Origin of the sequence: Parapusillimonas granuli (assembly GCF_013416525.1) — a bacterium.
GTDB classification, from domain to species: Bacteria; Pseudomonadota; Gammaproteobacteria; order Burkholderiales; family Burkholderiaceae_B; genus Parapusillimonas; species Parapusillimonas granuli.
The window spans coordinates 453,968-510,310 of record NZ_JACCEM010000002.1; the positions used below are offsets into that span (position 1 = coordinate 453,968).

General features: G+C 66.9%; 52 protein-coding genes, 1 tRNA gene and 1 other RNA gene (2 of these 54 only partly in view). 26 read left to right on the forward strand and 28 right to left on the reverse strand.

Features of this window, described 5'->3' with window-relative positions:
* Window positions 1-43: the 5' portion of a glutamine-hydrolyzing carbamoyl-phosphate synthase small subunit gene (carA, locus tag H0A72_RS04820; protein WP_425502466.1), read on the reverse strand. It extends 1,112 nt beyond the left edge of the window; 43 of the gene's 1,155 nt are visible here — the first part of the coding sequence; the start codon lies at window positions 41-43; the stop codon falls past the left edge of the window.
* A 166-nt stretch (window positions 44-209) separates the two neighbouring features.
* Between carA and tal the strand changes: the two genes are divergently transcribed.
* Window positions 210-1,166 carry a transaldolase gene (tal, locus tag H0A72_RS04825; RefSeq protein ID WP_180153912.1) on the forward strand — a complete coding sequence of 319 codons (957 nt, stop codon included), beginning with the start codon at window positions 210-212 and terminating at the stop codon, window positions 1,164-1,166.
* A 64-nt stretch (window positions 1,167-1,230) separates the two neighbouring features.
* Here the strand turns inward: tal and H0A72_RS04830 are convergent, their stop codons facing one another.
* From H0A72_RS04830 to H0A72_RS04870, 9 genes are all read right to left on the reverse strand, one after another.
* A complete protein-coding gene (locus H0A72_RS04830; RefSeq protein ID WP_180153913.1) occupies window positions 1,231-2,025 on the reverse strand; it encodes an ABC transporter permease in 795 nt (264 codons plus the stop codon).
* Window position 2,026: 1 nt separating this feature from the next.
* A complete protein-coding gene (locus tag H0A72_RS04835; protein ID WP_180153914.1) occupies window positions 2,027-2,836 on the reverse strand; it encodes an ABC transporter ATP-binding protein in 810 nt (269 codons plus the stop codon).
* Entirely contained in the window at window positions 2,829-3,869 is a 1,041-nt protein-coding gene (locus tag H0A72_RS04840) for an ABC transporter substrate-binding protein (RefSeq protein WP_180153915.1), read from the reverse strand. The genes H0A72_RS04835 and H0A72_RS04840 overlap by 8 nt, the downstream gene beginning before the upstream one ends.
* 159 nt (window positions 3,870-4,028) lie before the next feature.
* Window positions 4,029-4,637, reverse strand: coding sequence for a recombination mediator RecR (gene recR / locus H0A72_RS04845; RefSeq protein ID WP_180153916.1), 609 nt, complete (start codon window positions 4,635-4,637; stop codon window positions 4,029-4,031).
* Between the two features lie 3 nt (window positions 4,638-4,640).
* The gene (locus tag H0A72_RS04850) at window positions 4,641-4,967 is read right to left on the reverse strand and encodes a YbaB/EbfC family nucleoid-associated protein (protein WP_180067672.1); all 327 of its coding nucleotides are present in this window, start codon (window positions 4,965-4,967) and stop codon (window positions 4,641-4,643) included.
* Window positions 4,968-5,034: 67 nt separating this feature from the next.
* Window positions 5,035-7,170 carry a DNA polymerase III subunit gamma/tau gene (locus H0A72_RS04855; protein ID WP_180153917.1) on the reverse strand — a complete coding sequence of 712 codons (2,136 nt, stop codon included), beginning with the start codon at window positions 7,168-7,170 and terminating at the stop codon, window positions 5,035-5,037.
* A 77-nt stretch (window positions 7,171-7,247) separates the two neighbouring features.
* Window positions 7,248-7,345, reverse strand: an RNA gene (gene ffs, locus H0A72_RS04860) — signal recognition particle sRNA small type.
* 40 nt (window positions 7,346-7,385) lie between these two features.
* Complete coding sequence (locus H0A72_RS04865; RefSeq protein ID WP_425502473.1) at window positions 7,386-10,733, reverse strand: UvrD-helicase domain-containing protein; 3,348 nt, start codon at window positions 10,731-10,733, stop codon at window positions 7,386-7,388.
* A complete protein-coding gene (locus H0A72_RS04870; RefSeq protein WP_180153919.1) occupies window positions 10,717-13,380 on the reverse strand; it encodes a PD-(D/E)XK nuclease family protein in 2,664 nt (887 codons plus the stop codon). The genes H0A72_RS04865 and H0A72_RS04870 overlap by 17 nt, the downstream gene beginning before the upstream one ends.
* Window positions 13,381-13,476: 96 nt before the next feature.
* On the opposite strand from H0A72_RS04870, the gene H0A72_RS04875 reads away from it, so the two are divergent.
* A complete protein-coding gene (locus H0A72_RS04875; RefSeq protein WP_180153920.1) occupies window positions 13,477-14,307 on the forward strand; it encodes a TOBE domain-containing protein in 831 nt (276 codons plus the stop codon).
* On the opposite strand, the gene H0A72_RS04880 is transcribed toward H0A72_RS04875, so the two are convergent.
* From H0A72_RS04880 to modA, 3 genes are read right to left on the reverse strand one after another with little or no spacing between them, the layout of a single operon-like run.
* Complete coding sequence (locus H0A72_RS04880) at window positions 14,259-15,002, reverse strand: ATP-binding cassette domain-containing protein (protein ID WP_180153921.1); 744 nt, start codon at window positions 15,000-15,002, stop codon at window positions 14,259-14,261. The two genes, H0A72_RS04875 and H0A72_RS04880, sit on opposite strands and share 49 nt — an antisense overlap.
* Window positions 14,999-15,688, reverse strand: coding sequence for a molybdate ABC transporter permease subunit (modB, locus tag H0A72_RS04885; protein ID WP_180153922.1), 690 nt, complete (start codon window positions 15,686-15,688; stop codon window positions 14,999-15,001). The genes H0A72_RS04880 and modB overlap by 4 nt, the downstream gene beginning before the upstream one ends.
* Window positions 15,689-15,700: 12 nt before the next feature.
* On the reverse strand, window positions 15,701-16,456 hold the full coding sequence (gene modA / locus H0A72_RS04890; protein WP_180153923.1) for a molybdate ABC transporter substrate-binding protein: 756 nt from the start codon (window positions 16,454-16,456) through the stop codon (window positions 15,701-15,703).
* Between the two features lie 170 nt (window positions 16,457-16,626).
* On the opposite strand from modA, the gene xerD reads away from it, so the two are divergent.
* Entirely contained in the window at window positions 16,627-17,526 is a 900-nt protein-coding gene (xerD, locus tag H0A72_RS04895; protein ID WP_180153924.1) for a site-specific tyrosine recombinase XerD, read from the forward strand.
* 23 nt (window positions 17,527-17,549) lie between these two features.
* Complete coding sequence (ybaK, locus tag H0A72_RS04900; RefSeq protein WP_180153925.1) at window positions 17,550-18,044, forward strand: Cys-tRNA(Pro) deacylase; 495 nt, start codon at window positions 17,550-17,552, stop codon at window positions 18,042-18,044.
* Between the two features lie 19 nt (window positions 18,045-18,063).
* Here the strand turns inward: ybaK and H0A72_RS04905 are convergent, their stop codons facing one another.
* A complete protein-coding gene (locus H0A72_RS04905) occupies window positions 18,064-18,951 on the reverse strand; it encodes a LysR family transcriptional regulator (protein ID WP_180153926.1) in 888 nt (295 codons plus the stop codon).
* A gap of 111 nt (window positions 18,952-19,062) precedes the next feature.
* Between H0A72_RS04905 and argC the strand changes: the two genes are divergently transcribed.
* Both argC and H0A72_RS04915 read left to right on the forward strand, forming a co-directional pair.
* A complete protein-coding gene (gene argC / locus H0A72_RS04910) occupies window positions 19,063-20,004 on the forward strand; it encodes an N-acetyl-gamma-glutamyl-phosphate reductase (RefSeq protein ID WP_180153927.1) in 942 nt (313 codons plus the stop codon).
* Between the two features lie 51 nt (window positions 20,005-20,055).
* The gene (locus tag H0A72_RS04915) at window positions 20,056-20,673 is read left to right on the forward strand and encodes a flavin reductase (RefSeq protein ID WP_180153928.1); all 618 of its coding nucleotides are present in this window, start codon (window positions 20,056-20,058) and stop codon (window positions 20,671-20,673) included.
* Window positions 20,674-20,719: 46 nt separating this feature from the next.
* Here H0A72_RS04915 and H0A72_RS04920 read toward each other — a convergent pair whose 3' ends face one another.
* Together H0A72_RS04920 and H0A72_RS04925 are read right to left on the reverse strand one after the other, a co-directional pair.
* Complete coding sequence (locus H0A72_RS04920; protein WP_180153929.1) at window positions 20,720-21,517, reverse strand: uracil-DNA glycosylase; 798 nt, start codon at window positions 21,515-21,517, stop codon at window positions 20,720-20,722.
* A complete protein-coding gene (locus tag H0A72_RS04925; RefSeq protein ID WP_180153930.1) occupies window positions 21,517-22,074 on the reverse strand; it encodes an NAD(P)H-dependent oxidoreductase in 558 nt (185 codons plus the stop codon). The genes H0A72_RS04920 and H0A72_RS04925 overlap by 1 nt, the downstream gene beginning before the upstream one ends.
* Window positions 22,075-22,154: 80 nt before the next feature.
* On the opposite strand from H0A72_RS04925, the gene H0A72_RS04930 reads away from it, so the two are divergent.
* The 4 genes from H0A72_RS04930 (at window position 22,155) to H0A72_RS04945 (ending at window position 26,152) form a co-directional block, all read left to right on the forward strand.
* A complete protein-coding gene (locus tag H0A72_RS04930; RefSeq protein WP_180153931.1) occupies window positions 22,155-22,379 on the forward strand; it encodes a hypothetical protein in 225 nt (74 codons plus the stop codon).
* Window positions 22,380-22,515: 136 nt separating this feature from the next.
* The gene (locus H0A72_RS04935; RefSeq protein ID WP_180153932.1) at window positions 22,516-22,803 is read left to right on the forward strand and encodes a twin-arginine translocation signal domain-containing protein; all 288 of its coding nucleotides are present in this window, start codon (window positions 22,516-22,518) and stop codon (window positions 22,801-22,803) included.
* Between the two features lie 130 nt (window positions 22,804-22,933).
* Window positions 22,934-24,934 carry a LodA/GoxA family CTQ-dependent oxidase gene (locus tag H0A72_RS22410; protein WP_180153933.1) on the forward strand — a complete coding sequence of 667 codons (2,001 nt, stop codon included), beginning with the start codon at window positions 22,934-22,936 and terminating at the stop codon, window positions 24,932-24,934.
* Window positions 24,935-24,937: 3 nt separating this feature from the next.
* Window positions 24,938-26,152, forward strand: coding sequence for an FAD-dependent monooxygenase (locus H0A72_RS04945; RefSeq protein WP_180153934.1), 1,215 nt, complete (start codon window positions 24,938-24,940; stop codon window positions 26,150-26,152).
* A gap of 42 nt (window positions 26,153-26,194) precedes the next feature.
* Here the strand turns inward: H0A72_RS04945 and H0A72_RS04950 are convergent.
* Window positions 26,195-26,269 (reverse strand) — tRNA-Arg (locus H0A72_RS04950).
* A gap of 112 nt (window positions 26,270-26,381) precedes the next feature.
* Entirely contained in the window at window positions 26,382-27,371 is a 990-nt protein-coding gene (locus H0A72_RS04955) for a tripartite tricarboxylate transporter substrate binding protein BugE (protein ID WP_180153935.1), read from the reverse strand.
* A gap of 201 nt (window positions 27,372-27,572) precedes the next feature.
* Here H0A72_RS04955 and H0A72_RS04960 point away from each other — a divergent pair, with 201 nt between their 5' ends.
* From H0A72_RS04960 to miaA, 5 genes are all read left to right on the forward strand, one after another.
* Window positions 27,573-28,472, forward strand: a complete 900-nt coding sequence (locus H0A72_RS04960) for an AEC family transporter (RefSeq protein ID WP_180153936.1) — start codon at window positions 27,573-27,575, stop codon at window positions 28,470-28,472.
* Between the two features lie 9 nt (window positions 28,473-28,481).
* The gene (tsaE, locus tag H0A72_RS04965) at window positions 28,482-29,036 is read left to right on the forward strand and encodes a tRNA (adenosine(37)-N6)-threonylcarbamoyltransferase complex ATPase subunit type 1 TsaE (RefSeq protein WP_180153937.1); all 555 of its coding nucleotides are present in this window, start codon (window positions 28,482-28,484) and stop codon (window positions 29,034-29,036) included.
* Complete coding sequence (locus tag H0A72_RS04970) at window positions 28,970-30,337, forward strand: N-acetylmuramoyl-L-alanine amidase (RefSeq protein ID WP_180153938.1); 1,368 nt, start codon at window positions 28,970-28,972, stop codon at window positions 30,335-30,337. The genes tsaE and H0A72_RS04970 overlap by 67 nt, the downstream gene beginning before the upstream one ends.
* 101 nt (window positions 30,338-30,438) lie before the next feature.
* Entirely contained in the window at window positions 30,439-32,286 is a 1,848-nt protein-coding gene (gene mutL / locus H0A72_RS04975) for a DNA mismatch repair endonuclease MutL (protein ID WP_180154048.1), read from the forward strand.
* Window positions 32,283-33,227: a tRNA (adenosine(37)-N6)-dimethylallyltransferase MiaA gene (gene miaA, locus H0A72_RS04980; RefSeq protein ID WP_180153939.1), complete on the forward strand. Its 945-nt coding sequence runs from the start codon at window positions 32,283-32,285 to the stop codon at window positions 33,225-33,227. The genes mutL and miaA overlap by 4 nt, the downstream gene beginning before the upstream one ends.
* A gap of 7 nt (window positions 33,228-33,234) precedes the next feature.
* On the opposite strand, the gene purM is transcribed toward miaA, so the two are convergent.
* Window positions 33,235-34,287 carry a phosphoribosylformylglycinamidine cyclo-ligase gene (purM, locus tag H0A72_RS04985; protein ID WP_180153940.1) on the reverse strand — a complete coding sequence of 351 codons (1,053 nt, stop codon included), beginning with the start codon at window positions 34,285-34,287 and terminating at the stop codon, window positions 33,235-33,237.
* A 142-nt stretch (window positions 34,288-34,429) separates the two neighbouring features.
* Here purM and hda point away from each other — a divergent pair, with 142 nt between their 5' ends.
* The 4 genes from hda to folK are packed head-to-tail and all read left to right on the forward strand — an operon-like array spanning window position 34,430 to window position 37,716.
* Window positions 34,430-35,137, forward strand: coding sequence for a DnaA regulatory inactivator Hda (hda, locus tag H0A72_RS04990; RefSeq protein WP_180153941.1), 708 nt, complete (start codon window positions 34,430-34,432; stop codon window positions 35,135-35,137).
* Complete coding sequence (locus H0A72_RS04995) at window positions 35,134-35,835, forward strand: HAD family hydrolase (RefSeq protein WP_180153942.1); 702 nt, start codon at window positions 35,134-35,136, stop codon at window positions 35,833-35,835. The genes hda and H0A72_RS04995 overlap by 4 nt, the downstream gene beginning before the upstream one ends.
* 10 nt (window positions 35,836-35,845) lie before the next feature.
* On the forward strand, window positions 35,846-37,207 hold the full coding sequence (gene pcnB, locus H0A72_RS05000) for a polynucleotide adenylyltransferase PcnB (protein WP_180153943.1): 1,362 nt from the start codon (window positions 35,846-35,848) through the stop codon (window positions 37,205-37,207).
* 32 nt (window positions 37,208-37,239) lie between these two features.
* A complete protein-coding gene (gene folK, locus H0A72_RS05005) occupies window positions 37,240-37,716 on the forward strand; it encodes a 2-amino-4-hydroxy-6-hydroxymethyldihydropteridine diphosphokinase (protein ID WP_180153944.1) in 477 nt (158 codons plus the stop codon).
* On the opposite strand, the gene H0A72_RS05010 is transcribed toward folK, so the two are convergent.
* The 5 genes from H0A72_RS05010 to H0A72_RS05030 form a co-directional block, all read right to left on the reverse strand.
* Window positions 37,698-38,534 (reverse strand): HpcH/HpaI aldolase/citrate lyase family protein, encoded by an 837-nt coding sequence (locus tag H0A72_RS05010; RefSeq protein WP_180153945.1) that lies wholly within the window; start codon window positions 38,532-38,534, stop codon window positions 37,698-37,700. The genes folK and H0A72_RS05010 overlap by 19 nt on opposite strands.
* Window positions 38,534-39,754, reverse strand: coding sequence for a CaiB/BaiF CoA transferase family protein (locus tag H0A72_RS05015; RefSeq protein WP_180153946.1), 1,221 nt, complete (start codon window positions 39,752-39,754; stop codon window positions 38,534-38,536). The genes H0A72_RS05010 and H0A72_RS05015 overlap by 1 nt, the downstream gene beginning before the upstream one ends.
* Window positions 39,751-40,578 (reverse strand): HTD2 family dehydratase, encoded by an 828-nt coding sequence (locus tag H0A72_RS05020; protein ID WP_180153947.1) that lies wholly within the window; start codon window positions 40,576-40,578, stop codon window positions 39,751-39,753. Before H0A72_RS05020 ends, H0A72_RS05015 begins: the two co-directional genes overlap by 4 nt.
* A 153-nt stretch (window positions 40,579-40,731) precedes the next feature.
* Window positions 40,732-42,252: a fumarate hydratase gene (locus H0A72_RS05025; RefSeq protein ID WP_180153948.1), complete on the reverse strand. Its 1,521-nt coding sequence runs from the start codon at window positions 42,250-42,252 to the stop codon at window positions 40,732-40,734.
* Window positions 42,253-42,318: 66 nt separating this feature from the next.
* A complete protein-coding gene (locus H0A72_RS05030) occupies window positions 42,319-43,086 on the reverse strand; it encodes a crotonase/enoyl-CoA hydratase family protein (protein ID WP_180153949.1) in 768 nt (255 codons plus the stop codon).
* Window positions 43,087-43,253: 167 nt separating this feature from the next.
* Here H0A72_RS05030 and glyQ point away from each other — a divergent pair, with 167 nt between their 5' ends.
* The 6 genes from glyQ to gloA are packed head-to-tail and all read left to right on the forward strand — an operon-like array spanning window position 43,254 to window position 48,953.
* Window positions 43,254-44,165, forward strand: a complete 912-nt coding sequence (gene glyQ / locus H0A72_RS05035; RefSeq protein ID WP_180153950.1) for a glycine--tRNA ligase subunit alpha — start codon at window positions 43,254-43,256, stop codon at window positions 44,163-44,165.
* Window positions 44,162-46,333 (forward strand): glycine--tRNA ligase subunit beta, encoded by a 2,172-nt coding sequence (glyS, locus tag H0A72_RS05040; protein ID WP_180153951.1) that lies wholly within the window; start codon window positions 44,162-44,164, stop codon window positions 46,331-46,333. Before glyQ ends, glyS begins: the two co-directional genes overlap by 4 nt.
* 34 nt (window positions 46,334-46,367) lie before the next feature.
* A complete protein-coding gene (gene gmhB / locus H0A72_RS05045; RefSeq protein ID WP_180153952.1) occupies window positions 46,368-46,907 on the forward strand; it encodes a D-glycero-beta-D-manno-heptose 1,7-bisphosphate 7-phosphatase in 540 nt (179 codons plus the stop codon).
* 3 nt (window positions 46,908-46,910) lie between these two features.
* The gene (locus H0A72_RS05050; RefSeq protein WP_180153953.1) at window positions 46,911-47,639 is read left to right on the forward strand and encodes a lysophospholipid acyltransferase family protein; all 729 of its coding nucleotides are present in this window, start codon (window positions 46,911-46,913) and stop codon (window positions 47,637-47,639) included.
* On the forward strand, window positions 47,626-48,516 hold the full coding sequence (locus tag H0A72_RS05055) for a M48 family metallopeptidase (protein WP_180153954.1): 891 nt from the start codon (window positions 47,626-47,628) through the stop codon (window positions 48,514-48,516). Before H0A72_RS05050 ends, H0A72_RS05055 begins: the two co-directional genes overlap by 14 nt.
* Before the next feature lie 41 nt (window positions 48,517-48,557).
* A complete protein-coding gene (gene gloA / locus H0A72_RS05060; RefSeq protein WP_180153955.1) occupies window positions 48,558-48,953 on the forward strand; it encodes a lactoylglutathione lyase in 396 nt (131 codons plus the stop codon).
* 4 nt (window positions 48,954-48,957) lie between these two features.
* Here gloA and H0A72_RS05065 read toward each other — a convergent pair whose 3' ends face one another.
* Entirely contained in the window at window positions 48,958-51,180 is a 2,223-nt protein-coding gene (locus tag H0A72_RS05065; RefSeq protein ID WP_180153956.1) for an acyl-CoA dehydrogenase, read from the reverse strand.
* A gap of 136 nt (window positions 51,181-51,316) precedes the next feature.
* Between H0A72_RS05065 and H0A72_RS05070 the strand changes: the two genes are divergently transcribed.
* Complete coding sequence (locus H0A72_RS05070) at window positions 51,317-52,546, forward strand: nucleoside recognition domain-containing protein (RefSeq protein ID WP_180153957.1); 1,230 nt, start codon at window positions 51,317-51,319, stop codon at window positions 52,544-52,546.
* 5 nt (window positions 52,547-52,551) lie between these two features.
* Here H0A72_RS05070 and rsmA read toward each other — a convergent pair whose 3' ends face one another.
* The 3 genes in view from rsmA to H0A72_RS05085 are tightly spaced (each overlapping or abutting the next) and all read right to left on the reverse strand, a layout consistent with a single transcriptional unit that may run on beyond the window.
* Entirely contained in the window at window positions 52,552-53,343 is a 792-nt protein-coding gene (gene rsmA, locus H0A72_RS05075; protein ID WP_180154049.1) for a 16S rRNA (adenine(1518)-N(6)/adenine(1519)-N(6))-dimethyltransferase RsmA, read from the reverse strand.
* Window positions 53,340-54,827, reverse strand: coding sequence for a peptidylprolyl isomerase (locus H0A72_RS05080; protein ID WP_180153958.1), 1,488 nt, complete (start codon window positions 54,825-54,827; stop codon window positions 53,340-53,342). The genes rsmA and H0A72_RS05080 overlap by 4 nt, the downstream gene beginning before the upstream one ends.
* On the reverse strand, window positions 54,824-56,343 hold the 3' portion of the coding sequence (locus tag H0A72_RS05085; protein ID WP_180153959.1) for an LPS-assembly protein LptD. 883 nt of this gene lie beyond the right edge of the window; the window shows 1,520 of its 2,403 coding nt (coding positions 884-2,403); the start codon falls outside the window, past its right edge; it ends in the stop codon at window positions 54,824-54,826. The genes H0A72_RS05080 and H0A72_RS05085 overlap by 4 nt, the downstream gene beginning before the upstream one ends.

Genomic DNA, 56,343 nt, shown 5'->3' on the forward strand with positions numbered 1-56,343 from the left:
TGGGAGCCGCTTGGGCGCCCTCGGAAAAGAGTGACGGTAGCACTGTAAACCCCGGTTATAAAGTCAGTAATTAAACCTTCCGATTATACCTTGAGTCGCCTTGGGCCCGGCAAACCCATGTAACAATGGGGCCTGCGGCTGCCCGCGCCATGAAAATCGTCTACAGTAGCCGACCATGACTCTGTATTGTTTTAATCGGTGTAAAAACTATGTCCAATCAACTTGATTCTTTGCGCCAGTTTACAACCGTGGTCGCCGATACCGGCGATTTCGAGACAATGCGCAAATACCGTCCCACGGACGCCACCACCAACCCCACGCTGATCCTGAAGGCCGTGCAGCAGCCGGGCAACCGTCCCTTGCTGGAAAAGGTGATCGCGGACAACCGGAACAGTCCCAGCAGCGAACTGGCCGACCAGCTGCTCGTCGCCTTCGGCCGCGAAATACTGGGCATCATCCCCGGCCGCGTCTCCACCGAGGTCGATGCGCGGCTGTCTTTCGACGCCCAGGCCAGCATCGAGCGCGCCCGCCAGATCATCGCGCTATACCAGCGCGCGGGCGTGGAGCGGGAACGGGTGCTGATCAAGCTGGCGTCCACCTGGGAGGGCATACAAGCGGCCAAGGTGCTGCAGGCCGAGGGCATACGCTGCAACATGACGCTGCTTTTCTCGCTGCCGCAGGCGGTGGCGTGCGCGCAGGCGAAGGCGCAGCTGATCTCGCCTTTCGTGGGGCGCATCTACGATTGGCACAAGAAGGCCGCCGGAGCCAATTGGGACGAGGCCGCGAACGCGGGCGCGGCGGATCCCGGCGTGCAGTCGGTAAAAAGAATTTACGATTATTACAAGGCCTACGATGTTCCCACGGAGATCATGGGGGCGAGCTTCCGGAACATCGGGCAGATCCGCGCGCTTGCGGGCTGCGATTTATTGACGATCAGCCCTGATTTGCTGAACGAGCTCGCTTCCAGCACGGAGCCGCTGGAAAGAAAGCTGAATCCGGAGGACGCGCGGAAGAATGCGCCGGTCTGGATGGCGAGCAATGAAGTCGCTTTCCGGACGGAACTGAACCAGGACGCCATGGCGACGGAGAAGCTCGCGGAAGGGATCCGGGTCTTTGTCGCCGATGCCCAGAAGCTGGATGCGCTGATCGCCGAGGCGCGCCGGTAACAGAAAGAACGCCGCCGGGGCCGGGCGCCGCAATGGGGTCCGGCCACGGGGCGACCCCGGCGCCCTACAGCTTTTCCGTTTCGCCCGCCTTGGGCTTCCAGGCCAGTATGCGGTCTTCAAACAGGGTGACGGCGCCATCCAGCAACAGCGCGAACACCGTCAGCACCACGATGCCCGCGAACACCGTGTTCACGTCCAGCGTGCCTTCCGCCTGCAGGATCAGGTAGCCGACCCCGCTCGCGGACCCCAGGTATTCGCCGACCACGGCGCCCACGAAAGCCAGCCCGACCGAGGTGTGGAGGCTCGAAAACACCCAGCTGGTCGCCGAAGGAATGTACACGTGGCGCAAGAGCTGCTTGCGGTTGGCGCCCAGCATGCGCGCATTGTCGAGCAGCGTCGTGCTGACCTCGCGCACCCCCTGGTACACGTTGAAGAACACGATGAAGAACACCAGCGTGACCGCCAGCGCCACCTTGGACCAGATGCCCAGGCCGAACCACATGCCGAAAATCGGCGCCAGGATGACGCGCGGCATCGAGTTCAGCGCGGTGATGTATGGATCCAGCAGCGCGCTCGCCCCGCGCGACAGGCCCAGCCATAGCCCGAAACCCAGGCCCGCGACCGTTCCGATCACGAAGGCCAGCATGGTTTCCGTGAGCGTGACGCCCAGGTGCCGGTAGATGTCGCCGTTCGTCACGAACCACGCCCAGATGACCTTCGCGACCTCGACGGGCTGCCCGAAGAAGAAGGCGAAGTTCCTGTCCTGGGACGCAAAATGCCAGGCCAGAACGACCACCACCAGCAGCAACACCTGCCAGAACCGCAGGGAAAGGGAATGATTTTTGTTCGACTTCGACATCTCAAGCCCGCTTCTGTTGGGCATAGCCCTTGAGCACTTCTTCGCGCAAGACATCCCAGATCGCCTTGTGCAGTTCGACGAAGCGCGGATTCGTGCGCACTTCGGCCACGTCGCGCGGACGCGGAATATCGATGCCGAACTCGCCGATGGGATGCGTGGCGGGCCCGGCCGACAGCACCACCACGCGGTCGCTCATGGCGATGGCCTCGTCCAGGTCATGGGTGATGAACAGCACGGCCTTGCGCTTGGCCATCCAGATTTCCAGGACCTCGTTTTCCATCAGCTGGCGCGTCTGGACGTCGAGCGCGGAAAAGGGCTCGTCCATGAGGATGATGTCGGGATCGCGGATGAGCGTCTGGGCCAGCATGGTCCGTTTGCGCATGCCGCCCGACATCTGGTGCGGATAGCGGTTCTCGAAACCGCCGAGCCCCACTCTTTTCAGCCAATCGCGGCCGCGCTCCTGCGCTTCCGCCGCCGGGACGCCGGCGAACTCCAGCCCCGCGGTGACGTTGCTGAGCGCGCTGCGCCAGGGCATCAGCGCTTCGCCCTGGAACATGTAGCCCGCCCGCTGGTTCACCCCCTGCAGCACCTGGCCGAACACCCTGACCTGGCCCGACGAGGGCGCGAGCAGCCCCGCCCCGACGTTCAGCAATGTGGACTTCCCGCAGCCCGTGGGGCCCACCACCGAGACGAACTCGCCGGGCGCGATGGACAAAGAGGCGTCTTGGACGGCGGTATAGCTTTTACCCGCACTTTCGTTCGAGGCGAAGGTGCAGGTAATGTTTTCAAGCGACAGGGCGGCTTCAGGCATTCGGGTATTTTTGATTGGCCTTGTTGACGAAATCGTTGGTCCAGATCTTGCTTACGTCGATCTTGTCTTTCGGGAAATTCGGCACGAAAGCCGCCAAGGCGTTCAAGGCGGTCTGCGGGCCGTCGTCGGGCACCCGGCCGTCGGGCGAAAGCGCTTCCTTGTTGCCTTGCAAGGCGAGCTTGTACAGCTCCACGTCGCCCAGCAGATAGCTTTCGGGCACGACCTTGGCGATCTGGTCGGGCGTGGACGCCCGTATCCATTTGTCGGCCCGGACGATGGCGTTGGCCAGGGCCTGGACCGTATTGGGGTGCTTGTCGATGAATTCCTGCGAGGTATAGAGGCAGCCGGACGGCATGTTGCCGCCGAAGATCTGGATGGTGTCCTTGATGGTCCGGGTATCGGCGACGATCTGCACGGCGTCTTCCTTGACGAGCGTGCTGATGACCGGATCCAGGTTGGCGATGGCGTCGATTTGGCCGGTGCGCATGGCGGTGATGGCGCCCGCCCCCGCGCCCACCCCGACGATGGAGACGTCGGTGGGCTTGAGGCCGTGCTGAGCCAGGTAGAAGCTGACCATCATGTTGGTGGACGACCCCGGCGCCGTGACGCCGACCTTCTTGCCTTTCAGGTCGGCAGGGCTTTTGTAGCCGGCCATGGTTTTCTTGGAGACCGCCAGCACGATCATGGGCGCGTGGCCCTGCTGGGCGAAGGCGCGATAGGCCTGCCCCTTGGACTGCAGGTTGATCGTATGCTCGAACGCGCCCGAAACCACGTCGGCGCTGCCGCCGACCACGGCTTGCAGCGCCTTGGAACCGCCGGCGAAATCGACGATCTTCGCGTCCAGCCCTTCGTCCTTGAAGTAGCCGTTCACATGGGCGATGGACAAGGGCAGATAATAGATGAGCGCCTGGCCACCCACGGCAATCACCACGTCTTTCTTTTCCAGCGCCTGGGCGCCGGCAAAACGAGGGGCGACGGCCGCTGCACCGGCTACACCCGCCAACTTGAGCATATCGCGACGAGACAAGGACATTAGGGATCTCCTGAATTGTAGGCACGGGGGCCCGATTTTTTCGTCATATTACATGAGATCAGGCGCGGCAAGCGGATAGGACCGCTGGGCTCATGGATATCCCTATTCATTCCGATTCTCTTTCCGGCCGGAGCGGCGGGCGAGTTCCGCGACCGCCCTTCAGGTACTGCGCCGCTCCATCAGCGCCCAGGCGATGGTCCCCGCATCGACATACTCGAGCTCGCTGCCCGCCGGCACCCCTCGCGCAAGACGGCTCACCGCGATGCCGCGCGACTGCAGCAGCTCGGACAGGTAATGCGCCGTCGTCTCGCCTTCGGCCGTGAAATTGGTGGCCAGTATGACCTCTTTCACCAGCCCGTCATCCACCCGCTTCAACAGCCTGTCGAACCGCAGCTCATCGGGGCCTATGCCCTCGAGCGGCGCGAGCCGGCCCATCAGCACATAGTACAGCCCCCGATACCCATGGCTGGACTCGATCATGTTCTGGTCCGCCGGAGTCTCGACGATGCACAAGATGGACGGATCGCGCTTGGGATTGCTGCAGGTGGCGCAGATTTCCTCTTCGGTGAAGCCATTGCACCGCGCGCAATGGCGCAGGTCCCGCAGCGCCGAAGACAGCGCGCGGCTGAGCTGCTCGGCGCCCGGCTGGTCGTGCTGCAGCAGGTGGTAGGCCATGCGCCGGGCGGACCGGACCCCCACGCCCGGCAGGCGGCGCAGGGATTCGATGAGAGCCTTCAGCGGTTCAGGCTCTGGCAAAGGCGCTTCCATTTATCAGAACGGCAGTTTCATCCCGGGGGGCAAGGGCATGCCTGCCGTGACCGAAGCCATTTTTTCCTGGGAAGTCGTTTCCGCCTTGCGCAAGGCGTCGTTGAAAGCGGCCGCGACCAGGTCCTCGAGCATGTCTTTGTCGTCGGCGAGCAGGCTGGGATCTATCGTCACGCGCTTGACGTCGTGCCGGCAGGACATGGACACCTTGACGAGCCCGCCGCCCGATGCGCCTTCGACGACGATCTCGGCCAGCGCTTCCTGGGCCTTCTTCATGTTTTCCTGCATTTGCTGCGCCTGGCGCATCAGGCCCGCGATCTGTCCTTTCATCATGATTGATTTTTCCTGAGATGAGTATGGTAAAGAAGAAGAAAAACGCCCGGCCTCATGCCGCTGCCTTTCAGCGTTGCGGGGCCGCCCGATGCTCGGGCGCGGCGCTGATGGAACCCGGCACCACCGTGGCGCCGAACTCGGCGATCAGGGTCCGTACGAAAGCGTCGTTCGCCACCGCTCGTTCGGCGTCCTTCTGGCGCTGGGCCCTGCGCGCCTGCTCGACGGCATGGGCGGTTTCGTCGCCCGTGGCGCCATATTCGACATCGAGCTGGACGACGGTGCCGAAGTGCTCGGACAGCACCGTGCGCAGGCGGGCCTTGCCGGGGCTTTCAGCCAGGCTGCGCACGGCCACGCGCAGGCGGACCGTATCGCCCTCGGCGCCCAGCCACTCGCTTTGCCGGGCGAGCTCGGCCGCCAGCCCCGTCACGGGCAGGGTCGCGGCAAGCGCCGGCCAGCCGCTGGGGGACATGTCCCGCAAGCGGGGGGAGCGCGCCTTCTTGGGCGGTTCCGCGAACACCATGGGCACGGAGTCCGGCTCGTAGCCGGCCAGGGCTTCGAAGTCGTCCACAGGCGCGTAGCCGCCGTCCTCGTCCATGTAGACCGGTTCGAAGCGGGCGTCGTCGAATTGGCCGCCGTCGAATTGATCGCTGTCGAACCGGGCGTCATCGAGCCCGCCGCCGTGGGAGTCGCTTTCGCCTTGCGGATCCGGGGCGGGAGAGGACGCCGGCGCCGGGGATTCGGGTGCCGGTTCCATCGGCTGGGCGGCGGCCGGCTCTTCGCTTGCCGCCTGCTCGCCGTCCGATGGAAGGGGTTCCCAGGCGGGGACGTCGTGGTCGGCCCAGGAGCCCGCATCGGCGGCCGGGATGTCTGGAGATGTGGCCGCGGCAATGCCCGCGGATGCCGCTGCGGCGCCTTTCGTTGCGGCATCGCCGTCCGCGCCCTCGGCAGCCGCGGCATGATCCGCTGCGTTGCCGACGGACGAGGCGTCGTGGGCCGCCCGGGACGGCGACGCCTCCAGCGGAGCCGCCGCGGCTTGCGTGCTTGCCGGCGCGTCGACGCCGGGACCGGCGGCGGCCGACGCATCGGCGCCCGGTGAGGGCGGCGCGGCCGCCGGCGAACCGCCGGGGACCAGCGACAGCATGCGCAGGCAGGCCATGACGAAGCCGGCGTATTCGTCGGGCGCCAGGGCGAGTTCCTGCCGGCTGTGCACCGCCACGGAATAGAACAGCTGCACGTAGTCCGGATGCAGCAGGCCGGCCAGCGCCGCGATGTCTTCGGCCAGGGGGTCGTCCGCCGGCGTCAGGCCCGGCACCCGCTGCTGCATCGCCACGCGGGACAGCAGGACGGCGAGATCGGCCAGGGCGCCCGAATAGGACAGGCCGCGATTCGCGAGCTCGTCGGCCACCTTCAGCACTTGCCTGGCGTCGCTCGCGGCGAGCGCGCGCAGCAATGCCGCCAGATGGCGCTGGTCGATGGTGCCCAGCATGCCCTGGATGGCTTCGCTGCTGATGTTGCCCGCGCTGTAGGCAATCGCCTGGTCGGTCAGGGACAGGGCGTCGCGCATCGAGCCGGACGCCGCCTGGGCCAGCAGGCGCAGCGCCGGCGTCTCGAACTCGACGCCCTCTTGCGCGAGGATGTCCTGCAGATGGCCGACGATGGCGTCGGCCGTCATCTGCTTCAGGTTGAACTGCAGGCAGCGCGACAGCACCGTGACCGGGATTTTCTGGGGGTCGGTCGTGGCGAGTATGAATTTGACGTGGGGCGGAGGCTCTTCCAGCGTCTTGAGCATGGCGTTGAACGCGTGGCCGGTAAGCATGTGCACTTCGTCGATCATGTAGACCTTGAAGCGGCCGCTGCCGGGCGCATAGACGGCCTGTTCGAGCAGCTGCGTCATTTCCTCGACACCACGGTTGGAGGCCGCATCCAGTTCGACATAATCGACGAAGCGGCCCGCGTCGATTTCGGTGCAGGCGCGGCAGACGCCGCAGGGCTGGGCGGTGATGCCGGCTTCGCAATTGAGGGACTTGGCCAGTATGCGCGACAGCGTGGTCTTGCCGACACCGCGCGTGCCCGTGAACAGCCAGGCATGATGCAGGCGCTGGGTGGACAGCGCGTGCGTCAGGGCGCGTACCACGTGGTCCTGGCCGATCAGGGTGTCAAACGAACGGGGCCGCCATTTACGCGCCAATACCAGATATGTCATGCAAGGAGCCTGAAACCGGGAGCTATCGTGATGGGTAAACGAAAAGTGTACCGGATTCAAGAAGGCTAGTGGTATTTGGGGGCGAGCCTGACTTCGGCACTGATCCTAAACGGCTGTGGCTGCTTCGTTCCCGACCTGACCAGGTTCACCGCCGGACCATGCGAAGGGGCCCGCCGCCTGAAAGTTTAACAGGTCTTGGCCCCGCGTGCCGCCGCTCAGACGACCAGGCCGTAATCGACCCAGATGTCGGCCCTGGGGAAGTACAGCGCCCCGCGCGCGGGGCGGCCGTCCAGCGCCCGGACGTGGGTGCAATAACGTTCTATCTGCTCCCTGTAGGCTTCCTTCATGCGCGCCGAGAATTCCGCCGCGCTTTCGCCGTCGCGCGGCACGCCCGTCTTGTAATCGACCACCAGCCAGTCCCGCTCCCGGGAAATGGCCAGGTCGATGACGGAGACGCGGCCGCTGACGTCCAGCAGCGCCCATTCCCGGTGCGCCTTGGCCACGTGCAGCAGCCAGCGGCCGCGCTCGCTGGCGAGCGTGGCGAGCAACGTATCCCGCAAAACGCCGGCGGCGGCGTCCAGCCGGGATTCCCGCAAGCCGGCGCGGCTCAGTTGCTTGCGGAACACCGGCAGGCTGGCGCGCAGCACGTCCTCGCTCCAGGCCTCGGCGCCGTCGTGTCCCAGGCGTTCCAGCCAGGCGTGCGCCACGCTGCCGATGATGCTTTCGTCCGTCGTGGCGGCCCGCCAGTCCCAGGGCGCCGGCGGCCCGCCGGCGAGGGGACGGGCCTCGCGGCTTGCCGGGATGGAGGCTTCGGCCATGCGCAGCAGGCGGCGGTCTTCCGTCCGGCTTTTCCGCGTGGCGCCCGCAGCCTGGAGGGCGGCGGCTTCTGGCGCTTCGGGCGGACGCATCCGCCCCCACAGGCGCCCCAGCATCGAAGCGCCCGACGGCGGCTTGACGGCCATGCCCTCGTCGAGCCTGAGCTCGCCGATCAGGTGCAGCTGCTTGCGCGCCCGGGTCAGGGCCACGTACAGCAGGCGGTCGGCCTCGTAGGCGGCGCGCTTCTTTTCACGGGCCGCCAGGTAGAGCGAAACCGGATCGTGCTCGTCCGCCGCCCTGGGCTTGATGGGCCCCAGCAGCAGTTCTTCCCCGCTCTGCTCGAAACGCATCAGCGGCGCCCGGTCGCTGCGCGGCGATTTATGCAGGCCGGCGATGATCACCGTCTCGAACTCCAGCCCTTTCGACTTGTGGATGGTCATGACTTCCACCGCCGGGCCGCCGCCACTGGGCGCCGCGTACAGCTCGTCCAGCCGGTTCTCGAGCTCGACCGGATCGAGATTGCCGTAGGGCGCCAGTTCCTCGACCAGGCGGAAGAGACGCTCCACATCCGCCCGGTCGCTCGGCTCGGGATAGACGGCGGGGCCGCCGAGCCGGGTCCAGCATTCTTCGAGCCAGGCCGCGAAAGGGATGGCCCCGGCCGCGTTGGCGGGATCCAGCATCACGTGGGCCGCATGCCGCAGGCGCTTGAGTTCGCCCGCCGGCAGGCCGGCCTGCCCGGCCGCCGCGCGCTTCAGGAAATCTTCGATCAGAGCGGGCATCGCCGCATGGTGGTCATGCCCGCACAAGGCATGGAGGCTGTTCAAGGTGAGGCCGCACAAGGGCGAACGCAGCACCGACAGCCATGCCAGGCGATCCGCCGGATGGGACAGCGCCCGCGCCAGCTGCGCCAGGTCGATCACGGGCTGGCGCGAACGCAGGGTGACGAGCTCGACGGCCCGGCAAGGGACGCCCTGTTCGGCGAGCCGGTGCACGATGCCGCCCAGATGCGTGCGCGCACGCACCAGTATGGCCACCGGATGCTCGCTGCCGGCGTTGCGCTCCAGCGCTTCCCGGGCGAGCCGCACGGCCAGCGCCTCCGCGTCGTCGGAGAGGTCCTCGGCCGCGTCCCCGTCGGCCGGCGCGGGCAGCCATACGGGGTGGAACTCGGCGCCCGGGCCGTCCCGGCCCTCGTTGAAGGCCGCCGAGGGCGTATAAGTGATGGCGCCCAGCCCCGGATGGTTGCGGGACGGGAAAATGGGACCGCAGGCGGCGTTGACCCATTCCACCAGATGGGCTTGCGAACGGAAATTGTCCGTCAGGTCCAGCGCCGTCAGCTCGACCTCGCCCAGGCCGTTTTCCTTGACGCGCAGAAAGCCCCCCACGTCGGCCTTGCGGAAACGGTAGATCGACTGCATGGGGTCGCCGACCAGGAACAGCGTGCGGCCGTCGCCGGCCGACCAGCCCGCGGTCAAGCGCTCCAGCAGCGCGATCTGCGATTGGCTGGTGTCCTGGAATTCGTCCACCAGCAGATGCCGGATGGATGCGTCCAGGGCCAGCAAGAGATCGCTGGGATCGTCGGCCTCGCCCAGGGCCTGCAGGGCGCGCTGCGAGATCTCGGCGAAGTCGACCTCGCCGGTCTCGGTGAAGCGCAGCTTGAGCTGCGCCGCCGCCAGCCACAGCACCTGGATCAGGACGGCCAGGACCTCCTGCTGCCCGGCGGAATACCCGCGCGCGGGCGCGCAACGGATGTCCGCGAGCTCCGCCACCCAGGGCTCTTCTTCGGGCACCGCCTTGATCCAGTCCAGAAACGCTTCCTTGTATCCGGACTTGGCCTTGAAGCCCTGCTTGATGGTCGCCGTCCGGCGCGGCGTGCCCTTGCCGGTGAGCAGGATGTCGGCCAGCGCCTGCCATCTGCCCAGGCTTTGCGCGTCCGTGCCGAAGGGCGCGCCGTCCCAGTCCAGCAGCCGGCTCAGATCGAGGCCGCCGTCCTCGGATTCGGCCAGGCAGCGGGCGGCCTCGCGTATGGGTTCCGCCAGGGCCTGGGCCCAGCCCGGCGGCATGGCGTCCTTCAGCCGGCGCAGGTCCTGCTCGATGGAGCGGTTCAGGTTGTCCATGAGCAGATCGATGTCGCCGCCTTCGGCCAGCAGGGGCAGCCATTGGTCCCGGCTGGCGAGCATGTCGGCAAGCAGCGACTGGGCCGCGCCCACGTCCACGTCCATGTGCTCGATGAGCGCGGCGACGGCTGCATGCTCGTCCGCCATGGCGAGCGTGGCCCGCGCGGCCGCTTCGTAGTGCTCGCGCGCATTGTCGGCGATGGCGGGCACGCCGCCCAGGGAACTGAGCCAGGGCATGGCCCGCACCAGGTAGGTGCAGAAGGAATCGATGGTGCGGATGCTGAGCCGCGCCGGATGCTCCAGCAGACTCCAGCCCAGTTCTTCATTGCGCCGCATCGCCCGCTGCGCCAGCAGCCAGCTGCGCCGCTTGTGCGGCTCGCCCGGCTCGGGGCCCTTGCCGGCTTCCAGCTTGCCGATGACGCGCGCGTGCATTTCGGACGCGGCCTTGCGGGTGAAGGTGATGGCCACGATTTCCTCGGGGCGGTTCACCGTCGCCAGCAAGGCCAGGATGCGGTCGGTGAGCAATTCGGTCTTGCCCGAGCCCGCGGGGGCCTGGATGATGAACGACCGCGCGGGATCGACGGCCGCCGCGCGGACCGCGCTGTCGCTGGGTTGCTTATTCGACACGCTTATCGTCCTCGTTCAAGCGCAAAAAGGGCAGGATGTCGCAGTATTCGATGTCGTCCGGCCGCAGGCTCTGGTTGGCGGCGTGGCCCGATATGTATTCCCGCGCCAGCTGATGGATGGTCCGCCGCCACCTTGCCATCAGGTCTTCCCAGCCCAGTTCCGCAAACGCCGGCCATGCGCGCGGGGACACCAGGCCCTCGAGCCCGCATTCGGCATCGGCCAGGCCCTTGACCTCGGCTCCCTTGGCATGGAGCCTGGCCAGCACCAGCGCGCCCACCCCCGCCCCTGCGCTTTCCTGCGCCAGCACCGACGCGTAGAAGGGAAGCTGCAGGCCGATCGGCCGGTCGCGCATCCAATCGGAACGGGGATCCAGGCTGCCGCCTCCCGTCTTGTAGTCGATGACGGCCAGCCTGCCGTCGGCCAGCTCATCGATGCGGTCCAGCCGCAGATTCAATTCCAGCGGGCCGTGGCGCCAGAGGTAGTCCTGCTCGACGTCGCGCACGCTGAAAGGCGTGCGTGCGCACTCGACCTCCAGCCACGACGCCAGCACCGCCAAGGCGCGGGCCGACTCCAGCCTTCTGAGCGCCGGCCCGTAATCCGACAGACAGTCGTCGGCGGCCTGCTCGAGCACGCCGTGCAGCAGGCCGTCCAGCCGGCCCTCGCCGACCAGGCCGCGCAAGGCGGCCTGGTCGGGCAGCATCCGCCAGACCAGCTCCATCGCCCGATGCAAGAACAGGCCCCGGGCATTCTGGTCGCCGACGTCGGCGTAGGCCGAGAGCCGCCGCGCGCCCAGGCGATATCTGGCGAAGGCCCACAAAGGGTTGCGCGCCTGGGTATCGATGACCCCGATGCCGCCGCGCGTCGGCCGGCCCGGCTGCAGGGCCGGGCCCAGGTCGTCGCGCAGGGATTCCAGCATGCAAGAGCCGGCCGCCGCGCCGGGCGGGGAAAACGGCTCGGCGTCCAGCTCCGCGATGAACGGGCTGGGCCGGAGTTCGCGCTCGCCTTCCTGGCAGGCATGGCTCAGCCACACCTGCGGCGCGCATTCCAGCAGGGCGCGGAACATGCCCCTGGCCCATTGCAGTTCCCGTTCCGGCGTGGCCCGCGGCGCGTTGGCCCGGCGCTGCGCCGGCAGGGGCACGAAGGGGTTGGGCCGGGGCACGGCCGGCAGGACTTCGTCGGTCAGCCCGAGAATCCAGACCGCGTCCCATCGGCCGCCCTCGGATTCCAGGAAGCCCAGCACGTCGAGCCGCGCCGATGGATCGCGCTGCGGCTGGAACGGGGTTTCGTCGACCAGCCTGCGCAGCAGGCCCACGGCCGCGCCGAAGCCGAGCTTGCCGGCCACGGCGGACTGCGCGGCCATTCTTTCCAGCGCCGCGTCCAGCGCTTCGAGGACCTGGAAGGAATGGCTGTCCAGCATGCCGCGCCCCGGGAATCCCAGGCAGCGCAGATACCGGCGGAACCGGTCCGACCAGACGTCCAGGCCGGCCGGGGCGCCGTCGCCGTCCAACTCGGCCATGCAGGCTTGCCAGGCTTCCAGCAAGCGGGGCGCATGCCGCCCCAGCAAGGCGGTGAAATCCTTCGGCCGCACGGCCAGCACGGCCTGGTGCCGCCAGTACGCATCGATCACGGCGCGGCCCGCCGCTTCTTCGGCGTGCCCCGCGCAGCCGCCCGCCAGCAAGGCTCCGCCCAGGTCTTCCGGCCGGCAGGGCCGGCCGCGGCCGGCCAGCGCCAGCGCGCGCAGCCAGGCCAGGGCCGCCCGCGCCAGCGGCCAGCCCGACAAGGGCCGCGCGACGGCGACGTTATAAGGGATGTGCCTGCCTTCTGCATCGGCGCCCAGGGCGGCGCGCAGGCAGCGATGCGCGAGCGCGGCGTCGGCTTCGAGCCGGCCCGCGACGATGGCATAGCGCCCGTCGGGATTCTTGCGCAGTTCGCCCGCCGCCCAATGCGCGGCCAGGCGCCATTCCGCGTCGGGATCCGGCGCCGCCACGCGGTGCGCGGCATGCGGCGCGACGGGCGGCCGGCTCAGCGCCCAAAGGCTGCCGCCCCGCTCTTGCACGGCCGCCAGCATGGCCGCCAGCCTGGGGGAAAGCTCCGTGAAGCCGCTCAGGACGATGTGGCGCGCGCCGCTGTGCAGGCGGCCGGCCCGCAAGGCGGCGCATACCGCCTCATGAGCCTGGTTGGCGTCTTCGAGGTCGAGCTCCGCCAGCGCTTCGCGGTATCGGGCGCGCCATTCCTCGAAGCGCAGATAATCGCTGGTTTCGTGATCGGGGCCGACCTCGATGCGCCAGTCGTCCATCAAGCGGTCGGCCTCCATGGCCAGCATCGCCGCCTGGGCGGTATCGAGCAGCGCGCGGTCCGATTCCGCGCGTTCGATGACGCGCTGCCAAAGCAGCCGGGCGCCGAAGGCGTCTATCGCATGGCCGGCCATGCCTGAATCGGGCAGGAACGAGAGCCTGTCGGACAAGCGGCGCAGCCACGCCGACAAGGGAATGATGTCCGGCACCGCGATGACGCGGCGGTCACCGCCCAGGCTGGCCGACAGCTCCGCCAGCACGCGGCGCGCGTGCCGATTGTTCACCGTGAGCACCAGGGTGTCCTGAGCGTCGAAACCGGATAGCTGGTCGAAACTGATCGCGGGAAGGCTGTCTAGCATCGCAATGGCCGGGACGGCGGCAAGAGGCATGGGAGCCGACCATTCTAGGGCTTGCGGCGGCTGGCGACAAACCGCCTTGCGCCATACAATCGCGCCATGTCGAAGAAATCAGACCATGCCCCCGGCCGGCCCGCCCTGGAACTGAGCGGTTCCATCTGGTTTCGTTCGGGCGACCAGGATTGGGGCAGCCAGAAACGGATGGCGCTGCTCGAAGCCATCGACCAGGCAGGCTCCATCACCGCGGCCGCCAAGAAAGTCGGCCTGAGCTACAAAGGCGCATGGGACGCGGTGGACACGATGAACAACCTGGCCGGCGAGCCGCTGGTGCTCAGAAGCACCGGCGGGCAGCGCGGGGGCGGCGCAACGCTCACGCCGCGCGCCAAGGCGCTGTTGGCCACCTTCCGCGCCCTGAATGCCGAACACGAGCGCTTCATGGCGCGCCTGGCGTCGGTCAGCCGGCAGGCGCCGGACAACCTGGAGCTCATCCAGCACATGATGATACAGACATCGGCACGCAACAAACTGGCCGGCACCGTCCAGCGCATCAAGGTCGGGGCCGTCAACGACGAAATCACGCTGAAGCTGAACGACGACACGGCCATCGTGGCGTCCATCAGCAGCGAAAGCACGGCCGAACTCGGCCTGTGCGTCGGGAAACGCGCGCTGGCCTTCATCAAGGCCTCGTCGGTGATCGTCGGGCTGCCGGGCGGGGACACGCGCCTGTCGGCGCGCAACCAGCTTGCCGGGCGCATCGTCCGCATCGTGGAAGGCGCGGTCAACACGGAAGTCAGCATAGCGCTGCGCGGCGGGCAGGTGCTGACCGCCATGCTCAGCCGCGACAGCGCGCTTTCCCTGGAACTGCGCGAAGAACAGCCGGCCTACGCGATCTTCAAGGCGTCCAGCGTCATGCTGGGCGTGCTCGATTGAAGCGCCTGGCGCGCCAGTTCCCGCGGGTGGCAAGACTTCACGATGCGGCCGTCCTGGATGCAGAACACCTGGTCCGCCAGGCAAGCCGCGTCTTCGGGGTCATGCGTGATCAGGATGACGGGAATGTTCAGCCGCGACTGCAAGGCCGCGATTTCCTGCCTCATTTTTTCGCGCAGCGCGGCGTCCAGCGCGGACAGGGGCTCGTCCAGCAGCAGCAGCCGCGGCTTCAGCGCCAATGCGCGCGCCAGCGCGACGCGCTGCTTCTGGCCGCCTGAAATGTCGCGCGGATAGCTGTCCAGCAAACCGTCCAGCTCGAACGCCCCGACCCAGTACATGGCCTCGTCGGGCAAGGCCCCGCGGCGCGGGTTCAGCCATCCCCGGCACAAGCCGAAGCCGATGTTCTGCGCAACGGTCAAGTGGGGGAAGAGGCCGTAATCTTGCTGGAGGTAGGCGACGCCGCGTTCGCGCGCGCGCAGGCACACGCCCCGCTCCGAGTCGAACAGCGTCACGCCGTCGATGACGATGCGCCCCGCGTCGGGCCGCGCCAGCCCGGCGATCGCCTGCAGCGTCTGCGTCTTGCCCGAGCCCGACGGCCCGAAGAGCGCGATGCGCCGGGCCTCCGACACCAGTTCGATGTCCAGGACGAAAACCTGGGAGCCGTTGCTCAGCCGCCGTGAAATCGCGATCTCTATCATCGCGCCCCGCTTCGACTGCCGGCGACGCTCCCGCGGTCCGGCGACAGCCGGCCGGCCATCCAGAGCACCAGCACGCAGGTCAGCGACGTGGTCACCACCAGCATGTTGGCCAGGCTGTCGTTGCCCGCCTGGACCGCTTCATAGATGGCGATGGAGAGCGTCTGGGTCCGCCCCGGAATGCTGCCGGCGATCATCAAGGTGGCGCCGAATTCCCCCAGGGCCCGGGCGAAGGCCAGCAGCACCCCCGCCAGTATGCCGCGCATCGCCAGCGGCAGGCTCACGCGAAAGAAAACCGCCGCCTCGCTGAGGCCGAGCACGCGCGCGGCGCCCTCCAGGCTGGTGTCCACGCTTTCGAACGCCGCCCGCGCGCCCTTCAGCACCAGGGGGTAGGCCACGACGGTCGCCGCCGCCACGGCGCCCTGCCAGGTGAACACCAGCGCGATGCCCCATTCGGCCAGGAATTGGCCCAGCCAGCCGTTCCGCCCCAGCAGGACCAGCAGGTAGTAGCCGATCACCGTGGGCGGCAGCACCATGGGCAGGGTCAGCACGGAATCCACCAGGTCGCTCCAGCGGGAATGCCAGCGCGACAGCGCGAAAGCGCTGGCCACGCCCAGCACGGCGGCGAAGGCGGTCGCCCATCCCGCCACTTTGAGAGACAACAAGAGCGGAACGGCGAGTTCACCCACGGATGCCGTCCATCAGGGCTTGGAGAAGCCGTATTTGCTCAGAACGGCCTGGCCCTTGTCGGACAGAATGTGGTCCAGCAAGGCCTTGGCCTGGGGGTTGCGCCCGTCGCGCTTCACCAGCGCGATCGGATACAGCACCGGCTCGGGCGACGGCAGCTTCGTCACCACCTTGACCTTGTCGGGCATGATGGCGGCATCGGTGGCGAAGACGAAGCCGGCGTCGACCTCGCCCCGCGCCACGTAGTCCAGGACCTGGCGCACGTTCTGGCCCAGCACTTCGCGCTGCTTGACGGTGTCCCAGTCGCCCGTGCTTTCCAGGCCGGCCTTGGTGTAGCGCCCCACGGGCACCGTGGCGGGGTTGCCGAGCGCCACCCGCTTGACCGAGGCCGCCTTCAGGTCGGCCAGGGAATTGATCTGCACGCCGCCCTGGACGGGCACGATCAGAACGACCTCGTTGCGCACGAAGTCGCGGCGGGTGGTTTCGTCGATCTTGCCGGCGGCCACCGCCTTGTCCATCGCCTTCTGGTCGGCGGATGCGAAGATGTCGATGGGCGCCCCCTGGATCACCTGGTGGGCGATCGCATCGGACCCGGCGAAGCTGGTCAGGACCGTGGTGCCCGGTTGCTCCTGCTGAAACTGCACCCCGATCTCTTTGAAGGCGTTGGTCAGGCTGGCCGCCGCGCCAACCAGGATTTCGCCGGCGTTCGCCTGCGCCTGCAGCCCCATGCACACCAGGCCCAGCGCGGCCAATATCCGTTTCAATTTCATGCACATCACTCCTGTCAAAACCCATAAGCCGGTATTCACCGCGCCGGCGCGCGGCGGCACCGCCGCGCTGTCCCTGTCGCAATATACTCAAGTATATAACGGTTGGTCAATTCGCCATCCCGCTTTGATAAGATAAGGCACCATCCTCGTCCCGTTTCTTGCGCAAGACCTTGAACTTCGTTCCGCCCGCATCCCTCGACGCCTTTCTCGACGCCATCTGGCTGGAGGACGGCCTGGCCAGGAATACGCTGGACGCCTATCGCCGCGACCTCCTGGCCTTCGCCCGGTGGCTCTGGGCGAAGCAAGGCAAAGACCTGGACTCGGCCGGCACCGGCGACATCCAGGAATGGTTCGCGGCTCGCCATGCGAGCACCAAGGCCGCGACCGCCAACCGCAGGCTGGCCGCGCTCAAGCGCTATTACCTCTGGGCGCTCAGGCTGGGGCGGGTCGGCAAAGACCCTTGCCTGACCCTGCGCGCGGCCAAACGGACGGCGCGATTCCCCAAAACCATCTCCGAAGCCCAGGTCGACGCCCTGCTGCAGGCGCCCGACGACTCCACCGAACTGGGCCTGCGGGACCGCGCCATGCTGGAAACGCTGTACGCGACGGGCCTGCGCGTCACGGAACTGGTGAGCCTGAGCGTGCCGGAATTGAGCCTGCAGGACGGCGTCGTGCGCGTCACCATGGGCAAGGGCGGCAAAGACCGGCTCGTGCCGCTGGGGCAGGAAGCGCAGCATTGGCTGGACCGGTATCTGCGGGAAGCCAGGCCCGCCCTGCTGGGGCCGCGCCGCTGCGATGCGCTGTTCGTCACCGCCAGGGCGGCCGCCATGACGCGCCAGTCGTTCTGGCTCATCGTGAAAAAGTACGCGCTGCGGGCCGACATCCACGCCCCGCTTTCCCCGCACGTGCTGCGGCATGCGTTCGCGACGCATCTGCTCAACCATGGCGCGGACCTGCGCGTGGTGCAGATGCTTCTGGGCCATGCCGACATTTCCACCACGCAGATCTATACTCATGTTGCGCGCGAACGGCTGAAGACGCTGCACGCCCAGCACCACCCCCGCGCCTGATCCTCCTCCCATCGTTTCCGCACATGTCGAAAGAAAAACACGTTTCCGAAACGCCGGCCACGCAATTGCTCAAGCAGCGCCGCATCCCGTATTCGGAACACCCCTATGAATACGTCGAGCACGGCGGCGCGCGCGAGTCCGCGCGGCAACTGGGCGTGGATCCGCATCAGGTCGCCAAGACGCTGATCATGGAAGACGAGCACGCGCGCCCGCTGGTGGTGGTCATGCACGGCGACATGGAGGTATCGACCAAGAACCTGGCCCGGCAGATCGGCGCCAAGAAGGTCGCCCCCTGCTCCCCCGAGACCGCCCAGCGCAATTCGGGCTACATGGTGGGCGGCACCTCGCCGTTCGCCACGCGCAAGAAGATGCCGGTATGGTTCGAGTCGACGCTGCTGGACTACGAGGTGATCTATTTGAACGGAGGCCGGCGCGGCTATCTCATCGGCATCGCGCCCGGCGCCCTGGCCAAGGTCCTGGACGCGAAGCCCGTGAACGTGGGCCTGCCGAAGGATTAGCGCCCGCGATTGGCGGGCCTCATGCTTGCCCCAAGCTGCGTAGCGACGAAAGCATGTGTGCGGTCGCGGGCTCTGCTGCGCTTGCCCGATATGCCAATCCCAGTTCCCTCCAGAGCGCCGGCCGCAAAGGCCGCATCGCCATCCTGCCGTCGCCCGGCGGGGCCGCGCCCGCCTCGTGCGGCAGCAGGGTTGCGCCATAGCCCGCGCCGACCAGGCTTTTGATGGCGTCGTTGTAGTCCAGTGCAATGCGCGGCACAGGGCTTTGGCCGGCATGCGCAAACCAGTCGCGGGTCAATCGCGATAGATGTGTGCCGGGGCCGTTCAAGATCAGGGATTGCCGTGCCATCCATTGGGGCGTCACCCGGGACGGCACGCGCCAATTGGCGGGCAAGAAGGCAAGCACGGGGTCGCGCCGCCAGGCGTCTATGGCGAGGCCCGCCACTTTGGCTTGAGGCAGCGCCACTATTCCGATGTCGAGCGAACCCGCCTTCAGCCGCTGCAAGGACTGGTGCGAAGTCAGTATCGCAATCTGCACGTCGATGCCCGGATGCGACTGCGCAAGCTTTTCGAGAGCCTGAGGCAGGAAGTTCGCGATCACGCCGGTCGACGCGCCGAGCCGCACCCGGCCGGAAAGACCCTGGGCTTGGCGGGACACGTCCTCCAGCACGCGGGAGACGTCGGCAAGCAGCCGGCGCGCATGGTCGACCAGGCTTTCGCCTATCGCCGTCGGCCGCACTTGTCCACGGGTGCGCGACAGCAACCGGGCGCCCACGCGGCCCTCCAGTTCCGATATGTGCAGACTGATCGTTGGGGGCGCCAGATGGAGCCTGCGCGCCGCTTCGACAAACGAGCCGCAGTCCGCGATGGTCGTAAGCGTGCGCAGCTGATCCAGATTGATCTCACGCATGGTTTTTGCCTCAGAAAAACTGAATTTCAAGATAGGTTAATTCAACTTTACCGATCATGCGCAATCAGACAACATGCAGGCATCGATCAACATCACTCTCGGATTGAGAAAATGGCGCTACCTCGCATCTTCATTGACGGAGACCAGGGCACTACGGGCTTGCAGATTCATGAGCGGCTGCGTGAACGGACCGGCATCCTCCTGCAGACGCTGCCCGGCGCACAGAGAAAGGACAAGCCAAGGCGTGCCGAGGCGCTGAACAACTGCGACATCGCCATCTTGTGCCTGCCCGACGATGCGGCGCGCGAAGCAGTCGCCATGGTGGAGAATTCATCGGTACGCGTGATTGACGCCAGCTCCGCCCATCGGATCGAACCCGGCTGGACATACGGCTTTCCTGAAATGAGCCCCGAACAAACCGACGAGATCAGGCGGGCGAGCCGGATAACGAATCCGGGCTGCTATCCCACCGGGGCAATCGGCCTATTGCGTCCGCTGGTGGAAGCGGGCCTGCTGCCGCCGGACTATCCGCTATCCATCCATGCCGTCTCCGGCTATTCGGGCGGCGGGCGGGCCGTGGTCGATCTGCATGAGGCCGACCCCGGGCACGCGCCCGCATTCCAGGTGTATGGCCTGGGGCTGAAACACAAGCATGTCCCTGAAATACAACGCTATGCCGGGCTTTCAGCCCCTCCCGTCTTTGTACCGGCGTATGCCGCCTATCGCCAGGGCATCGTGCTCAGCGTCCCATTGCAGCGGCGCCTTCTGCCTCCCGGGGCGGATGCGCCCGCATTGCACGCATGCCTGGCTCGGCGCTATGCCCGAAGCAAGCACGTCCGGGTGCTGCCGCTCGTGGCGTCATCGGCGCTGGAGCGCCTCGATCCACAGCATCTGAATGCCACGAACGACATGGAACTCGCCGTGTTTTCAAATCCCGAATCCGGCCACGTGCTGCTCACGGCGGTCTTCGACAACTTGGGCAAAGGCGCGGCGGGCGCGGCGGTGCAGAACCTGGATTTGATGCTGGGATTGGGGCCTGGCGACGCGGCATGAGAAAATGTCGGCGAAAATCAGTTTCGACTATCGCCCGAACAAAGGAATGACGTGTTTTTCGATTTTGAAGCGCTGCAAGGACGGAATCGGTACAAATTGCTCACCGCGACGATCACCCCCAGGCCCATCGCCTGGGTCGTTTCCATGAACGGCGGCGGCGCTCTGAACGCCGCCCCTTTTTCCTTCTTCAATGTGGTCTGCGCCGACCCCGCGACGGTATGCCTGGGGATAGGAAGCCATGCGGACGGGCGGGAAAAGGATACGCTGTCGAACATCCGGGCGAACGGCGAGTTCATGATCAACCTGGTTTCCGAAGCCGATGCCGAGGCGATGAACGTCACGGCCGCCCCGTTCGCGGCGGGCGTCGACGAACTTGCCGCAGCGGGCGTCGCAACCGCCCCGGCCGGCCGCATCAGGCCGCCGCGCATCGCTTCGAGCCCGGTTTCCCTGGAATGCCGGGCGGTCGAGATCATCGACCTGAGCGAAAAAAACCATCTGGTGATCGCAAGCATCCTGGGCATGCACGTGGCCGACCATGCCGTCAAGAATCCGGAGCGCTATTGGATAGACACCGCCAGCCTGCAGTTGGTGGGGCGCATGGAAAGCCCGGGCTGGTATGTGCGCACGCGCGACCGTTTCATGATGAAGACGCCCGAGGCAAAGGACTGAGGGCAAGGTGCGGCAAGCCACCGCCGCCCGCGCGGGGCCATTGACGCTAAACCGCCCCCGCCGCGGGCGTATGCTGGTTATCCAGCCAATCCACGCCGCTCTCCCCGTGCTCCCTGAGCCAATCGTTCGCCTTCCGGAAATGGCCGCAGCCTATGAAAGGCCTGGGCGGCCGCGTGGCCGACAGCGGCGACGGATGATTCGCCTTCAGGACCAGCGTGGGGCCCGCGGGCGGCTGCGCCTGCAGCAGCGCCTGCTTGGACTGCGCATGCGAGCCCCATAGCAGGAACACCTTCGGGCGCGGCTCGCGCAGCACCCGCTCGATGATGTTGTCGGTGATGACCTCCCACCCCTTCTTGGCATGCGAAGCCGGCTGATGCGCCTCGACCGTCAGCGAAGTGTTGAGCAACAGCACCCCGCGCCGGGCCCATCGAAGCAGGCTGTGGCGCTGCGTGACGAAGGTGTCGGGATATTCCTGGGCGAGCTCGGCGAACATATTGCGCAGGCTGGGCGGCATACGGCAATTGTCCGGCACGGAAAAAGCCAGGCCCTGCGCCTGGTTCGGCCCATGGTAGGGATCCTGGCCCAGCAGCACCACCTGCACGTCCTGCGGCTGGATCTCCAGCAGGGCGCGGAAGGGCCGCAAGGGGAAGATGGTGGCCCCCGCTTCCAGGCGCTCGTCCAGAAAGGCGTCCAGATCGTGCAGCGTCTGTTGCGAACGCGTGTCCAGGAAGGCGTCCTGCCAGGCGGGCGACAAGGCATGAAGGTGCGCGTACAAATCGCCCTGGAAGGCGTTCTGCACTTCGCCGCCCGGCGGCGCGGCGGCGACGGAGGCATCGTCCCGCATCACGGCGCCTTGAAACCGGCCACCCACTTGGCGTAGGCGCCGATGAAGTTCTGCAGCAGCGCCCTGGCGGTTTCGGTCGGCTGGCCCGCGGGATCGAACAGCCTTTCGGCCTGGCCGAGATAGGTTTCGGGATTCGGCATGCAATAAAGATTGAGGCAGACCAACGACTGGCGCAGATGATGGTTGGCGCCGAAGCCGCCCTGCATGGACGGCGACGCGCTGATGACCCCGGCGGGCTTGCCGTTCCAGACGCTTTTGGAATAGGGCCTGGAGCCGATGTCGACGGCGTTCTTCATGGCGGCGGGCATGGAGCGGTTATGCTCGGGCGTGACGAACAGCACGGCGTCGGCGGCGGCGATCCGGCGCCGGAAATCCACATAGGACTGCGGGGAATCGTCGTCGTAGTCCTGGTTGTACAAGGGCAAATGGCCGATTTCGACGATGTCCAGGGCAAGGCCGGCCGGCGCCAGCGCCTGCAGCGCCACGGCGACTTTCCGGTTGATGGATTCCTTGCGCAAACTGCCGACAATGACGGCGATGTCTTTGGGTTGGTCCACGGCTGTCCTTTACTGTGTGAATTGCCACCTTGGCAGAATACAACAAGGGGAAGGCGTCGGCAAAATTCACGATCCAGCTCATGCCGATGAAAGTCCATGCGTCGGGGGTCGACGTCCTGCATGTACCCTACAGCGGTTCGGCGCCGCTGATGACCGATAAGACGCCCGAGCTGATCGCGCGCCTGGCCCAGGCCGGCGCGGAAGACGGAGGCGGTTCCGCCGAGCGGCTGGCCGAGTTCATGCGCAGCGAGCAGGCGAAGTTCGCGAAGGTCATCAAGGACGCGGGCATTTCCGTCCAGGGCTGACGCCGTCAACGCGCCATATACGGTTAACGCCAAGGCGATAGTCGTCCCCGGCAGACACAGCAAATAAATTCCGTTTCGGAAAAAAACGGACTGTATAATGCTGCGCAAAACCACATTGGAAGCGGGGGCAATAGACATGAACATCGAGCGTAGAAGCTTCATCAAGGGGTGCGCGGCGGCCGGCGCTTTGCTGCTGCCGGGCATCGCCGGCGCCGCCAAAGGCGCAAGCGCGCAGCATGCAGCGGCGCCGGACACCGGCCTGCGCGTCCAGAAATCGATCCAGGCAAGCTTCGGCGGCGGCTTCTCGGTACGCGCCCATACCCAATCGGGCGGATGGACCTACGCCCACATCGAACATTTCGGCACCCGATACGAGGTCGCTTCCGCAGACTTGCTGGACTGGAAAATCGTCGGTTCCGCCTGAAAAATTCCGGCTTCGCATCGCCCTTCCACGGGCGGATTGTCGATTTCTATGGGTGAGAACTCCTGGATACGGCGACTGAAGAGCCTTCCTTTCAGGATCGAGTAACAAAACATATCACAGGAGTTGAACTGTGTCCGAGAGCATCAAAAGCATTCGCATCCATCCCGGCATCGGCCTCGCCCGCCTGGGGGACAGCGACGAGTTCTACATCGGTCCCGAAGCGCCGGGGATCGTGGTCGATCCGGGCGGCAGCGGCGGGCCGGGGCCGAAGGGCGGCACGTACCGCGACAGCCGGGCCCGCTTGAAACGCCAGGCCCAGCGGTACCGGGTGTATGGTTACGACGCCGACGGCAAGGTCGTCGCCGAACTCACCTCGGATTCGGGCTTGATCCAGTCCATGCGCTGGCGGGTTCACGTCAGGAACATGAAAGCGGCGAACTATGCGTTTCAGGGCGCCTACCTGTTCGACCCGGACGAACTGCGCAATCCGTCCATCCAGCCCGGCAAGAAGCCGGGCGAACGCGACAAGCTGATCATCGACCCCGGCGTGCACACGATCTCCTCCGGGCAGGCGGGGCCGGTGGTCATGAAGGGCGACGTCTTCACCGGCATTGAAAAAGGCACGCTGCCCGGCGCATTGCGTTTCGAGGGCTTCACCCCCAAGGACACCTCGAAAGAAGTCGAGGTCACGTACAAGGCCGCCAAGGACATCGAACTGGGGCAGCTTCGCCTCGACGACCAGGATCGCCTGCTGTTCGTGCCCGCGCCCGGCAAGGGCGAATGCGTCACCACACCCAAGGTGGCGCTGTCGAACCCCAGTGAAACGGTCGACCCTCCCAATGGACCCGAAAACGGCAAGAACCCGCTGACGAACCAGTTCGCCTATTTCAATATTCCAGGCTGGTGGGACGATACCTGCGGCGGCGAAATCGACGTCACGGTCACCCTCAAGGACGGCACGGTCCTGAGCACGCGCGACAACGTGAAATCGGTCGGCGACGAAGGCACGCGGAACCCGCGGGCGGGGGCATGGATCATCACCGCGCCGCCGAAATTCGCGCCGCACATGTACCACGTGGTGTCCATCCTGGACCGCGTCTACGAAGCGTTCCCCGAAGCCTATCCCTACGCCAAGCAAAAGACGAATTTCTACCGCGATGTCTATCCCATCTTCGCCAAGGCGGTCAATTACGGTTGGGTGAGCATCGAGGCGTCCGGCGTCGCGCCCGAAACCAAAAACATCGCTCATGGCCCGGGGCAGCCGGGCAACCTGCTCCTGCCCCAGTATCTGTCGCTCCTGGCCGACCCCAGCGATCAAAGCAAGCCGATACGGCAGCGCATCTATGGCTTGATGCGCCATGCCCCCGGAAAGAACGGGCGGCTGGTCGACTCCTTGCTGCCCGCGCCGCCGCAGCGGCCGACCAGCTGGAAGAATGAGGAATTCCAGCGCGCCGAAGACAGCAAACAGATGCCCAAGCTGTGGGGCACGGCGGGCAAGCCCTTGCAGAACCAGCAACTGGGAAACAATTTCCCGGATCAGTTCTTGAGCTTGACCGACTGGCAATTGAATCACATGAAAAACTGGGCGGACGGGAACTTCGAAGTCGGCACCCTGCAAGAACCCGTGCCCTTCGACGAACTGCCCTTGGCCGAACAGCCGCACGCCCTGGACAGCTCGGCGCTTGAGCCGACCATCGGCGGCGGCTTCCACCCGGGCATTGAATTTCCCTATCTGATCATCTATCGGGAGTATTTCGCCGAGGCGTTCCGGGTGGGCAAAGACAACGAACCCGGTTCGATCTCGGCCTATATGTCGAGCCCGTGGCAGGGCGACTTCTGGTCGTGCAACGAGGCCTGGTGGCCGACGCAACGGCCGGACATCGTTTTCGAGTACGACCAGAAGACCCAGACCAGAACCTATAAAGAGTGGTTCCGCGGCTACGACGCCGACGGCGAGCCGCTGTCGTCCACCGATGGCTATCATCAGATGGCGTACGCGTGGTCGAAACTGGGGATGGTGCTTCCGATCAAGACCGAGGACGGCGGCTTCCTGAAAGACCAGGGAGCGATCGTGTTCGTGGAGCAAGAGCGCGACCCGGCGCTGAACCGGCCGCCCGCCAAAGGCAAATAATTCGTGCCGCCGGCCCCGCCCGATCCCGCGGATACCGCATGGGATGTCGCCATCGTCGGCGCAGGGCCGGCGGGCGCCGCAATCGCCATCACGCTGGCCGGCCTGGGCCGGCGCGTGCTCTTGGTGGAAGAACGGGTTTCCACCAGCTTCAAGCTGGGCGAATCGCTGGCCCCGGCCTCCATCGGCCTGGTCAAGCACTTCCTGGGTGACCTGGAAGATCCGGGACGTAATCTTCCAGTCCTCTTCAGGACCGCCGGCAATGTTTCGCTATGGGCGACCGGCCAAGCCGAGATCACGGACTTCTTCTTTACGATGACCGGCTTCGGCCTGTGCGTCGACCGATTGGCTTTTGACGAGGCCTTGCGCTCGCAAGCGGCCGCTGCCGGCGCGACCTTGCTCAGGGGCGCGCGCTTTCAATCCTGCGCGCGCATCGCCGACGGCGCCTGCAATTGGCAGCTGCTGCTCGCCTCCGAGACGCGGACGCATTCGTGCCGCGCCCGTTATCTGGTGGACTGCTCCGGCCGGCGCGCGGCGGTGGCCAGAACGCTGGGCGTCCCGATCCTCGATCATTACGATGGCCTGTTCGCCTATGCGCAGTGGTTCGCCTGCGCCGGCAACGATGACGACCGCTATACCCGGATCGAGGCCGCGCCACAAGGCTGGTGGTACAGCAACCGATTGCCGGGCGCCGAAGGCGATGAAACCCGGCGCTTGGTGGTGTGGCAGTCCGACAAGGATCTGCCCGAGGCGAAAATGGCGGCGCATCGGGAGGGCTTCGATCGGCTGCTGCGCGGCTCGGAGCACATCGGGCCATTGCTTCAGGCCAGGGGCTATCGCCCTTGCGGGGTCATTCGGGGCGCGCCCGCCAACAGCCAGCGGCTGCGCGACTTCTGCGGCGACGCCTGGATGGCGGTGGGCGACGCGGCGCAGGCCTATGATCCGTTGTCCTCGCAAGGCATCGACAAGGCGCTGCGCACGGGCAGCCACGCGGGGCACATGATCCATTACGCGTTGGAAGACTGCCCCGGGGGCGCGGAGGGATTGGGCGGCGGCAATGCGCACGTTCGCCAGTACGATGAGCAGCAGCGCCGGCTTTGGCAAGAGTACGTGTCGAAACGGGAGTACTACTATCGCATGCAGCCCCGTTGGCCCGATCAGCCGTTCTGGCAACGGCGCCGCCAGGACGGCCCCGGCGAGGCGGGCATGCTTCAGCCGTGATCCCGATGCATGGCCAGAGCAGGCAACAGCCTGTGCTGCGACTGGCGTCCCCGGCAGGAATCGAACCTGCAATCTTCCCTTAGGAGGGGAAAGTTATATCCATTTAACTACAGGGACTGCAATGCGGGCTGTGATTATAAGACACTTTGCCCGATGAAAAAGCCGGGGGCGCCCCGGCTTTTTCAATCGACCAAGCGGCCGCGCCGCGCAGGCGCGGCCTGGATGGCGGCTACTCGAGCTTGATGTTGCCCTTGGCGACGACTTCCTTGGCCCAGTCGTACTGCTGCTTGATTTCCTTGCCGAATTCCTCGGGCGTATTGCCGGACGGCGCGGCGCCCTGCTTTTCAAGCGTATCGATGACCTTGGGGTCCTTCAGGGCGACCACCGCCGCATCGCGCAGCTTCTTGATGATTTCCGGAGGCGTGCCGGCCGGCGCCAGCAAGCCGTACCAGGCGGGCTGGTTCAGCTGCGGATAGCCTTCTTCCGCCAGCGTCGGGACGTCGGGCAGGCTCTTCAGGCGCTCGGGCCAGGCGATGGCCAGGGCGCGCAGCTTGCCGGCCTGGATCTGGCTCATGGACGAAGGCAGGTTGTCGAACATGCTGTCGATCTGGCCGCCCACCGCATCGGTGACGGCGGGGCCGGACCCCTTGTAGGGGACGTGGATCGCGTCGGTGCCCGTGGCTTGCTTGAAGGCTTCGCCGAACAGGTGCAGGACCGAGCAGGTGCCGGAGCTGCCGTGGGTGTACTTGCCGGGGTTGTCCTTCAGGACCTTGACGAATTCCTTGAAGTTCTTGGCCGGGAACTTGGGATGGACTTCGATCACGTTGGGAACGTTCGCGAAGTTGGTGACGGGCATGAAGTCCTTCAGCGGATCGTATGGGAGATCATTGGGGCGGCAGGCCGAATTGACGGCCATGGTGGACACCGTGGCGATGGAAAGCGTGTAGCCGTCGGGTTTGGCCCGGGCCGCTTCCGCCGCGCCGATGGCGCCGCCGGCGCCGGCCTTGTTTTCAACGACCATGGTCTGGCCCAGCTCCTGGCCCATGCGCTGCGTGACGATGCGCGCGACGATGTCGGTGGAGCCGCCGGGCGCAAAGGGGACGATGACGCGGATGGGCTGCGAGGGATAGTCGGCGGCGAGCGCCGTTCCCGCTCCGAAGATGGCGGCCACGCCGGTGGCCAGTGTCAAAGCGGCGAACTTCTTGGTCAGTGTTGCCATGTATGAATCTCTCCGTAAGAAATCATATGAACCGAAAAACAAGCCCGCGAATTTACGCTAAGCTTTCTTATAAGCGTGGAGAATAACAGCAATGAGCCGCCGCTGTCTCGCCATGCGTCTTGATGGATGCCTCCTTTTTCCCGGCAAACCCGCCCTTTTTTCCCGCCAGGCGCCCCCCGCGGGCGCCCTTTCGCAAGCTTTATGGCCGTCTTCCAGCTCGTACTGCCCGACTTTCTCCTCATTGCGCTGGGGTGGGTCCTGTTCCACAAGCTCCGGTTCTCGCGCGACTTTTTCCAGGGCGCTGAAAAGCTCGTCTATTTCGTGCTGTTTCCGGCCCTGCTGTTCCAGTCCATCACCCAGACCCCCATCAGCATCTCGGGCGCCTACACGCTTTTGCAGGCCGTGCTGGCGCTGGCCGGCTTCGGCGTGGCGCTGGCCTGGCTTGCGGTCCCGGTGCTGCGGCCCGAGCCCGTGGCCCATGCCTCCGTGGCCCAGTGCGCCTACCGTTTCAACACGTACATCGGCCTGTCGCTCGCCGGCCCGCTGGCCGGTTCGGCCGGCCAGACCATCATGGCCATTCTGGTGGGCTTTGCCGTGCCCATCGTCAACGTCGCGGCGGTCCATGCGCTCGCGCGGCAGAACGGCGGCAGGATATTCGGCGAAATCCTGCGCAATCCCTTCATCATCGCCACCCTGGCCGCCCTGGCCTTCAACTTCCTGCAGATACCCGTGCCCGCCCCGGTGGACGTCACGCTCAAGCGGCTGGGCGCCTGCGCCATCGCCATCGGCCTGCTGTGCGTGGGCGCCACCCTGTCGCTGCAGGCCGGCCGGGGCAACGGCAGGCTGATCAGCTGGATGCTGGCCGTGCGCCTGCTGCTGTGCCCCGTGGCGGCGCTGGCCATCGGCTGGGCCATGGACCTGAGCCTGGTCGAGCGGCAGATGTTGTTGTTATTCAGCGCATTGCCGCCCGCCTCTTCGGCCTACGTGCTGGCGGCCAGAATGGGCGGCGACGGCCGCCTGGTCGCGGGGACGATGTCGATCGGAACCTTGATATCGGCCGCCACCATACCCTTGTGGCTGATGCTGGGCGCCACACTGTAACAAACAGCCATGAACGAAAATACACCGAAATTGAAGACGATTGCCATCGACTTGCCGGACGAAGACGCCACGGCCGGACTCGCGGCCCAGCTTGCCCCCATGCTGTGCGGGCGGCATCCGGGCCTGCCCGCCACGGCGCCGGGCGGCCGCATCCACCTGCGCGGCGAACTCGGCGCCGGCAAAACCTGCTTCACGCGGGCCTTCTTGCGAGCCGCGGGAATCCGCGGACGCATAAAAAGTCCTAGCTATACTTTGCTTGAAAGCTATAATCTTTCTAACTTATACTTCTATCACCTTGATTTTTATAGATTTAGCGATTCGAATGAGTGGCTGGATGCCGGATTTCGGGATATTTTGCATGAAAATGCGATCGTTTTGATCGAATGGCCGGAGCAGGCGGGCGCCCTGCTTCCCCCTCCCGATCTCGACATTCACCTCGAATATGCCGACACAGGGCGACAGGCGAGCCTGACGGCCCATAGCGACAAAGGATTATTATGGCTGACGACACTCGTCCTTCCTCCCCCGGCATCTCGCCCACCGGAGCCTCGCGACGCCGGCTGATCGCGACAGCCGGCACCCTGTTCGTCCTGCCCGTCATCCCCACGGCCGCCCAGGCCGCCACCATCGTGGCGGTGCGTACCTGGCCGGCCGACGAATACACGCGCGTCACCCTGGAAATGGACAGCGAACTGAAGGCGCAGCACTTCACGCTGGACAACCCCGACCGCCTGGTCGTCGACATCGAGGGCCTGACGATCAACGCCACCATCCGCGACCTGATCTCCAAAGTCCGGCCCAACGATCCCTACATCGAATCCGTGCGGGTGGCGCAGAACCGCCCCGACGTCGTCCGCCTGGTCATGGACCTGAAGCAGCCCATCGCGCCGCAGGTGTTCACCCTGAAACCGATAGGCGAGTATAAGTACCGCCTGGTGCTGGACCTCTACCCCAAGATCGCCCAGGATCCGCTGATGGCCATCATGGACGGCGCCGACACCGACCCGCTGGCCGAAGTGCTGGAAGACCTCGCGCGCAACAGCCCGCTGCCCGACGCGCCCGTGCCTTCGATGCCGGGGCAGACCTTGCCGCCGGTCGCGCGCAAGCCCAAGCCTTCCGCGCCGGCGCCGGCCCCCAAGCCGTCCGAGCCGCCCGCGGGCCGGCAGTCCATATTGATCGCGCTCGACCCGGGCCACGGCGGGGAAGACCCCGGCGCCATCGGCCGGAACGGCACGCGCGAAAAAGACATCGTGCTGAGCATCGCCAAGCGCCTGAAAAAGCTCATCGACGCGCAGCCCGGCATGCGCGCCTACCTCACGCGCGACAACGATTATTTCGTTCCCCTGCACGTGCGCGTGCAAAAAGCGCGCCGCGTCAAGGCCGACCTGTTCATCTCCATACACGCCGACGCCTGGATCAAGCCCTCGGCCCGGGGTTCTTCGGTGTTCGCCCTGTCGCAGAACGGGGCCACCAGCGCCGCCGCGCGCTGGATGGCGCAGCGCGAGAACGATGCCGACCTGATCGGCGGCGTGAATCTCGGCTCGCACAACAAGCAGGTGGCGCAAGTCCTGCTCGACCTGTCCACCGCGGCCCAGATCAATGATTCGGTGCGCGTCGGCGGCAACGTGCTGGCGGAAATCGGCAAGATCAACCGGCTGCACAAAAAAAGCGTGGAGCGCGCCGGCTTCGCCGTGCTGAAGGCGCCCGACATCCCCTCCATACTGGTGGAAACGGCCTTCATCAGCAATCCCGAGGAAGAGCGCCTGCTGCGCAGCCCCGCGCACCAGGACAAGATCGCCAGGGCCATGCTCGAAGGCGTCAACGATTACTTCGCGGCCCGGCCGGCCCTGGCGCGCCGCGCTTGAACGGCCCTCGGGCGGGCCGGCGCGCGCGGACGGGCTGACGCGGACGGGCTAAAATCGGCATGTCCACCCCACCCGCCATGCCCATGGAAATGAATGCCGCCATGCCGGAACGCCGTTCCATCGCCCCCCTGCCCGACCTGCTCATCAGCCAGATCGCCGCCGGCGAAGTGATCGAGCGCCCGGCCTCCGTCCTGAAAGAGCTCCTGGAAAACTCCCTGGATGCCGGCGCGCGCGCCATCGAAGTCCGGCTGGACGGCGGCGGCATCCGGCGCATCGCCGTGACCGACGACGGCTGCGGCATCCCGAAGGACGAACTGCATCTGGCGCTGATGCGCCACGCCACCAGCAAGATCGCCACGCTGAGCGAGCTGGAATCGGTGGGCTCCATGGGGTTCCGGGGCGAGGCCCTGGCCTCGATCGCCTCGGTGGCGCGCGTCAGCCTGACCTCGCGCACCGCCGGCAGCCCGCACGCCTGGCAGATCTCCAGCCGGAGCGAGACGCCGCAGGCCGCGGCGGGCGCCCAGGGAACGACCATAGACGTGCGGCAGCTGTTCGACGACATTCCCGCCCGGCGCAAGTTCCTGAAGTCCGAGGCCACGGAATACGGCCATTGCGTGGATGCCCTGGAACGCATCGCGCTGGCGCATCCCCAGGTCGCCTTCCGCCTGTTCCACAACGACAAGGCGCAGCGCAACTGGCGCGCGACCGACCCCCTGCAGCGCGTGCGCGACATCCTGGGCGCGGAGTTCATCGAGCAAGGCCTGGAGATCTGGCAGGAGCAGGGCCTGATCTCGCTGCAAGGCATCATCACCCGCCCCACTTTCGCCCGCAGCCGCGCCGACCGCCAATTCCTGTACGTGAACGGGCGCTACGTCCGGGACCGCAGCGTGTCGCACGCCATCCGCCAGGCTTATGCGGACGTCCTGCACGGCGACCGCCAGCCCGCCTTCGTGCTGTTCCTGGCGGTCGACCCGGCCGGCGTCGACGTCAACGTGCACCCCGCCAAGCACGAGGTCCGCTTCCGGGACAGCGGCGCCATACACCGCTACGTGAGCCAGACGCTCGGAAACGCGCTGGCCGCCGCGGGCGGCCAGGCCGCGGCCGCGCCCGGCTTCCTCGACGCCGCCGCCGTGCCGCCATCGGGCCCCTCGCCCGCACGGCACGAAGCCGCGGCGCCGCAGCCGTACGCCGACGCGCCGAGCCGCGGCATGCCCGCCTACCACCCCCCGTCCCGACCGCCTGCGCAGCAGGCCTTCCGCCTGAACGATCATGGCTCGCCCGCCGCCACGGACTGGCAGTCCTTCTATCGTCCCATCGAGGCATCGCCGGGCGCGGCGCCCGCGCGCACCGACTTGCCGGACGACGAATTCCCCCTGGGCATGGCTCTGGGCCAGTTGCACGGCATCTACATCCTGGCGCAGAACCGGTCCGGCATGGTCCTGGTCGACATGCATGCCGCGCACGAAAGAGTCGTGTACGAACAGCTCAAAGCCGCCATGGACGCGCAGGACCTTCCCCGGCAGGAACTCCTGGTTCCGATCGTGTTCAATGTCGGCGAAAAAGACCTGGCGCTGGCCGAAGAACATGCCGCCACGCTGAACGAGCTGGGGCTGGACCTGCGCCCCGCCGGGCCGGCCTCGCTGGCCGTGCGCGCGGTGCCCGCGCTGCTGGCCCACGGCGACATCGAATCGCTCGCGCGCGGCGTCCTGCGCGATCTGGCGAACGTCGGCGTTTCGCCGCGCCTGACCGAGCAGCGCAACGAGCTGCTTTCCACCATGGCCTGCCACGGCTCCGTGCGCGCCAACCGCCGGCTGAGCCTGGATGAAATGAACGCGCTGCTGCGCCGCATGGAGCGCACGGAACGGGCGGACCAATGCAATCACGGCCGCCCCACCTGGGTGCAATGGCCCTTGAAAGACCTGGACAAACTCTTCATGCGCGGCCAATGAGCTTCCCCGTCATCTGCCTTGCCGGCCCCACCGCGGCGGGAAAAAGCGCCACGACGCTCGCGATCGCGCGGCGCTGGCCGGTCGAGATCATCGCCATGGACTCCGCCACCATCTACCGCGGCATGGACATCGGCACCGCCAAGCCCTCGCGCGAGGAACGAGCGCTGGCGCCCCACCACCTGCTGGACATCCGCGACCCCTCGGAAAGCTATTCGGCCGCGGACTTCCATGCGGACGCCACCCGCCTGATCCACGACATCCGCGCCCGCGGCAGGCTGCCGCTGCTCTCGGGCGGCACCATGCTGTACTACAAGGCGCTGCGCGAGGGTCTGAGCGCGCTGCCCCCCGCCGACCCGGCGCTGCGCGCCCAGATCGACGAAGAAGCCCGCCTGGTCGGCTGGCCCGCGCTGCATCGCCAACTGGCGGCCTACGACCCGCAAACCGCCCAGAGGCTGGCGCCCAACGACAGCCAGCGGCTGCAGCGGGCCATCGAGATCTACCGCGCCAGCGGGCGCAGCATGTCCGCGTGGCTGAGCGACGCGCCGGCGCGCCGCGACGACAGCCTGTCCTTCGCCACCATCAGCCTGGAGCCTTCGGACCGCCTCGCTCTGCACGCGCGCATCGCGGCGCGCTACCGGAGCATGATAGAAAACGGCCTGGTCGAGGAAGTCCGGGCCTTGTACGAGCGCGGCGACCTGCACACGGGCCTGCCCGCCATCCGCTGCGTGGGATACCGGCAGCTATGGGATCACCTGGAAGGCCGGATCGGCCTGGAAGAAGCCGTGGAGCGGGCCACGGCGGCCACGCGCCAACTGGCGAAACGCCAGCTGACGTGGCTGCGCTCGCTGCCTGAACGAGAAGTCGTGGACTGCCTGTCGGCAAGCGCGGCGGAACAGGTGCTGCGCAAGGTCGCCGCGCACTGGCCCGGCGACCACGGCTGAACCGGCGTCAGACGACGATCGTCTGGGGCGCGCCGGCGCCTTCCCGCTCGATGATCTCGCCCAGGCGGCTGACCTGCTCGCCCTGGGCGGCCAGCGTGGCGGCGACGGCGTCCGCCTGGTCGGCCGGAACGACGACCACCATGCCGATGCCGCAGTTGAATACGCGATGCATCTCCGCGTCGGCCACGCCGCCGTTCTGCTGCAGCCAGGAGAACAGTTCGGGCATGGCCCAGGCGTCGCGGTGCAGGCGCGCCGCCAGCCCCGGCTGCAGAATGCGGGGCACGTTGTCCAGCAGGCCGCCGCCCGTGATGTGGGCAAGCCCCTTGATGGCGGCCCCATGCGCCTGCAAGGCCGCGAGCACGGACTTGACGTAGATGCGGGTGGGCTCCATGACGACGTCTTCCAGCGGGCGGCCGCCCAATTCCTGGCCGGGCCGCGCGTTGGCGTGCGTGAGGATTTTGCGCAGCAGCGAAAACCCGTTGGAATGCGCGCCGCTGGACGCCAGGCCCAGCACGGCGTCGCCCGGCTGTATGCTTTTGCCGTCGATGATGCGGGATTTTTCGACCGCGCCGACGGCGAATCCGGCCAGGTCGTATTCGCCGTCGGGATACATGCCGGGCATTTCCGCGGTTTCGCCGCCGATCAGGGCGCAGCCCGCCAGCTCGCAGCCCCGGGCGATGCCGCCGATCACGCTGGCGGCGGTGTCGACGGACAGCTTGCCGCAAGCGAAATAGTCCAGGAAATAGAGCGGTTCCGCGCCCTGCACCAGGATGTCGTTGACGCTCATCGCCACCAGGTCGATGCCCACGGTATCGTGGCGATTCCATTCGAAAGCCAGGCGCAGCTTGGTGCCGACGCCGTCGGTTCCCGAAACCAGCACGGGCTCCTTCAGCTGCGGCGGCACCTCGAACAGCGCGCCGAAGCCGCCGATGCCCGCCATGACCCCCGCCCTCATGGTCCTGGCCGCGAGCGGCTTGATGCGATCGACCAGCGCTTCGCCGGCGTCGATGTCGACGCCCGCATCGCGGTAGGTCAGGGAAGCGGAATGTTTGTTATTCATGAGAAATGCCGTGGGATATGTAAGAATTGCATGTTGAATTAAATAACCAGGCTTGATTTTACGATGAACGCGGTCCGGCATGCCCGCATGCCGGGCGGCGGGCGCCCGGCCCGGCCGGCGGACTGTCGACAAGCCGACACCCATGACACAGCAACTGATACTAGACCTTCTGCCGCCCCCGCCCCCTTCGCTGGAAAACTTCGTCGCGGGCGGCAACCAGGAAGCGCTGGACGCCCTGCGCCATTGGCGCTCCGGCCGGGCCATCTACCTGTGGGGCGCGCCCGGCGTGGGCCGCAGCCACCTGCTGCGCGCCCTGGCCGGCGACGGGCAGGCCTTCTATTTCAGCCCGCCGGGCCCGGCGCGGGCGCTGAAGGAAATCGCCACCGCCGACCCCCCGCCCTACCGGCTGATCGCCATCGACGACGTCCAGCGCCTGGATGCCGACGGGCAGGCGGCGCTGTTCACACTGTACAATCGCTGGCGCGAAGTGGCCTCGACGGAACAGGGTTTCGCGCTGATTCTGGCGGGCGACCGCGCGCCGCTGGCCATGCCGCTGCGCGAAGACCTGCGCACGCGCCTGGGCTGGGACCTGGTCTTCCGCCTGGACCCGCTTTCCGACGACGACCGCGCGCGTGCGCTCAAGCAGCGCGCAAGCGACCGGGGGCTGGAGCTTTCCACGGAAGTCGTCAACTGGGTGCTGACGCATTACGCGCGCGACATGAGCCGGCTGAGCGCCCTGGTGGACGCCCTGGACCGCTATTCCCTGGAAAAGCACCGCGCCATCACGCTGCCCCTATTGAAAGACCTGCTGGCCTCGAGCCAGTCCAACACCGAAGCTGCCGATTTATGACCTCCTCGAAACGCCTGGCCCTATTCGATCTCGACCACACGCTGCTGCCGCTGGACAGCGACTACCAGTGGGCCGACTACCTGGCGCGCACCGGCCGGGCCGGCGATCCCGCCGAGGCCCAGCGCCGCAATGAAGAACTGATGCTGCGCTACAACGCCGGCCAGCTGACCGCGGAACAGTCCGCCGAATTCATGCTGGGCCTGCTGACCCGCGCCGAGCCGCCCGAACTGGCCCGCTGGCACGAACAGTTCATGGCCGAGATCATCCGCCCCGCCATCCTGCCCACGGCCACCGAACTGGTGCGCGAACATCTGGCCCAAGGGGACTTGTGCGCCATCGTCACCGCCACCAATGAATTCGTCACCACCCCCATCGCCCGCGCCTTCGGCATCCCCAACCTGATCGCCACGATCCCGGAAATGCTCGACGGCCGCTACACGGGGCGCATCCAGGGCGTGCCCAGCTTCCAGGCCGGCAAGATCACGCGGGTCAATGACTGGCTGGCGGGCATGGGCCTGCGCCTGGACGATTTCTCGCGCAGCTATTTCTACAGCGATTCGCCCAACGACCTGCCGCTGCTGGAAGTCGTGAGCCACCCCATCGCCACCAATCCCAGCGACACCCTGCGCGAGGTCGCGCGGCAGCGCGGCTGGAAGATACTCGACCTGTTCAAGGACATGCGGGACGCAAAGTCATAAAATACCGCTCATGTTGAAAGAAACAATAAAAAACTTCGTTTCGCGCCTGTTTTCCGCGCCGGCGCGCGGGCCCGAGCGCCTGTCGCGCGACAAGCACGGCATCGATCGCCGCCTGGTTTCCCGCCATGCGATCAAAGTCTGCGAAGTGCTGCGCCACGAAGGCTATGAAGCCTACATCGTCGGCGGCGCGGTGCGCGACCTCATCGTCGGCCTGGAGCCCAAGGATTTCGACGTCGCCACCAACGCAACCCCGGATCAGATCCGCCCGCTGTTCCGCCGCGCGCGCATCATCGGCAAGCGCTTCCAGCTGGTGCACGTGGTCTTCGGCCAGGAAATCATCGAGACCTCCACCTTCCGCGCCAACGGGGCGGCCGACGAAGACACCGACGAACACGGCCGCATCCTGCGCGACAACCTGTTCGGCACGCAGGAAGAAGACGCGGCCCGCCGCGACTTCACCCTGAACGCGCTGTATTACGACCCCATCAACGAAGAAGTCATCGACTACCATCGGGGCGTCGCCGACCTGAAGAAGCGCGTGGTGCGCATGATAGGCGATCCGGAAAAACGCTATCGCGAAGACCCGGTCCGCATGCTGCGCGCCATCCGTTTCGCCGCCAAGCTGGACGCCAAGCTGGACCCGGCCACGGGCGAGCCCATCGCACGCCTGTGCCATCTCATCGAGAACGTGCCGGCCTCGCGCCTGTTCGATGAAATCCTCAAGCTGCTCACCTGCGGCCACGCCATGGACTGCCTGCGCCAGCTGCGTCTAGCCGGCCTGCACCAGGGGCTGCTGCCGCTCATCGACCTCATCTTCGAAGAAGAAGGCGGCGAACAGTTCGTGGATCTGGCGCTGGCCCGGACCGACGCCCGCGTGCGGGCGGGCAAGACCATCAGCCCCAGTTTCCTGTTCGCGGCCCTGCTCTGGAAGCTGGTCAAGAAGCGCTGGCTGGCGCTGATCGAGGGCGGCGAGCACGCCGCCCAGGCCCTCATGCTGGCCGCCGATTCCGTCATGGAAGAACAGACCCGGAAACTCGCCATACAGCGGCGCTTCCAGTCCGACATGCGCGAAATCTGGTTCATGCAGGCGCGCTTCGAGCACGTCAGCGCCCGCGCCATATGGCGCATGCTGGAGCAGCCCAGGTTCCGCGCGGCGGTGGACTTCCTGCAGCTGCGCGCCGAAGCCAAGGAAGTGGACAGCGTGCAGGCCCAGTGGTGGATGGACCTGGCCAACGCCGAAGACGCCGTCCGCGCGGAAATGATCGAGGCCTACCAGGCGGCGCAGCGCGGCAAGCCCCCGGCCGGCAAGCGCCGCCGCAGCCCGCGCAAGCGCGCGGCGCGCAAAAGCGCGCCGGCGGCCGCTCACGGCTGAGCGCTCGGCGGCATGCGGAACGCGGAGCGGGAATGATCCTGGCATACATCGGAATGGGCGCGAATCTGGGCGATGCGCGCCGGACCCTGCTGGCCGCGGCGCGCGAACTGTCGGAGCTGCCCGGGACGGCCGGACTCGCCCTGTCGCGTTTCTATCGCAGCGCGCCGGTCGATGCCGGCGGGCCGGACTACGTCAATGCCGTCGCCGCGATCCGGACGTCGCTGGACGCGCACGCCCTGCTGAAGGCGCTGCAGGCCATCGAAGACCGCCACGGCCGCCTGCGGCCGTACCGCAACGCCCCGCGCACCCTCGACCTGGACCTGCTGCTGTACGGCGCCGAAACGATAGACGACGCCGACCTGACCGTGCCGCATCCGCGCATGCACCAGCGCGCCTTCGTGCTGCGCCCCCTGGCCGACCTGGCGCCGGACACGGTGCTGCCGCAAGGCGGCCTGCCCGAGCTGCTCGCCGCCTGCGCCGGCCAGGAGCTTCAGATATTGCCGGACTGACCCCCCGCCGCCGCCAGGATGCGCCGGGCGCGTTCGATGACCGGCGCATCCACCATCTTGCCGTCCAGCTGGAAGGCGAAGGAGCCGGTCTCGTCGGCCATGGCGACCACGCGCCGGGCCCATGCCTGCTGGTCGGGCGGCGGCGCAAACGCCCGGACGATGACGGGCACCTGCGCCGGATGGATGCAGAGCATGCCGCCGTACCCCATTTGCGCGACCTGGGTGGCGATGCGTTCCAGCCCTTCGAGATCGGAAAAATTGGGGTGGACGCCGTCCAGCGGCGCCGCCAGGCCGCAAGCCGCGCTGTGCAGCAGTATCTGGCAGCGGATGTGGTCCAGCAGCAGCCGCGCGCCGGCGGTATCGGGCGCCGTGCCGGTTTCCAGCATCAGGTCCAGGCTGCCGAAGGATAACCTTTCGACGCCCGGCGCCGCCGCCAGGGCCGCCAGCGCCAGCACGCCGGCGGCGCTTTCGACGATGGGCGTGACGGGCTTGCCGGCCGCCGCCGCGCGCGCCACCTGCGCGGCCGATTCGGCCTTGGGCAGCACCACCCCGGACAGCGCCGGGCACTGGCGGCAGAGGTCGATGTCCGCGTCGAACCATTCGGTGTCCGCGCCGTTCACGCGCAGCATGAAGGCGGCGCCGGGATTGCCGCGCGCGAATTCGAGCACGTGCGCCCGGGCCTGCGCTTTCAGGCCGGTCTCGACCGCATCTTCGAGATCGATGATGACGGCGTCGGCGCCCGCCGCCAGCGCCTTGGCGAACCGTTCGGGCCGGCTGGCCGGAACGAACAAGGCCGCGCGTATGGATTTGTACTTCATCAGATGACTCCCTGGTCGTAAAGCGCCTGGACCTGCTCGGCGGTATAGCCGAGCTCGGCCAGGATGGCGCCGGTATTCTCGCCAAGCGCCGGAATCCTGTCCATGCGCGCCTCGAATGCGGAATTGCCGCCCGGCGGAATGAGCGCGGGCAGCGGGCCCACCGGGCTGTCGACCTGGCGCCAGCGGCCGCGCCCGGCCAGTTGCGGATGGCGCCAGACGTCGTGCATGGTGTTGACGCTGGCGTTGGCGATCTGCGCCTGCTCGAGCCGTTCGATGACCTGATCGCGCGACAGCGTCGCGAAGGCGGTCACGATGAGGGCGCGCAGGCTGCCCTTGTTGGCGACCCGCTGCGAATTGCTGCCATAGCGGCCGTCTTCCGCGAGTTCGGGCTGCCGCAGCACGATGCGGCAGAACGCCGCCCATTCGCGCTCGTTCTGCAGGCCCAGCATGATCTCCGTTCCGTCCCCGACCGGAAACGGCCCATAGGGATAGATGGTGGCATGCGACGCGCCGGCGCGCGGCGGCGGCGGCGCGCCGTCGAACGCGTAATACATGGGAAAGCCCATCCATTCGACCGTGCTTTCCAGCATGGAGACGTCCAGCCGGCTGCCGCGCCCGGTGCGTTCCCGCAGCAGCAGCGCGGACAGAATGCCGCTGTAGGCGTACATGCCGGCGGAGATGTCGGAAATCGAGCAGCCCGCCTTGGCCGGGCTTTCGGGCGTGCCGGTGACCGACAGAAAACCGCTTTCGCTCTGGATGAGCAGGTCGTAGGCTTTCTTGTCCTGGTAGTCGCCGCCCTCGCCATAGCCGGATATGTCGCAGACGATGAGGCGCGGGTTCAGTTCCTGCAAGGCCTCGAACGACAAGCCCAGCCGCGCCGCGGCGCCCGGCGCCAGGTTCTGCACCAGGACGTCGGCCTTGCCCAGGAGCTGCCGCAGGATGCCGGCCGCCTCGGGCCGCTTGAGGTCGAGCGCCAGGCTTTCCTTGGACCGGTTGGTCCAGACGAAATGGGACGACATGCCTTTGACGCGCTCATCGTAGCCGCGGGCGAAGTCGCCGACGCCCGGCCGTTCGATCTTGATGACCCGGGCGCCCATGTCGGCCAGCTGCCGCGTGCAGAACGGGGCGGCGATCGCGTGCTCCAGGCTGACGACCGTGATGCCGTCGAGCGGCCGCGGCCCGGCCGGGGCGTTCCGCGCCGGCGGAGTGTCCGGGCTCATGGGCGGAACCTCAGCTCGGACTGATGGGCCACCATGCCGTCTTGCTGGGCCCAGAGCGCGGCGGAATCGGCGCCGGTCAGCGCGCCCTCCACGCGGAAGTCGCGGGGCGCGATCAAGGGCCTGAGGCCGCGATAGGAAAAAGCCGCGACCTGTTTTTCCGGATGCGCCCGGGTGAACGCCCGGCACTGCAAGGTGGCGATCATGGGGCCATGCACGACCAGGCCGGGATAGCCCTCCCGGTGCATGGCGTAGTCCTGATCATAATGGATGCGATGCCCGTTGAAGGTCACCGCCGAATACCGGAACAGCATGACGTGATCGGGGTGGACGCGCTCCGACCACTGCGCCTCGGGCGCCGGCACCGTGCCCTGCAGCTTGGGCGCCGCGGGTTCGCGATAGACGATGTCCTGCTCTTCGGAAATGCACAGCGCGCCCCCCTGGAAATACTCGTGCTTCACCGTCACGAACAGCAGCTTGCCGGTGCGCCCCTCTTTTTCCTGGATCGCCGCGATGCGGGATTCGCGGGCGGCCGGGACGCCCACGCGCAAGGGAGCCAGGAACTCCAGCCGGCCCCCGGCCCACATGCGGTTCCGGTCGTCCGCCGGCGGCAGGAAGCCGCCCCGGCGGGGGTGGCCGTCCTCGCCGATTTCATCATGGGGAACCGCGTTCACGAACAGCGCCCAGTGCCACAGCAGAGGCAGCGCCTCGCCCGGCGCGGGGCACGGGGCGTCCAGCGTCAAGGCGACCTTTTTTATGTGGCCGGGATCGATGTTGTCGTCGCAGCGGTCGCTGCGCCCCACCCATGCATCGAGCTCTTGCGTCATGTGCATACTCCAAAGCGAATTGTCAGGCCCGTAGCTTGAACGCTGGCGGCCGCTTTGGGAATTCGTTTTTGAATAAGGCGGGATTCCGCCCAGGCTAACACGGCGCGCCAGCAAGGGGACCGGACCCCGTGCGGAGCCCGCCCCCTGCCCGCGTCAGACCGGCACCAGCGGGATCTCGGCGATGCGGCTGCGCCATTCGCGCGGGCCGGTGTCGTGCACCGAAACGCCCTGGGAATCCACCGCCACGGTGACCGGCATGTCCTTGACGTCGAATTCGTAGATGGCCTCCATGCCCAGGTCCTCGAAGCCCACGACCTTGGCCCCGCGGATCGCCTTCGACACCAGGTAGGCGGAGCCGCCCACGGCCATCAGGTAGGCGGACCCGTGCCGGCGTATGGCCTCGATCGCCGCGGGCCCGCGCTCGGCCTTGCCTATCATGGAGATCAGGCCGGTTTTTTCGAGCATCATGCCGGTGAACTTGTCCATGCGGGTGGACGTGGTGGGGCCCGCCGGGCCGACGACTTCGTCCCGCACCGGATCGACCGGGCCGACGTAATAGATCACGCGGTTGGTGAAGTCGACCGGCAGCGGCTCGCCGCGCTCGAGCATGTCCTGGATGCGCTTGTGCGCCGCGTCGCGGCCGGTGAGCATCTTGCCGGACAGCAGCAGGGTCTGCCCGGGCTTCCAGCTCGCCACCTGTTCTTTGGTCAGGGTGTTCAGGTCGACCTGCAGCGATTTGTTGTAGTCGGGCGCCCAGTGGACATCGGGCCAGTCGGACAGCGAAGGCGGCGTCAGCACCGCCGGGCCCGAGCCGTCCAGCGTGAAATGCGCATGGCGGGTGGCCGCGCAGTTCGGGATCATGGCGACCGGCTTGGACGCAGCATGGGTGGGGAAAGTGTTGATCTTGACGTCCAGCACGGTGGTGAGCCCGCCCAGGCCCTGGGCGCCGATGCCCAGCGCGTTCACCTTCTCGTAGAGCTCGATGCGCAGCTCTTCGAGCTTGTTCTGCGGCCCGCGCTGCATGAGCTCGTACATGTCGATGTCTTCCATCAAGGCCTGCTTGGCCATCAGCATGGCTTTTTCGGCCGTGCCGCCCACGCCTATGCCCAGCATGCCGGGCGGACACCAGCCGGCGCCCATTTGGGGCACGGTCTTCAAGACCCAATCGACCAGCGAATCGCTGGGATTGAGCATGACGAACTTGGATTTGTTCTCCGAGCCGCCGCCCTTGGCCGCGATCTGGACGTCGACCTTGTCGCCCGGGACGAGCTCCACGCTGACGATACAGGGCGTGTTGTCGCGCGTGTTCTTGCGCGTGAACAGGGGGTCTGTGAGGATGGACGCGCGCAGCGGGTTATCCGGATTCAGATAGCCTTGGCGCACGCCCTCGTCACAGAGCTCCTGCATGCCGCGCCTGGTGTCGAAGCGGACGTCCATGCCGATTTTCAGGAACACGTTGACCACGCCGGTGTCCTGGCAGATGGGCCGGCGGCCTTCGGCGCACATGCGCGAATTGGTCAGGATCTGGGCGATGGCGTCCTTGGCCGCCGGGCTCTGCTCGCGCTCGTAGGCGCGCGCCAGGTGCTGGATGTAGTCGGCGGGGTGGTAGTAGCTGATGAACTGCACGCCGTCCGCGATGGACTGGATGAAGTCGTTTTCTTTGATGATGGTCATGGGTGGGGCTCAATCGTAAAAATGGCGAGCCGATGAGCTCGCCGGTTTCCTTGCGGCGACGCGGTCTTACTTGCCGCGCCACACGGGCTTGCGCTTCTCGGCGAAAGCCGTCGCGCCTTCCTTGGCGTCGGCCGACGCGAATATGTGGGCGACCCGGGGGCGTTGCAGGTCGAACATGTCGGCCTGGCGCCAGTCGCGCGATTCGGTCACGATCTTCTTGGCGGTCTGGACCGCCAGGGGGCCGTTGCCCGCGACGATGCGGGCCAATTCCAGCGCGGCTTCCAGCGCCTGGCCGGGCTCCACCAGGCGGTTGACCAGGCCATAGCCGTGCATGCGCGCCGCGGGCAGCATTTCACCGGTCAGCACGGCTTCCATGGCGATGTGGTAAGGAATGCGGCTTGGCAGGCGCAGCATGCCGCCGGCGCCGGCGACGATGCCGCGCTTCACTTCGGGCAGGCCGAAATTCGCGTTGTTGGCCGCGACGATCATGTCGCAGGACAGGGCCATTTCGAAGCCGCCCGCCAGCGCATAGCCTTCGACGGCGGCGATGATGGGCTTGCGCGGCGGCCGTTCGCACAGGCCCGCGAAGCCGCGGCCTTCGACCAGGGGGCGCTGGCCGCTCTGGGCGAAAGCCTTGAGATCCATGCCCGACGAGAACGTGCCTTCGGCGCCGGTCAGGATGCCGATGACGACGTCGTCGTCGGCGTCGAGCCGATCCAGGGCGGCGGCGAGTTCGTGCGCCGTTTCGTAATTGATGGCGTTCCGCGCTTGCGGCCGATTGACCGTGATGATCTGGATTCGATCGATGATTTCAACTTTCACCAACTCGGACATGAAACGATCCCCATAGAAGTCCGCGCCCGGCGAGGCGCTGTTTGATAGATAACCCAACATCATACGGCCAATTGCCCATGGTCTTGGGGGCGGCATGGCACAGCGACACGGCGGAACCAGTTAAAATTGAAAAATTTTGCGGCTCATCGTTTTACTGACCATCGCTCATGCTCACTTTTCAGCAAATCATTTTAACGCTACAGCAGTACTGGGACGGCCAGGGTTGCGCGCTTCTTCAGCCCTACGACATGGAAGTCGGCGCCGGCACCTCGCACACGGCAACCTTTCTGCGTTCCATCGGGCCCGAGCCATGGCGAGCCGCCTATGTGCAGCCCTCGCGGCGCCCCAAAGACGGCCGCTACGGCGAAAACCCCAACCGCCTTCAGCACTATTACCAATACCAGGTGGTGCTCAAGCCCGCGCCGCCCGAGATCATCGACCTGTACATCGGCTCGCTCAAGGCGCTGGGCATCGACCCCGGCGAGCACGACATCCGCTTCGTGGAAGACGACTGGGAAAACCCCACGCTGGGCGCCTGGGGCCTGGGCTGGGAAGTCTGGCTGAACGGCATGGAAGTCACCCAGTTCACGTATTTCCAGCAGGTCGGCGGCCTGGACTGCAACCCCACCACCGGTGAAATCACCTACGGCCTGGAACGCCTGGCCATGTATCTGCAAGGCGTCGAAAGCGTGTACGACCTGGTCTGGACGGAAGCCGCGAACGGCCGCAAGATCTACTACCGCGACGTCTTCCACCAGAACGAAGTCGAGCAGTCCGCCTACAACTTCGAGTACGCCTCCACCAAGATGCTGTTCGCCCACTTCAACGACTACGAAGCCGAGGCGCAGCGCATGATAGCCGTACCGCTCGCGCTTCCCGCCTACGAAGCCACGCTGAAGGCGGCGCACACCTTCAACATGCTGGACGCGCGCGGCGCCATCAGCGTCACCGAACGCGCAAGCTATATCGGCCGCATACGCAATCTGTCGCGCGCCGTCGCGCAAGCCTATTTTGATTCACGCGAAAAACTAGGATTCCCCATGCTCGTCGACACCGCCGGCACGGAGGCCGCAGAATGAACTCCGCCACCGTGACGACCAAACCGCTGCTCATAGAATTATTCACCGAAGAACTGCCGCCCAAGGCGCTGCAAAAGCTCGGCAAGGCTTTCGCGGAGGGCGTGCGCAAAGTGCTTGCGCAGCACCATCTCCTGGCGCCGGATTGCACCGTGGCCGATTTCGCAACGCCCCGCCGGCTGGCGGCGCATCTGTCCGCCGTGCTGGAACAGGCGCCCGAACAAAGCTACACCGAAAAACTCATGCCGGCCAAGATCGGCCTGACCGAAACCGGCGAGATCAGCCCGGCGCTGGCCAAGAAGCTCGCGGCCAAAGGGCTGGCGCAGCTCACGCCCGCCGACCTGGTCACCGAATCCGACGGCAAGCAGGACTACCTCTACGCCAAGGGCACGACGCGCGGCATGGGGCTCGCGGCCGGCGTCCAGGAAGCGCTCGACCATGCGCTGGCCAGCCTGCCCATACCGAAGGTGATGCGCTATCAGTTGGCCGACGGCGTCAGCAGCGTGAAATTCGTGCGGCCCGCCCACTCGCTGCTGGCGCTGTGGGGCAACGACGTCGTGCCGGTGCAGGCCCTGGGCCTGCAAGCCGGCCGCCAGACCATGGGCCACCGCTTCATGTGCAAGCAGGCGCTCGACATCGCCTCGCCGGACACCTACCAGGCGCAGCTGCTGAACGACGGCATGGCGGTCGCGTCCTTCGACGAACGCCGCGCCATGATCCGCGAACAGCTGCACGACCGGGCCCGGGCCTTGCACGCCGGCATAGGCGACGGCCCCGAGGTCGATGCGCTGCTGGACGAAGTCACCGCCCTGGTCGAACACCCCACCGTCTACGTGGGCGAGTTCGAGGAACGGTTCCTCGGCGTGCCGCCGGAATGCCTGATCCTGACCATGCGCTTGAACCAGAAGTATTTCCCGCTGTTCGAGCCCGCCACCGGCAAGCTCACGCACCGCTTCCTGATCGTCAGCAACATGCGGGTCGACGACCCCGTGAACATCATCGAAGGCAACCAGCGCGTCGTGCGCCCCCGCCTCGCCGACGCCCAGTTCTTCTTCGAGACCGACCGCAAGACGCCGCTGGCCGAGCGCGTCGAAAGCCTCGCGGCCAGCGTCTATCACAACAAGCTGGGCTCCCAGCTCGAGCGCGTGGGCCGCATCCGCCGGATCGCCCGGCACATCGCCGCCCGGCTGGGCGCCGACCCCGACCGCGCGGACCGCGCCGCCCTGCTCGCCAAGGCCGACCTGAACTCCAACATGGTGGCCGAATTCCCCGAGCTGCAAGGCATCATGGGCGCGTACTATGCGCAGGCCGACCAGGAAGCCGCCGACGTCGTCCTGGCCATCCGCAATCAATACCGCATCCGCCTCGACGCCCCCGTCACGAACGACTCCCTGGTCGCCGCCGTGCTGTTCATGGCCGAACGCCTGGAAACCCTGACCGGCATCTGGGGCATAGGCCTGGTGCCCACCGGCGAGCGCGACCCCTACGGCCTGCGCCGCGCCGCGCTGGGCCTGATCAGCGCCTACGAACAGCTCGAAGCCGGCGGCTACCTGAACGTCACCGACGCCCAGGGCCTGCGCCTGTCCGACCTCCTGGACTTCGCCGCCGGCACGTTCGAGCCCGATGCGCTGGCCGCCGGCACGGCGGCCGAAGTCCGGGCTTTCGTCTTCGAGCGCTACCGCAATCAACTGAGCGGCGAGTTCGACCGCAAGGTGGTGGACGCGGTGCTGGCCCTGGAGCCGGCGCTGCATCAGGTCCACGCCCGCATCCAGGCCTGCGCCCAGTTCGCCCGCATGCCCGAGGCGGACAGCCTGGCCGCCGCCAACAAGCGCATTTCCAATCTGCTGAAGAAGGCCGACGCCGCCATCGGCGCCGTCGATGCCGGCGTCCTGGTGGAACCGGCGGAACGCGCCCTGGCCGACGCCGTGGCGCGCCTGGCGCCGCAAACCCGGGCGCGGCTGGACGGCGGCGACTTCACCGGCGCCCTGGCCACCATGGCCCAGGCCAAGGACGCGGTGGACGCCTTCTTCAACGACGTCATGGTCATGGCCGACGACCCCGCGCTGCGCGCCAACCGCCTCGCCCTGCTGAACGAGCTCCATCTGGTCATGAACCAGGTCGCCGACATCTCCATGCTGGGGCCGGCCGACGCCAAAAAGGATGCCGCATGAAGCCGTCCAGCGCTGAACACCGGGGCGCGGCAAGGTGAAGCTCGCCATCCTCGACCGCGACGGCGTCATCAACCACGACAGCGCCGAATTCATCAAGCACCCGGACGAATGGATCGCCTTGCCGGGCAGCCTGGACGCCATCGCGCGGCTCTCGCGCTCGGGCTGGCGGGTGGTCATCGCCAGCAATCAGTCCGGCCTCGCCCGCGGCCTGTTCAGCATGGACACGCTCAACGCCATCCATGCCAAGCTGCGCCGCGAAGTCGCCGTCGCCGGCGGCGCCATAGACGCCATCTTCGTCTGCCCGCATGGCCCCGACGATGGCTGCGCCTGCCGCAAACCCAATCCCGGGCTGTTCCACGACATCGCCCGCCGCTACGACATCGACCTGAAAGGCGTCCCCGCGGCGGGGGATTCCCTGCGCGACCTGCAGGCCGCCGCGGCCGCCGGCTGCGCGCCCTGGCTCGTGCTGACGGGCAACGGCCCCAAGACCCATGAAAAAGGCGGCCTGCCCGCCGGAACGCGTGTGACGGCCGACCTTTCCCTGGCCGTCGACGCCTGGCTCTCAGAGGACTGAATCATGGCCGTGCTCCGCGCAACCCTCTATCAGCTGTTTCTTGTCGTCACCGTCATCCCTTATGCCATCGCCTGCGTCCTGTGGTCGCCCCTGCCCCTGCATTGGCGCTACCGGCTCACGGCGGGCTGGCCGCGCCTGGGCGTCTGGGGCGCAAGAACCATACTCGGCATCAAGTGGCAACTGAAAGGCGCCGAAAATCTTCCCGACGGCCCGGCGATCATTCTGTCCAAGCATCAGTCCGCCTGGGAGACCTTTTTCTTTCCCGCCTACATGCCGCGCGAAGTCTGCTTCGTCTACAAGAAAGAATTGCACTGGCTGCCTTTCTTCGGATGGGGGCTGGCGCTGCTGCGCATGATACCCATCGACCGCTCCAAGGGCCGCGACGCCTTCGAGCAAGTGATCCGCATCGGGCAAGACCGCATCAACGAAGGGCGCTGGCCGCTGCTGTTTCCCGAAGGCACGCGCATTCCGCCCGGCAAAGAGGGGCGCTACAAGATGGGCGGTGCCCTGCTCGCCGTGCGCACCGGCACGCCCGTGATCCCGGTCGCCCACAATGCCGGCGAATGCTGGCCCCGCAAGGCTTTCATCAAGAAGCCGGGCCTGGTCACGGTGTCCATCGGGCCGGTCATCGATCCGGCCGGCATGGACGCGGCCGAGCTCAACCAGAAAGTCCGGGACTGGATCGAGGGCGAGATGCGGGTCCTGAACCCCGAGCGCTATGGGCTCGGCTGAACAGTTCTCCCTGTTTCCCGACATGCCGGAGCCCGCGGGCGCGCCCCCGGCCGCGGCCCCCAGGCCCGCGGAGCCGGCTCGCCTGCGCCCCGACGCCCCCGTCCCCATCGCCCCGCCGCCCGCCCTGCCGGCCAACGCCCGCTGGCGCGAGGTCGCGGCGCCCCAGCAGACCATAGGTTTCGTGCTGCGCCGCTCGCGGCGCAAGAGCATAGGGCTGGTGGTCAACGACGACGGGCTGCAGGTGACCGCCCCCAACTGGGTCAGCCTGAGCCAGATCGACGCGGCGGTGGCCGAGAAGGCGCACTGGATCCTCGACAAGCTGCGCGCGCGCCACGCCAGGCAGCAGCTACTGGCGACCGCCGAGACGCAATGGCAGGACGGGGGCGCCGTCCCCTACCTGGGCGTGCGCATCACCCTGAGGCTGGACGGCGCGCAGAAGAAGCCGAGCTTCAGCGGCATCCTGCACGAGCCGCGTGAAGGGGACGGCCTGTACCTGGCCCTGCCGGCCGATGCCGACCGCGACCGCATCCGCGACAGCGCGCACGCCTGGCTGCAGCAGCAGGCCCGCGACCACTTCGGCCGGCGCCTGGCCTTCTTTCTCGAACGCAGCGGCCTCGCCATGCGGCGCTGGCGGCTTTCCTCGGCGGCGACCCGCTGGGGTTCGTGCAGCAGCGACGGCAACATCATGCTCAATTGGCGGCTGATACACTTCAGCAAGGACGTCATCGACTACGTGGTCGCGCACGAGATCGCTCACCTGCGCGAAATGAATCACGGCAAAGACTTCTGGCGCGAGGTCGGCCGCATCCTGCCGGGCTTCGAACGCGCGCGCGATGCGCTGCGCCGGCATGACCCGGGCACCTTGCCGCTGATCTGACGGCGCCGTCCATTCTTTCACCCATCGTCAAGGAGACTTCTATGCGTTTACTACACACCATGCTGCGCGTGGGCGACCTGGATCGCTCGCTGGCCTTCTACACCGAGGTCCTGGGCATGAGGCTGCTGCGCCGCAAGGATTATCCCGAAGGCAAATTCACCCTCGCCTTCGTCGGCTACCAGGATGAAAGCGAAGGCGCCGCCATCGAGCTCACGCACAACTGGGACACCGACCGCTACGACCTGGGCAATGGCTACGGCCACATCGCGCTGGAGGTGGAGGACGCCTACGAGGCCTGTGCCCGCATCAAGGAAAAAGGCGGCAAGGTCACGCGCGAAGCCGGCCCCATGAAGCACGGCCAGACGGTCATCGCCTTCGTCGAAGACCCCGACGGCTACAAGATCGAGCTCATCCAGCGCAAGTCGCGCGTCGACTGAAGGCTCAGCGCGGCCCGCGCGCGAATTCGCCCGGCGCGAAATCATTCACCTCGATGACCCGGGCCACGGCGGCCTCGGCGGCCTCGATGGTGTCGGCCTGGGCCTGGGTGATCGCGCCTTTCTCGTAGGCCAGCCGCCAGTCCTTCAAGCCGGCATGGCGCACGCGGTCGAGCACCGGCTGCGCTTCGATCACCAGTTCGTAGGCGCGTTCCAGCTGTTCCACCGCAGGGCTGTCGTGGCCGTCCCATACCGCGCCCACGAGCCGGTCGCGGGTGTCGGAGGGCTCCAGCAGGATATTGGCGCAATTGGCCATCAGCGCGTCGTCCGGCGCATTGGCGGACAGCCCCGGCGGCAGCAGCAGGGCGCGCAAGGCAAGGGCCAGCCCGCGCGCCGGCAGGTTGTGCAGGACTTCGCTCAGGCGTTTTTCCATCGTGCAGAACCCCTGCTGGGCGCAAAGCCGGACCAGCGGCAGGTCGGACTCGTGCCGGCCTTCGTCGTGCCAGCGCTTGAGCACCGCCGAAACCAGAAAGAGTTCGGCGAGAATGTCGCCCAGGCGGGCGGAAAGCATTTCCCTGCGCTTGAGCGAGCCGCCCAGGCTGAACAGGGCGGCTTCGGACACCAGGGCAAAGGCCGAGGCATACCGTCCCAGCCGCCGGTAATAGCCCGAGACCGGGCCGGCGCGGCCGGGAGCCGACGCGAACAGGCCGGCCGTCCAGGCGTGGCCGGCCGCGCGCAGGGCGTTGCGGGCGCCGTGAGCCAGGTGCTTCCAGACCAGGGCGTCGAAGGCGTCCTGCCCGGCCGCCTGGTCGGGATCGCCGAGCGCGAGCACTTCCTGCATGAGGTAGGGATGCGAGCGGATGGCGCCCTGCCCGAACACGATGAGGCTGCGCGTGAGGATGTTGGCGCCTTCCACGGTGATCGCCACCGGCAGCGCGCGGTACAGGTTGCCCAGGTAGTTGTCGGGGCCGTCGATGACCGCCTTGCCGGCGTGCACGTCCATGGCGTCGTTCACGGACTGGCGCATGCGTTCCGTGGCGTGCAGCTTCATGATGGCGGAGATCACGGCGGGCTTGTACCCGAGATCCAGGCCCGCGCAGGTATAGCGCCTGGCGGCCTCGACCAGGTAGGCATTGGCCGCCAGCCTGCCGAGCTTTTCCTGCACGCCTTCGAAGCGGCCTATCGGTATCCCGAACTGCGTGCGCACGCGGGCATAGGCGCCGGCGGTATGCGCGGCGAACGTGCATGCGGCCGCCGACAGCGAGGGCAGCGAAATGCCGCGGCCGGCCGACAGCGCGCTCATGAGCATCTGCCAGCCGCGCCCGGCCTGCGAGATGCCGCCGATCAGGGCGTCGATGGGCACGAATACGTCTTTCCCTTCGGTGGGGCCGTTCTGGAAGGCCTGCATGGCGGGCAGGTGGCGGCGCCCGATGGACACGCCCGGCAGATTCGTGGGGACCAGCGCCACGGAGATGCCCGGCTCGGGCTGCGAGCCGATCAGGGCGTCGGGATCCTGGAGCTTGAACGCCAGGCCCAGCACCGTGGCCACCGGCGCCAGGGTGATGTAGCGCTTGCGCCAGTTCAGGCGCACGCCCAGGGTCTCCACGCCGTCGACGAGCTGCTTGCACACCACGCCGGTATCGATCATGGACGCGGCATCCGAGCCGGCCTCGGGGCTGGTCAGCCCGAAGCAGGGGATTTCTTCGCCGCGGGCGAGCCTGGGCAGCCAGTATTCGCGCTGCTCCTGCGTGCCGAACTGCATGAGCAGTTCACCGGGCCCCAGCGAATTGGGCACCATCGCGGTGACGGCCGCCGTCACGGAACGGACGGAGATCTGCCGCACGACTTCGGAATGCGCGTAGGCGGAAAACCCCAGGCCGCCGTATTCCTGGGGAATGATCATGCCGAAGAAGCCCTGCTCTTTCATGAAGGCCCAGACTTCGGGAGGCAGATCGCCGTCGCGCCAGACGATGTCCCATTCGTGCAGCATATGGCACAGCTGCGCCACGGGGCCGTCCAGGAATTCCTGTTCTTGCGGCGTGAGGCGCGGCGGGTGGACGTCCAGCATGGCGTTCCAGTCGGGCTTGCCGGAGAAAAGCTGGGCATCCCACCAGACGTCGCCGGCTTCGATGGCCTCGCGCTCGGTCGCCGACATGCGCGGCATGGCGTCGCGCGCCAGCCGGTACAAGGGTTCCGTCAGCCACTGACGGCGCAGGGATCTCCAGTTCATGATGCTTCCTTTCTACGAGCCACTTTCAGGCAAGCCATTATCCCCCGAAAGACGGGCGAATGGACGAGATCGCGCCATGCCAGAATGGCCATAGTCTGCGACAATCGCATCTGCCGTCCATCGCTTTCCCATTCATATGCTCAACGCCCTCTGGCTCGCTTTCTTCCTCCTCGCCGCGGTCGCCGGACTCTTCCAGTGGCTGGTCCTGCACGACGCGCAAGTGTTCACCCGCATCGTCCAAAGCCTGTTCGAGATGGCGGCGCTGTCGGTCAGCCTGATGATCCTGCTGTTCGGAACGCTCACGCTCTGGCTCGGCTTCTTGCGCATCGCCGAATCGGCGGGCCTGATCGACCTGCTCGGCCGGGCGCTCACGCCGCTGTTCCGCCGCCTGATGCCGGACGTGCCGGCGGGCCACCCCGCCATCGGGCTCATCACCCTGAACTTCGCGGCGAACGGCCTGGGCCTGGACAACGCCGCGACGCCGATAGGGCTGCGCGCCATGCGCGAGCTGCAGACCCTCAACCCGGAACCCGAATCGGCCAGCAATGCGCAGATCCTCTTTCTCGTGCTGAACGCGTCCTCGCTGACGCTGCTTCCCGTCAGCATCTTCATGTACCGGGCGCAGCAGGGCGCAAGCGACCCCACGCTGGTCTTCCTGCCCATCCTGCTGGCCACGTCGGCGTCCTCGCTGGTGGGGCTGCTGTCGGTGGCCTTCATGCAAAGGCTCAAGCTGCACGACCCGGTCGTGCTGGCCTGGCTGGGCGGCCTGGTGCTGATACTGGGCGGCTTCATGGCCATCCTCGCGACGCTCAGCAGCGCCGCCATCGCGGCCACGTCTTCGCTGCTGGGCAATCTTACGCTGTTCGGCATCATCATCATCTTCCTGCTGGCGGGCGCGCGCAAGAAAATCCCCGTATACGAACACTTCGTGGAAGGGGCCAAGGAAGGCTTCGAGATCTCCAAGAACCTGCTGCCCTATCTCGTCGCCATGCTGTGCGCCATCGGCGTGCTGCGAGCCTCCGGCGCACTGGACGTCGCGCTCGACGCGATACGATGGCTGGCCCAGGCGGCGGGCCTGGACGGCCGCTTCGTCGATGCGCTGCCCACCGCCCTGGTCAAGCCGTTTTCGGGCAGCGCCGCGCGCGCCATGCTGATCGAAACCATGCAGCATTTCGGGGTCGACAGCTTCCCCGCGCTGCTGGCCGCCACCATACAGGGCAGCACGGAAACCACTTTCTATGTGCTGGCGGTCTATTTCGGAGCGGTCGGCATACAGCGGGCGCGCCACGCCGTGGGCTGCGCCCTGCTCGCCGACCTGGCGGGCGTGCTGGCGTCCATCGGCATCTGCTACTGGTTCTTCGGCTAGGCCCGTCAGCCGTCGCGCAGCACGCCGGCGTCCACCAAGGCGTCGGACAAATCCATGAACCGCTCGACGGACAATTCCTCCGCCCTTGCGGTTTCCGGGATGCCCAGGCCGGCCCACGGAATGGATTCCGCCCAATCCGACAGGCCGCGCCGCAGCATCTTGCGCCGCTGCGCGAAGGCGCGGGCGACCACTGTCTCGAAAGCCTGTTCGCTCTTGGGCCGGCGCCGATCGGCCGGTAAGGGAACCATGCGCACCACCGCCGAGACCACCCGCGGCGGCGGGTCGAAGGCCTCGGGCGCGACGTCGAACAGCTTGGTCATGCGGTAACGCGATTGCAGCATGACGGACAGCCGGCCGTAGTCCGCCGTCGAGGGCTTGGCGACCATGCGATCGATGACTTCCCGCTGCAGCATGAAGTGCTGGTCCACGACCCGCCCCGCGTGGCGCATCAGGTGGAACAGCAAGGGACTGGATATGTTGTAGGGCAGATTGCCCACGATGCGCAGATTGCCGCCCAGGCTGGAAAAATCCACGTCCAGGGCGTCGCCTTCGACGACCGTGAGCTTTTCGGGCGGATACTGGCGGCGCAGCCGCTGGGCGAGATCGCGGTCGATCTCGACCACGGTCAGGTGGTCGAGCAGCCGCAGCAGCGGCGCCGTCAGGGCCGACAGCCCGGGGCCGATTTCCACCATTTCGTCGCCGGGCCGAGGCGCGATGCCGCGGACGATGGACTCGATGACGCCCTCGTCCGTCAGGAAATGCTGGCCGAAACGCTTGCGCGCCTGGTGAGCCATCAGCGGCGCCGGCTACTGGATTCCGGGTCGAGCCGGTTGTCGATGTATGCCTGGCCGCGCAACTGGCCCAGCCAGTCTTCGAATGCCGGCCCGACACGCTGCTCGAACAGGATCTGCCGGGCCTGCATGCGCCGGAACTCGTTCTCCATGTTCTTCGTGCGCCGCTCGAGCACCTGGATCAGGTGCCAGCCGAACTGCGACTTCACCGGCTGGCTGATTTGATTGACCTCGAGTTCGTTCATGGCCTGCTCGAAGGCGGGGACGGTTTCGCCCGGCGTCAGCCAGCCCAGATCGCCGCCTTGCGGGGCCGTCGCGTCCTCGGAATAGCGCTTGGCCAGCGTCTCGAAGCTTTCGCCATGCGCCAGGCGCTCGCGCAGCTGCGCCATGCGCGCCTGCGCTTTTTCGTCGGACATGACCTTGCTGGTCTTGATCAGGATGTGGCGCGCGTGAGTCTGGGTGACCATCATCGGGCCCTGCTCCGGCAGGGCGGGCTGGGCGAGGGTCGGGGGCGGCGCATGGGCGGGCGCCGATGCCGGCTGGCCACCGCGCTCGCCGCGCGTCAGCACTTTCAGGATGTGGAAGCCGTTGCCGCTCTGCACGATGCCGCTGACCTGGCCGGCCTGGAGGTCTTGCGTGGCTTTCACGAAGAGGTCCGGCCAGCCCTCGATCGGCCGGGTGCCCAATACACCGCCCTCGAGCGCTTCCGGCCCGTCGGACGACGCGGCCGCCACCCCGGCGAAGTCCGCCCCCGAGCGGACGCGCGCCAGCAGGCCCTCGGCCTTCTTGCGCAGTTCCTGTACGCGGGCCGCCGGCGCACCTTCGGGCACCACGACGAGAATTTGCGCCAGCCCCAGGATCTGCGGGCGATTCTGCTGCGCGGCGGGCACGGGCGCGCTCGAAGGCTGCGGATTGGCGGTGCGCTGGCCCTGGGTCTTGAGGAAGGCGTCGACCTCGGCGTCGGAAATGGTGATCGTGTTGTCCACGGCGCGCTGGCGCAGCATGTCGGAACGCACGTCCTGGCGCAGGGTCTTCAGGTAGTCGGACCAGTTGATGCCCGAGCGCTCGATCTCCTGGCGCAGCTTGGCCGTCGTGATGCGGTTGCGCTGCGCGATGGTTTCCAGGGCGCGGTCCAGGTGCTCGTCGGTGACGCGTATGCCCAGGCGCTCGGCCTCCTGGCGTTCGAGCTCGTCGGTGATCATGCGTTGCAGCACCTGGCGCTGCAGGGCGTCCTGGGGCGGCACGGGGATGCGCTGGCGTTCGAGTTCCTTGCGCGCCGCTTCGGCTTCGGTCCGCAGTTGATGCAAGGTGATGACCTGCTTGTTGACGACCGCGGCGATGCCGTCGACGAAACGCTGCGACGATTCCCGGCTCGAAGCGTCGGGCTTGGCAGCCGGCGCGGCCGCCGGAACGGCGCCTGAATAAAAAGCGCCCATCACGACCAGCAGGACGGGGGCCAGCCAGCGCTTGGCATGCGGACTACGCATCATTCATACCTCTCGAAGGTGGTTTTCTCAGCTATTGGTGTCGTGACGGATTGATAGCCGGCCACACGCTCACGCAACAGTCGCATGGGATCGGTGCCGATGGAGCCCAGGCCGGAGAGCTCGAGCTGGAAGAACATGGCGGTATTCACGTCTTCCCTGGACACGGCATAACGCTGCATCACGACACGGGCGGTCCAGCAGCAATCGCCCTTGTACTCCAGGCCGAAGATCGACTGCGTCGACCGCTTCTCGGCAAGAGAATAATCGAATCGGCCGACCGCATAAAGCTTGTTGGCCAGCGGCCATTGGCCCGCAAGAGACACCTGCTCTTTGGTGGCGTCCACATAGCCGGGCTGCGTCTGGACCTGAGGGTCGATGACCTGGCGCGGGTCGCGCTTGTACCGATAGGACAGGGACAGCGACGCAAGACGCTTGGGCTCCCAGCGCACCCCGGCCGTCATGCGGTTGCGGTCGCGCGATTCGGGATTGTACTGGGCGTCGAAGCGCACGAAGAACTTGTCGGTGAGCGCGGCGCTGGCGGCGAACAGATAGTCGGACTTGGTTTTGGTGCGTATCGTGTCGCCCGGATACAGGGTGACCAGCTGATCGCGGAAATAGACGCGCTGGGCGGCCGACAGCGACAGCCGCTCGAAGCCGGATTCTTCGTCCAGCCAGCGGCTGGTCAAGCCTATGGTCAGCTGGTCGGCGTCGGCGATGCGGTCCCAGCCGCCGCTGAAGATGTTTTCGTCGAACGCCTGCGCGAAGTTGAAGTCGGCGTAATAGGTGTCGAAGACCGGAATCTGCGACTGATCGCGATAAGGCACCCGCAGGTAGTAAAGGCGGGGCTCCAGGGTCTGTATGGCGGCGTTGCCGAACAACGAGGCCTCGCGCTCGAAGGTCATGCCGGAATCCACCGAGACGATGGGCAGGATGCGCGACTGCGTGCGCGGCCCCGGCGTCAGGGCGGGCGTGAACGGCGCCGAGAACCCGTGCCAGTCGGTGGAATACTGGCTGAGATGCAGGCCCGCCTTCGGTATCACGTGCCAGCCCGCGCGCATGATGGGATAGGACACCGTGGTGTACGAGCTGAAGCGCGTGCCGTCATAGGACTGATAGGGCTGCAAGCCCGAGGCCTGGGCCGGATACGGGTGCGTGCCGTACTTGAACTTGGGCATCACGAAGCGGGTCGCGTAGTTGTCCGAGCGCAGGTCGAAGCCGCCCCAGTTGTACCTTGCCCCCTGGACGTACAGTTCGGGCAGCCTGTCGTACTGGGGCAGAAGATAGCTGCCGCTTTTGTCCTGCAGCGTCTGGTAGGTGTGCGCATACAGGGACGCATGGAAATACTGCTGCCCGCTCCAGCTCAGGCCGGCGCTGCTGGGCAGATAGGTGTAGCTGGATTCGCTCAGCCCGAAAGAAGAGAAGTCGCGGAAATAATCGTCGTCCGACACGCGGCGCACGTCCAGGCTGGCGCTGAGCCCGCCGCCCAGGCCATGGACGTGCTGCAGCGCGTAGTACCAGC

Excerpts from the sequence above, each read along its gene's own strand:
- H0A72_RS04970 (WP_180153938.1), top strand. The coding sequence starts at position 28,970 with ATGGCTGACGACACTCGTCCTTCCTCCCCCGGCATCTCGCCCACCGGA.
- H0A72_RS05015 (WP_180153946.1), bottom strand. The coding sequence starts at position 39,754 with ATGAGCCCGGACACTCCGCCGGCGCGGAACGCCCCGGCCGGGCCGCGG.
- mutL (WP_180154048.1), top strand. The coding sequence starts at position 30,439 with ATGCCGGAACGCCGTTCCATCGCCCCCCTGCCCGACCTGCTCATCAGC.
- H0A72_RS04960 (WP_180153936.1), top strand. The coding sequence starts at position 27,573 with ATGGCCGTCTTCCAGCTCGTACTGCCCGACTTTCTCCTCATTGCGCTG.
- tsaE (WP_180153937.1), top strand. The coding sequence starts at position 28,482 with ATGAACGAAAATACACCGAAATTGAAGACGATTGCCATCGACTTGCCG.
- H0A72_RS05020 (WP_180153947.1), bottom strand. The coding sequence starts at position 40,578 with ATGACGCAAGAGCTCGATGCATGGGTGGGGCGCAGCGACCGCTGCGAC.
- glyS (WP_180153951.1), top strand. The coding sequence starts at position 44,162 with ATGAACTCCGCCACCGTGACGACCAAACCGCTGCTCATAGAATTATTC.
- argC (WP_180153927.1), top strand. The coding sequence starts at position 19,063 with ATGGCGCTACCTCGCATCTTCATTGACGGAGACCAGGGCACTACGGGC.
- folK (WP_180153944.1), top strand. The coding sequence starts at position 37,240 with ATGATCCTGGCATACATCGGAATGGGCGCGAATCTGGGCGATGCGCGC.
- H0A72_RS04935 (WP_180153932.1), top strand. The coding sequence starts at position 22,516 with ATGAACATCGAGCGTAGAAGCTTCATCAAGGGGTGCGCGGCGGCCGGC.
- modA (WP_180153923.1), bottom strand. The coding sequence starts at position 16,456 with ATGAAATTGAAACGGATATTGGCCGCGCTGGGCCTGGTGTGCATGGGG.
- H0A72_RS05030 (WP_180153949.1), bottom strand. The coding sequence starts at position 43,086 with ATGTCCGAGTTGGTGAAAGTTGAAATCATCGATCGAATCCAGATCATC.
- H0A72_RS05055 (WP_180153954.1), top strand. The coding sequence starts at position 47,626 with ATGGGCTCGGCTGAACAGTTCTCCCTGTTTCCCGACATGCCGGAGCCC.
- H0A72_RS04835 (WP_180153914.1), bottom strand. The coding sequence starts at position 2,836 with ATGCCTGAAGCCGCCCTGTCGCTTGAAAACATTACCTGCACCTTCGCC.
- purM (WP_180153940.1), bottom strand. The coding sequence starts at position 34,287 with ATGAATAACAAACATTCCGCTTCCCTGACCTACCGCGATGCGGGCGTC.
- recR (WP_180153916.1), bottom strand. The coding sequence starts at position 4,637 with ATGGAAGCGCCTTTGCCAGAGCCTGAACCGCTGAAGGCTCTCATCGAA.
- H0A72_RS04840 (WP_180153915.1), bottom strand. The coding sequence starts at position 3,869 with ATGTCCTTGTCTCGTCGCGATATGCTCAAGTTGGCGGGTGTAGCCGGT.
- H0A72_RS04875 (WP_180153920.1), top strand. The coding sequence starts at position 13,477 with ATGTCGAAGAAATCAGACCATGCCCCCGGCCGGCCCGCCCTGGAACTG.
- H0A72_RS04930 (WP_180153931.1), top strand. The coding sequence starts at position 22,155 with ATGCCGATGAAAGTCCATGCGTCGGGGGTCGACGTCCTGCATGTACCC.
- tal (WP_180153912.1), top strand. The coding sequence starts at position 210 with ATGTCCAATCAACTTGATTCTTTGCGCCAGTTTACAACCGTGGTCGCC.
- H0A72_RS04830 (WP_180153913.1), bottom strand. The coding sequence starts at position 2,025 with ATGTCGAAGTCGAACAAAAATCATTCCCTTTCCCTGCGGTTCTGGCAG.
- H0A72_RS05065 (WP_180153956.1), bottom strand. The coding sequence starts at position 51,180 with ATGAACTGGAGATCCCTGCGCCGTCAGTGGCTGACGGAACCCTTGTAC.
- H0A72_RS04870 (WP_180153919.1), bottom strand. The coding sequence starts at position 13,380 with ATGCTAGACAGCCTTCCCGCGATCAGTTTCGACCAGCTATCCGGTTTC.
- H0A72_RS04955 (WP_180153935.1), bottom strand. The coding sequence starts at position 27,371 with ATGGCAACACTGACCAAGAAGTTCGCCGCTTTGACACTGGCCACCGGC.
- H0A72_RS04850 (WP_180067672.1), bottom strand. The coding sequence starts at position 4,967 with ATGATGAAAGGACAGATCGCGGGCCTGATGCGCCAGGCGCAGCAAATG.
- H0A72_RS05070 (WP_180153957.1), top strand. The coding sequence starts at position 51,317 with ATGCTCAACGCCCTCTGGCTCGCTTTCTTCCTCCTCGCCGCGGTCGCC.
- H0A72_RS04995 (WP_180153942.1), top strand. The coding sequence starts at position 35,134 with ATGACCTCCTCGAAACGCCTGGCCCTATTCGATCTCGACCACACGCTG.
- miaA (WP_180153939.1), top strand. The coding sequence starts at position 32,283 with ATGAGCTTCCCCGTCATCTGCCTTGCCGGCCCCACCGCGGCGGGAAAA.
- H0A72_RS05080 (WP_180153958.1), bottom strand. The coding sequence starts at position 54,827 with ATGATGCGTAGTCCGCATGCCAAGCGCTGGCTGGCCCCCGTCCTGCTG.
- hda (WP_180153941.1), top strand. The coding sequence starts at position 34,430 with ATGACACAGCAACTGATACTAGACCTTCTGCCGCCCCCGCCCCCTTCG.
- gloA (WP_180153955.1), top strand. The coding sequence starts at position 48,558 with ATGCGTTTACTACACACCATGCTGCGCGTGGGCGACCTGGATCGCTCG.
- H0A72_RS05010 (WP_180153945.1), bottom strand. The coding sequence starts at position 38,534 with ATGAAGTACAAATCCATACGCGCGGCCTTGTTCGTTCCGGCCAGCCGG.
- pcnB (WP_180153943.1), top strand. The coding sequence starts at position 35,846 with ATGTTGAAAGAAACAATAAAAAACTTCGTTTCGCGCCTGTTTTCCGCG.
- H0A72_RS04855 (WP_180153917.1), bottom strand. The coding sequence starts at position 7,170 with ATGACATATCTGGTATTGGCGCGTAAATGGCGGCCCCGTTCGTTTGAC.
- H0A72_RS05050 (WP_180153953.1), top strand. The coding sequence starts at position 46,911 with ATGGCCGTGCTCCGCGCAACCCTCTATCAGCTGTTTCTTGTCGTCACC.
- H0A72_RS04880 (WP_180153921.1), bottom strand. The coding sequence starts at position 15,002 with ATGATAGAGATCGCGATTTCACGGCGGCTGAGCAACGGCTCCCAGGTT.
- ybaK (WP_180153925.1), top strand. The coding sequence starts at position 17,550 with ATGTCGAAAGAAAAACACGTTTCCGAAACGCCGGCCACGCAATTGCTC.
- H0A72_RS04920 (WP_180153929.1), bottom strand. The coding sequence starts at position 21,517 with ATGCGGGACGATGCCTCCGTCGCCGCCGCGCCGCCGGGCGGCGAAGTG.
- glyQ (WP_180153950.1), top strand. The coding sequence starts at position 43,254 with ATGCTCACTTTTCAGCAAATCATTTTAACGCTACAGCAGTACTGGGAC.
- H0A72_RS04905 (WP_180153926.1), bottom strand. The coding sequence starts at position 18,951 with ATGCGTGAGATCAATCTGGATCAGCTGCGCACGCTTACGACCATCGCG.
- H0A72_RS05025 (WP_180153948.1), bottom strand. The coding sequence starts at position 42,252 with ATGACCATCATCAAAGAAAACGACTTCATCCAGTCCATCGCGGACGGC.